The organism is Streptomyces brasiliensis, assembly GCF_014647875.1.
GTDB lineage: Bacteria > Actinomycetota > Actinomycetes > Streptomycetales > Streptomycetaceae > Streptomyces > Streptomyces brasiliensis.
In genome coordinates, this window is the sequence record NZ_BMQA01000015.1 from 113365 (window position 1) to 171035 (window position 57671).

Sequence of the window (57671 nt, forward strand, 5' to 3'; positions counted from 1 at the left end):
CTCGGCGTCGGGTGTACCGCGGCTCAGCAGCGCGAGGCTGCGGGCGCCGCCACGGGCCAGCCGCTCGGCGACGACCCGCCCGAGGCCGCCGAGGCCGCCGGTGATCAGCTGTACGCCTTCCGTCCCGGGCCGGTCTCCCTCGTCGGGTCGGGTGCGGGCCAGGCGCGGGACGAGACGGCCCGCGCCGCGCAGCGCGACCAGCCGTTCGTCGTCGGCGTGCCACAGGTGCGTCCAGAGGTCACCTGCGCCGTCACCCGGCGGCAGGTCGACGAGGGTGGTCGCCAGCTCCGGGTGCTCCTGCGCCACGGCGAGCCCGAAGCCCCAGGCCGGCGCCTGCTCCGGGTGCACCACCCGGGTGCTGTCCCCGGCCGCCTGACTGCCGCGGACGACGACGAACAGGCGCGGAGCCCGGCCCCGCGGCCGGTCGGTGAGGGCCCGCACCAGGTGGAGGGTGGTCAGACAGCACAGCCGGGCCGCGTCCTCGGCCGTACGGGGGTCGCCGATCGCGGGGGCGTCGAGGGCGGTCAGCTGGACCACCCGCGCGGGCGGGCCGTCGGCGAAGGCCTCGTCCAGCAGCCGGGCCAGGTGCCGGGGGTCGGCCGGGTCGAGGACGTACCGGCCGGGTCCTTCGGTGCCGTACTCCGCTCCCCTGCGTGCGATCACGTACGGCGCCATGTCGGCGAGCCGCGCGGCGAGTTCGTCGGCCACTCCGGTCTTGTCGGCCAGGATCAGCCAGCTGCCGTCGACCGGCGGTTCCTGGGGTTCGGGGCGCGGTTGCCAGCGGGTCTCGAAGAGGGCGCCGTCCAGCGGGGAGAGCGCGGCGAGTCGGAACTCGCGTGCTTCCAGAACGAGTTGATCGTCCGTGTCCCACAGTCGCAGGTCCAGGGTCGCGGTGTCGCCGTCCACGGAACGCAGTTCGCAGGTCACTGAGGCGGGCGTGGTGCGCAGCCCGGTGAACCGCACCTTTCCGGCCCCGGCGGGCACGAACGCCCGGCCTTCGGGGGCGTTCCCGGGCAGCGCGGCCGAGTGGAAGGCGGCGTCGAGGACTGCGGGGTGGAGCAGATGTCCGGCGGCGGGGCGGGCGGCGAGCCGGCCGAGGGCGGCGGAGCCGGAGCGGTAGCCCTCCTCCAGGCCCCTGAAGAAGGGGCCGTACTCGATGCCGAGGGCAGCGAGTCCCCTGTACACGGACGACATGTCGACCCGCTCTGCACACCGCTCGCGCAGCTCGGCCACGCCCTCGCCCGACTCGTCGGCGGGCTCGGCGGTGACGGCGATCCGGCCGGTGGCATGCCGCTGCCAGGACCCGCTCACGGCGGTGGAGGAGACGGTGAAGTCCCGGTGGCCGTCCCGGGCGGGCAGCAGCACGAGTTGCAGCCGCACCGGCTGGTCCTCGTTCAGGCGCAGAGGCTGTACGAACGCGACGTCGGTCAGCTGCACTTGGCCGCCGCGGGTCAGCGTGGACGCGGCTTCGATCGCCATGCCGAGGAGGGCGGAGCCGGGCAACCAGACCTCGCCGGTTATCTGATGGTCCGTCAGATAGGTGAAGCGGCTGTCGTGCAGGTCGATCTCGGTCTGGAAGATGTCCTTGTCGGGCTGGTCGCTGGCCTCGACATGGGTAGCGAGAAGCGGCGAGCCACCGGCCGGGCCGGACTGGACGGGTGCCAGCCAGTGGCGTTCGCGGTCGAACGCGTAGGTGGGCAGATCGAGTCGGCGTCCGTGCGGGAACAGCGCCGGCCAGTCGGGCGTGCGTCCGGCGGTGTACAACTCGCCCAGCCTGCCGAGCAGTACGTCCTGCCCGTCCCGCCCCCGGCGCAGCGACCCGACACCGACCGCATCGATCCCGGCCTCGGTCGCGACCGCCTCGACGGAGGCCAGGAGCGAGGGGTGCGGGCTGAGTTCGACGAAATAGCGATAGCCGTCGTCCAGCATCCGGCGGATCGTGTCGGCGAACCGGACGGGCTGCCGGAGATTGGCGAACCAGTACGCGGCGTCCAGCCCGTCGCCGGGCAGGGGTTCGGCCCGCACCGACGAGTAGAGCGGAGTCGCTGTGCGCGCCCCGCGCACGTCGGCGAAGTGGCCGAGGAGTTCGGCGCGGAGCGGTTCCATCAGTGGCGTGTGCGAGGCGAACGGCGTCGACAGGACGCGGGCCGTCACGCCCCGCTCGTCGAGCCGGTGCTGCAGTTCGGCCAGGGCGTCCGACTCGCCCGAAACGGCTGTGGATCCCGCGCTGTTGACCGCGCCGAGGAACAGCCGGTCCGGGTACGGCTCCAGCAGCTTCTCGACCTCGGTGTACGGCAGGTCGACGGACAGCATGCCGCCGTGTCCGACGAGCGGGACGACCGCGTGGGCCCGCCCGGTCACCACGGTCACGGCCTCCTCCAGAGTCAGAGCGCCCGCGCTGTACGCGGCGGCGATCTCGCCCAGGCTGTGCCCGACCACCGCGTCGGGGGTGACGCCGAGTTCCCGCCAGGCCGCGGCGAGCGCCGCGTTGACCGCGAACAGCACGGGCTGGAGATATTCGGTGCGGTCGAGCGGGGAGAACTCCTCGGGGGCGCGCAGCACGTTGAGCACGGACCAGCCGACGCGTGCCCGTACCGCCGCGTCGATGCGGGTCAGCCTGTCGCGGAACGCGGTCGAGTGGGCCATGAACTCCAGCCCCATGCCGGTCCATTGGCCGCCGTGCCCGGCGAACACGAACGCCACCTTCCCGGCCTGCTCCGCACGGGGTGGAACCACGGGCCTGCGCCCGTTCCCCAGCGCCTTCAGGGAGGACAGCAACTCGTCCCGGTCGCCCGCGACGACCGCCGTACGCCACTCGAAGTGACTGCGGTGGCGGGCGAGGGTGTGGGCGACGTCCGGCAGGGAGGTGTCGCCGGTGACGTACCGGGCCAGCCGCGCGGCCTGCCCGCGCAGGGACGTCTCGCTCCGCCCGGAGAGAACGAACATCCGTTTACCGGAGGGTAGTTCGCGCGTGCTCGGCTCCTGCGCGGCGGGGGCCTCCTCGACGATCACATGGGCGTTCGTGCCGCTGATACCGAAGGCGCTGACGCCGGCCCGCCGGACCCTCTCCCGCGTCGACGGCCAGTCCACGGCCTCCTGCAGCAGCCGCAGCCCGCTGTCCTCCCATTCGACGTGCCGGCTGGGCGTGTCGGCGTGCAGGGTGCGCGGCAGGGTCCGGTTCCGCAGCGACTCCACCACCTTGATCAGCCCGACCACGCCCGAAGCAGCCTGCACATGCCCGATATTGGACTTCAGCGAGCCCAGATACAGCGGGCGGCCGTGCGGACGGGAGTCCGCGAACACCTCGGACAGGGCGTTCGCCTCGATCGGGTCGCCGAGGGTGGTACCCGTGCCGTGGGCCTCCACGTAGTCGATGTCGGCGGGTTCGAGCCCGGCCACCTCCAGAGCCCGCCGGATCACCTGCACCTGCGCGGGACCGTTGGGCGGAGAGTCCCTGGCTGCGGCCGTCCTGGTTGACGGCCGTGCCGCGCAGCACCGCCAGCACCTCGTCCCCGTCGCGGCGGGCGTCGCCGAGCCGCTTGAGGACGAGCATGCCGGCGCCCTCGGCCCAGATCGCACCGTCGGCGTCGTCGGAGAAGGAGCGGCAGCGACCGGTCGGGGACAGTCCGCGCAGACGGCTGAACTCGACGAAGGTCTGCGGTGTCACCATCAGCGTCACGCCACCGGCCAGTGCCAGGTCGCACTCGCCGCTGCGCAGCGCCTGCGCCGCCAGATGCGTGGCCACCAGCGACGACGAGCACGCCGTGTCCACGGTCATCGCCGGTCCGTGCAGGCCGAGCGCGTACGCGAGCCGGCCCGAGGCCACGCTGAGCGCCGAGCCCGTGCCGACGTACCCGTCCAGTTGGTCGAGCCGCGACCCGGCCAGGTAGTCGCTGCCGAACATGCCGACGTACACCCCGGTGGTGCTGCCCGCCAGCCGGGCGGGCACGATTCCGGCGCGTTCCAGTGCCTCCCAGGCCGTCTCGAGGAGCAGCCGCTGCTGCGGGTCCATGGCGGCGGCCTCCTTCGGGGTGATACCGAAGAAGCCCGGGTCGAAGGACTCGATGTCGTCGAGGAATCCGCCTTCGCGGGCGTACGACTTGCCCGGGGCGTCCGGGTCGGGGTCGTACAGGGACTCGACGTCCCAGCGCCCCGCGGGGAAGGGGCCCACCGCGTCCCGGGCCTCGGCGATCAGCCGCCACAGTCCTTCGGGGTCGTTCACTCCACCGGGCAAGCGGCAGGCCATGGCCACGACGGCGATCGGTTCATCGGTCGTGGAAGAGCTGACGATTGCTGTCGCATCCGGTCGGCTCGTACGGCCGTCCGTCACCAGGACGTGGGTGAGCAGATGGCCCGCCAGGCGGTCCGCCGTCGGGTGGTCGAACAGCAGGGTGGCGGGGAGCCGTGCACCGATGCGGGCGCCGATCCGGTTGCGGAGTTCGACCGCGGTCACCGAGTCCATGCCGAGGTCGCGCAGCGGCTGATCGGGGCGGACGGACTCGGCCGAGCGCAGGCCCAGGGCGCGGGAGATCTCGTCGCGGACCAGGGCGAGGACGCGTTCCGCGCGTTCGGCCTCCGGCAGCCGGGCCAGGCGGTCGGCGAGGCTGTCCCCGGAGCTCAGGGCGGTGCGCGGCGCGGGCAGCAACGAGCGCCACAGCGGTACCCGGGTGGCACCGGCCTCGCGCAGCCGGGGCAGGTCGAGGACCGAGGCGACGAGGTGCGGCGTGTTCCGGCGCAGGGCGAGTACGACGAGGTCGCGGCCCTGGTCCGGTTCGAGGGCACGATGGCCGAGGCGGGCCATGCGGTCGAGGTCCGCATGGGCGGCGGCGAGGCCCTCGCCCGCCCAGGCGCCGAAGGACACGGAGACGGCGGGCAGCCCCAAGGCGTGCCGGTGGTGCGCCAGTTGGTCGAGGAAGACGTTGGCCGCCGCGTAGTTGCCCTGCCCGGCGTTGCCTATGACCCCGGCGGCCGAGGAGACCAGCAGGAACAGGTCGAGTGGCGTGTCGGCGGTGAGGTGGTGCAGATGGGCGGCGCCGTCCACCTTCGGCCGCAGCACCCGTGCCAGCCGCTCGGGTGTCAGCTCGGCCACCACCCCGTCGTCCAGGATCCCGGCACAGTGCACGACACCGCGCAGCGGCAACTCCTCACCGACGCCGGCGAGTACGTCGGCCAGGGCAGCCGGATCGGCGACGTCACAGGCCACCACCTCGACCTCGGCGCCGAGCGCGGCCAGCTCGGCGCGCACCTGGGCGGCGCCGGGATCTCCTGATCCCTGACGTGACGTCAAGAGCAGCCGTGGGACCCCGTGTTCGGCGAGCAGCCGAGCGATGTGCCGGCCGACCGCTCCGAGGCCGCCGGTGATCAGGACGGTGCCATCGGTGGGGACCAGCGCGGGTGTACCGGCCAGGTCGAGCACGGTCGAGCGGCCGCCCGTGGCACCCACCCGCAGCACCTCGCGGGCCGCGGTGACGGGGAAGACGCGGGGGTGGTCATGGCCGGCCACCGCCGCCGTGTACGACGTGTCGTCCGCGAGTGCGGTGACCTGCGACGCGTCGGCCACCGCCGTGGACCTCGGCGCCGAGACGGCCGTCACCGCGCGCCGACCGGGAACCAGCCCCTCGACGCCGTCCGCCACCTCCGTCACCACACCGGCGCACACGGTGTCGGCGCCGGGCTCCGGGACGGCGCCGGCATGGACCTGGAGGCGCACCTGCCCCGGGGCAAGGTCCGTGGGCCGGATCGGCCGCAGAAATGGTTCGCTGCCGCTCAGCTCGTAGTCGTCACCGGCCGGAATGCGGAGCACGTCGGCACGGGCACGCACCAGCCGGGGCACGACCAACGCGCCTGCGCGGAGGGCGAGTTCGGGTTCGTCCTCGAGTCCGAGGGCGGCGGGCAGGACGTTCTCGGTGTCCGAGCCGTCGAGGTCGAGCAGTGTCAGCCCGAGATCCGGGTGCTCGGCGCGGGCGCTGCGGACCAGGCCCCACAGCACCGCCTGCGCGAACCCGGGGACATCGTCCGCGTCGCCCGCCGCGATCGCACCCCGGGTCACCCAGACGGTCCGTACCGGCGCCTGGTCCTGGGGCAGGGCGATCAGCGCCTGCAGCTCGGCGAGAGCAGCGGCCGCCAGCTCCTGTGCCGTCTCCGCGGGTTCGGCATCCGGCGCCGGACGCGGCCAGAAGCGTACGACGACGTCGGCGTCCGTGTCGCGGGCCTCGACCCCGGCCGCCGCGAGACCCCGCAAGGCCGCCGCGACCTGCGGATCGGCGGGGTCGCCGACGACCGTCCATGCGGCGCCGGGCGTGTCAGCCGGTGCCCCTCTCACGGCGGTCCAGGCGACCTCGTAGAGGTGCCGGGCGTTCTCCGAGCCCTCCTCGAGATCGGCCGGGTCGGCGGCCCTGAGCCGTACCGACTCCAAGCGGCCCGCCGGAAGTCCGTCGGTGTCCCACAGAGTGACGTCGAGCGTGAGGTCGGTGACCGTGCCTCCCGTGCGCCGCACGGACGCCGTCAGCTCCGTGGCGCCGCCCGGCGGGAGGACGCACCGGCGCACCGCGACGGGCAGCAGCACGCGGCCGTCGGACGCGTCGAGGGCCACGGCCGCCTGCAACGCGGCGTCCAGCAGCGCCGGATGGATCGGGTACGGGTCGGCCACGTCACGGGCCACCGGCGGCAGCGACAGCCTCGCGAGGAGCTCGCCGTCGCCGGTCGCTACCGCGGACCGTACGCCCTGGAAGGCCGGACCGTAGCCGAGGCCGAGCCCGTTCAGCCGCTCGTAGGTGTCGGGGGCCCACGTCTCCTCGCCGTTCTCCGGCCACACAGGTGCCGATCCCGCCGCCACGGGGGCCGATTCTGCCGCCGACGCGGTGGCGTGCAGGGTCCAGCCGCTCGTCTCCCGGCCACGCCGGCGGCCGTGCACGGTGATCTCCGGTACCGGACCGGCGGTGACCACCTCCACGGAGACCTCGACGGTGCCGGACGCGGGGAGCACGAGGGGGCTGAGGAGGAGCAGGTCGGTGACGTCGGCGGGGCTGTCCGGACGGGCCACTTCCAGTGCAGCGCGGCAGAGTTCCATGAGGGTCGTCCCGGAGACCACGGTCCGGCCGAACACGGCGTGGTCGGGCAGCCAGTCGGCGGTGACCGGCGACCACTCGTTGCGGAAGGTCCAGCGGGTCTCGTCCGCCGACTGGAGCTGGACGCCGAGCACGGGATGCGCGGCGCGGTCGAACGGGCCGGCCCCACCGGTGGCCGACTCGGTTTCGATCCAGTGGCGTTGCGCTTCCCAGGCATACGTCGGCAGGTCGACCGGCACAGCGTCCGGTACCACTCGGCGCCAGTCGATCCTCCGTCCGTGGACGTGGAGTTCGGCGGTGGCCCGGTGCAGGCACGCGGGGCCGTCCTCGTCGCGGCGCAGTGAGCCGACGGCGAGCAGGTCGTCGGCCGCGTCGCCGGCGTCCTCGCCGATGGTGCGCAGGGCGGTGAGCAGGGAGGGGTGCGGGCTCAGTTCTACGAAGTGGCGGTAGCCGTCGGCCAGCATGCGCTCGACGGTGGGCGCGAAGCGGACCGGTTCGCGGAGGTTGGTGTACCAGTAGTCGGCCGCCAGTTCCTCGGTGACCGGTTCGGTGGTGACGGTGGAGTACCAGGTGACGGACGTCGGGAGGCTGGTGACGCCGTCGAGTTCGTCGAGGATCGTCGCGCGGACGGGTTCCACCTGGGCGCTGTGGGAGGCGTAGTCGACGTCGAGACGGCGGACGAAGACCTGCCGGCGCTCCAGTTCGGCGAGAAGCGCTTCCAGCGGCGACGGTTCGCCGGCGATCACCGTGGACCGCCCGCTGTTGACCGCCGCGACGCGGACGCCGTCGGGAAGTCGGTCCTCGACCTCGGCGCGGGGCAGGGCGACGACGGCCATGGCGCCGGTGCCGGACAGCTCGGTCAGCGCCTGGCTGCGCAGGGCGACGACCGCCGCCGCGTCGTTGAGGCTGAGCGCCCCGGCGACACAGGCGGCGGCCACCTCGCCCTGGCTGTGCCCGATCACCGCGTCGGGCCGGACACCCCGCGCCCGCCACACGGCGGCCAGTGACACCATCACCGCGAACAGCACGGGCTGGACGACGTCCACGCGGGCGGGCGAGGGGGTGCCCGGGTCGCCGCGCAGCACCGAGGTCACCGACCAGCCGGTGAAGGGGCGCAGGGCGGCGTCGCAGCGGTCGAGTTCGTCGGCGAACGCCGGATCGCACTCCAGCAGGTCGCGGGCCATTCCGGTCCACTGGGCGCCTTGGCCGGGGAAGACGAACGCCACCTTGCCTGCGGGGTAGGCCTGTTGGGGGCCGACGGTCAGGCCGGGGTCGGGCCTGTCCTCGGCGAGCGCGCGCAGGGCGGCGAGCAGGTCGTCGCGGTGGTGCGCCAGGACCACGGCCCGGTGGTCGAAGTGGGTACGGTGGTGAGTGAGGGTCGTGGCCACGGCGGGCAGGGCCAATTCACGCCGCGCCTCAAGGAGTTCGAGGAGACGTGTGGCCTGTCCCCAGAGGGCCGGGTGGCTGCGGGCGGAGAGCGGGAAGAGGGTGGCCGTCGGTTCTCCGGAGGGCTCCGGCAGCCGCATCTCCGGGGCCTCCTCCAGGACGATGTGCGCGTTGGTGCCGCTGATCCCGAAGGCGCTCACCCCGGCCCGTCGCATCCGGCCGGCCTCCCGGGGCCAGGCCTCGGCGGCGCTCGCCACGCGCAGGCCGCTGTCGGTCCAGTCGATGTGCTCGGTGACGGTCTCGGCGTGCAGGGACGCCGGTATCCGTTCGTGGCCGAGCGCCAGCACGGTCTTGATGACGCCGCCGATACCCGCGGCGGCCTGGGTGTGGCCGATGTTGGACTTCAGGGAGCCGACGCCGAGCGGCCGGTCGGCGGCGCGGCCCGGCCCGAACACGTCGGCCAGCGCCCGCAGTTCGATCGGGTCGCCGAGCCGGGTGCCGGTGCCGTGCGCCTCGACGTGGTCCAGGTCGTCCGGGGTCAGCCCGGCGGCGGCCAGGGCGGCGCGCACCACGCGTTCCTGGGCCGGGCCGTTGGGAGCGCTCAGGCCCTGGCTGCGGCCGTCCTGGTTGATGGCCGAGCCCTTGACGACGGCCAGGATCCGGTCCCCGTCGCGGCGGGCGTCCGTGAGCCGTTTCAGCAGCACGAGGCCGCAGCCCTCGGCCCACACCACGCCATCCGCGTCGGCCGAGAACGGGCTGCACCGCCCGGACGGCGACAGCCCGCGCAGCCTGCTGAACTCGACGTGACCGCGTGGTGTGACGAGCAGCGTGGCGCCGCCCGCCAGCGCCAGGTCGCACTCGCCGCCCGCCAGCGCCCGCGCCGCCAGATGGAGCGCGACCAGCGAGGACGAGCACGCGGTGTCGACGGTGACGGCAGGGCCCTGGAGGCCGAGGGTGTAGGCGATACGCCCGGAGGCCACGCCGGCCGCGGTGCCGGTGCCGACGTGTCCGTCGAGTTGGCCGAGCGAGGCCGAGGCCAGGTATCCGCTGTCGTACAGGCCGAGATAGACCCCGGTGGCACTGCCGTTCAGGGACGCCGGGACGATCCCCGCGCGCTCGATCGCCTCCCAGCCGGTCTGGAGCAGCAACCGCTGCTGGGGATCCATGGCGGCGGCCTCGCGCGGCGAGATCCCGAAGAAGGACGCGTCGAAGCGGTCGATCTCGTCGAGGTAGCCGCCGTGCAGGCTGTAGGCCTTCCCGATGGCCTCCGGGTCGGGGTCGAGGAGCCCCTCGGTGTCCCAACGTCCCATCGGTGCCTCAGAGATGGCGTCGACGCCCGCGTCCAGCAGCCGCCACAGGGCTTCGGGGTCGTCGGCGCCGCCGGGGTAGCGGCACGCCATGGAGATGATCGCCACGTCGTCGTCCGGCCGAACGTGCGGAGGGTCCGCCGGTACCGCGACCGTACGCGGCTCGGCGGACACGGCGTCGGCGAGCGCGGCGATCGTGGGGTGGTTGAACACGAGGGAGGGTTCCAGCGTCCGGCCGATCCGCGCGGAGAGTCCGGCGGCCAGGGTCACCAAACGGCGCGAGCCGATGCCGTATTCGGCGAGGGGCCGGTCCGGGTCGACGGCGGAGAGCTCGATCCCGGCGGCCTCGGCGACGGCCGACGCCAGCCAGGCCCGTACGTCCCCGGGGGTCGCCGTGGACGTCTCGGTGAACTGCTGCGGGGACTCGTGAACAGGCATCTGGGCAGGTGTCCTCGTGAACTCGGGCTCAGGCGGATTCCGTACGGCGTCACGCGCCACGGCGGTGGGGACGGCGTACGGGCACGACGGGCGGCCGTACGGCGGAACGGGGGCCCGTCGGCGCGAACGGGCGTGCCGGCGGCGGGCGTTGTCACCCCGTGACGGGCCGTCCCTCGCCGGTTTGTCCCGTGTCGGACCCACCCACCACGGCAAGCGTGCCGTCCAGGTACGCCGCACGGGTCGCCCGGCGCTGGATCTTCCCGCTGGACGTCTTCGGGATCGTGCCGGGGTGGACCAGGACGACCGCACGCACCGAAAGGCCGTGCGCCTCGCCGATGGCGCTGCGGATCAGGTCGCCGATCTTCTCGGTCTCGCCGGCCGCGTCCGGGGTCAACTCGGCGACCATGACGGGCTGTTCCCCCTCGGTGCCGCCGTCCACCGCGAACGCGGCGGTGCAGCCGGGCCGCAGTGCGGGATGGGACAGCTCGGCGGACAGCTCCAGGTCCTGGGGATAGTGGTTCCGGCCGTCGATGACGATCAGGTCCTTCAGGCGGCCCGTGACGAAGAGTTCGCCGTCGCGCAGGAACCCGAGGTCGCCGGTGCGCAGGAAGCGGCCGGTGCGGCCGGGGAGCGTGGCGCGGAAGGTCTCGCGGGTGGCGAGGGCGTTGCGCCAGTAGCCCTTGGCAACGCTCGCGCCGCCGACCCAGATCTCGCCGACCCCGCCCTCGGGCCGTTCCTTCTGCCGTTCGGGGTCGGCGATGACGACGGTCAGGCCGGGGCCTGGCCGGCCGCAGCCGACGGCCGCGGCGTCCGCCTCTCCGCCGTGCGGGCCGTCGCCGTCGGCGGCGAGCAGGCTCGGCGGGGTGTCCGCCGAGCCGCCGGTGACCATCAGCGTGGCCTCGGCCAGGCCGTAGCAGGGGTAGGGGGCCGTGCGGCGGAAGCCGGCCTCGGCGAAGGTGTCGGTGAAGCGCCGCAGGGTGGCGGCACGCACCGGTTCGGCGCCGTTGAAGGCGACTTTCCAGCTGCTCAGGTCGAGTTGGTCGAGCAGCTGCGGGGTGGCGTGCTTCAGGCAGAGTTCGTACGCGAAGTTGGGGCCGCCGCTGCTGTGCGGGCGGAAGCGGCTGACGGCGGTCAGCCAGCGGGCGGGGCGCTGCAGGAAGTGCAGCGGCGAGAAGAGGGTGGCGGTGGCGCCCAGGTAAAGGGTGTTGAGGACGGGGCCGATGAGTCCCATGTCGTGGTAGACGGGCAGCCAGCTCACGAACAGCTCGTGGCCGTACTCCTCGATCGTGTCCGGGGTGTGACCCATCCGCTCGGTGATGAGGCGTTCGTTGTGGAGGAGGTTTCCGTGGGTCACCATCACGCCGCGCGGGACGGAGGTGGAGCCGGAGGTGTACTGGAGGAAGGCGACCGAGTCGGGGGCGAGGCCGGGGTCGCGCCAGGCGCCGGCCGCCTCGTCGGGTATCTCCTCGGTGGCGACGCGGGTGACACCGTCCAGTTCTGGCAGGTGATCCGCCATGGCGCCCAGGGCGGCGATCACCTCGCGGCCGCCCAGGATCACCTTGGCGTCGGCGTCGGCCAGCAGGCGCTTCGTGCGGAGCAGGGCACGGTGGTTCTGGGAGCGGCCCTGCGGGGGCACGGCCGGTACGGCGACGACGCCGGCCGCGAGGCAGCCCAGGTAGGCGCAGATGAACTCGAGGCCGGGCGGGTGCAGCAGCATCGCGCGGGAGCCGGCGAGACCGCGCTCCTGGAGCCAGGCGGCGACGGCCCGCGAGCGGGTGAGGAGGCGCGCGTACGTGAGGTGCTGGATCTCGCCGTCACTGTCGCCGGTGACGAGATGGCGATAGGCGGTCCGGTCGGGATGGTTCTCGGCGTGCGTGGTCAGCAGTTCGACCAGTGAACGTGCCATGGGACGACTCTCACCTGTCTGACGAAGTGGGCGAGGAACCCGAGATCGAGGGCCGCGTCACACGTACGCACGGAAGCCGAGACGCGCCTGGCCCCCTTGCCAGGCCGTTCGGCCGAACCCCCCGCTGACGGAGCCGCAGGTCGAGCGACACCACAATGATTCCCCCGCAGCAGCTTTCTACCGGCAAGTAGCACCCTAGCAAGTCCGGCTGATCGAAATCCTGGAGGATCGTAAACGCCTCACACTCAAGGGAGTTGACCTGGCCGACCTTCCCTGACAACCGGCCTTACGTATCAACTCGCCTACCGCTCCTGCCGGATGGCCCGTACGACACTCTCGGCATCGGGCACGGAGACGGTGAGGCGCTCGAAGGGCGCGGACGGTGCCAGGCCGGCCACGACGACGGGACCGCGTCCGCGCACCGCGCCGAAGTCCCGGCCGTCGGGGTGGCGCCACTCGCCCACGCAGAAGCGGTCGGGTAACCACCGGCCGGAGCGGCGCACCCCGCGCAGCCCGCGCCACCGGTCGGGCTCGACCACCACGTGCCGCACGTCCGTGCGCGGGACCCGTACCTCCCGGCGCCTGGCGACGAGCATCTCCGCCGGGGTCAGCCGGACCACCAGGTCCGTCCCGTCGACGACCAGCCGGGCCACCGGGATCACCTCCTGCCGCGGCCTGCTCCCGTTCCTTCCTGCCGCGACCTGCGCCGATTCTCGCCCGGCCCGGCCGACCGGGCGAGCCGGACCTGTACCCCAAATGCCCGATCCGTGAATCAGTCCTATCGTTCTGATATGGAGCACGCACTCAGTCCCGCGACCCTGTCCGAGCTGCGGCGCCCGCGCCTCTACCCCGCGGTGTCCGTGCTGACCCCGACGCACCGCCGCGAGCCCGACAATGCCCAGGATCCGGTCCGGCTGCGCAATGTCGTGGCCGAGGCCAGGAAGCAGCTGGAGTCCGACCCCTCGGTCACCCGGGAGCGGCGCATCGACGTCGTCGACCAGCTCGACCGGGCGCTCGCCGAGGTGGACCTGGCGCATACCGAGGACGGGCTGGTGATCTTCGCCGCGCCGGGTGAGCACCAGGTGTGGTCGCTGGCCCGCACGGTGCCCGAGCGGGTGGTGCTCTCGGACACCTTCCTGACCCGCAACCTCGTCTCCGCGCAGGTCGCCGAGCGGCCGTTCTGGGTGCTCTCGGTCTCCTCCGACCGGGTCACGCTGTGGAACGGCGGCGTCGACCGTGTCACCGAGGACCGGACCCGCGGTTTCCCGATGGAGCGGAGCTTCGAGAACTTCGACGCCGAGCGCCGTGAGCAGATCGGCGACACGCCCAGCGCCTACCGCGACGAGGACACGAAGCACTTCCTGCGCGCGGCGGACACGGCGATGACCAAGCTCCTGCGGGACGACCCGCGGCCGCTGATCATCACGGGCGAACCGGCCGCGCTCTCGCTCCTCGACGAGTTCGCCGGCATCACACGCCAGGCCGTGCAGGTCCCGCACGGCGGGCTCGCGCACGGCACCCCCGAGGCCGTGTGGCAGGCCGTACGGCCCGTGGTCGACGCCGAGGCCCGCAAGGACGCGGATTCCGTGGCCCGCGAGCTGGACACGGCACGCGGCCGCAAGGAGTTCGCCGCCGGTGTCGACGAGGTCTGGCAGAGCGCCCGGGAGGGCCGCATCCGGCTGCTGGCCGTCGAGGAGAACTACCGCGTGACGGTCCGCGACGACGGCGACCACCTGGTCCCGGCCGAGAGCGGCGACCTCGATGCCCGCGAGGACATCGTGGACGAGATCGTCGAGCAGTGCCTGGAGACCGGAGCCGACGTCCGCTTCGTGCCCGACGGCAGCCTTGACGACGCCAACGGCATCGCGGGCGTGCTGCGCTACTGACGACGCCTTCTCCCGGCGGCGTACGCTACGGCGTGATCGTCGGCCGAGAGGAAGTGCGCACGTGGGTGACCTGCTGGGCGTAGCGGTTCTGGGTGCCGGGCACATGGGTGCCGACCACATACGGCGTCTGGATGGCGTGGTGAGTGGTGCCAGGGTCGCCGCTGTGGCCGATCCCGACACCGACCGCGCCAAGGAGGCGGTGGCCGGGCTCGACGGGGTCTCGGTGCACACCGATCCGGTGTCCGCGCTGGCGGCCCCCGGTGTGCAGGCCGTCCTCGTCGCCTCACCTGGTCCCGCGCACGAGGACGCCCTGCTCGCCGCCTTCGCGCGCGGGCTGCCGGTGCTGTGCGAGAAGCCCATGGTGCCCGACTCCACAGGAGCGCTGCGGGTCGTGGAGGCCGAGGCCAGGCTGGGGCGCCGGCTGGCGCAGATCGGCTTCATGCGCCGCTACGACGCCGAGTACCGGCGCCTGAAGTCACTGCTGGACGACGGCGGTCTCGGGCGCCCGCTGATGCTGCACTGCACCCACCGCAACGTCTCCTCGCCGCCCCACTTCACCAGCGCGATGCTGATCAACAGCTCGGTGTCGCACGAGATCGACGCCGCCCGCTGGCTGCTCGGCCAGGAGCTGACGGCGGTGACCGTGCTGCGCCCGGCGTCCTCGGCGGGCGCGCCCGAGGGGCTGATCGACCCGCAGTTCGTGCTCTTCGAGACCGAGCGCGGCGCCCTGGTGGACGTGGAGGTCTTCGTCAACTGCGGCTTCGGCTACCAGGTGCGCTGCGAAGCCGTGTGCGAGCGGGGCAGCGCCCGGATCGGCGACGAGCACACCATGGTGGTCACTGCGCGGGGCGGGGCCCGCGAGGAGGTGGCGCAGGACTACCTCGTACGGTTCGCCGACGCCTACGACCGCGAGGTGCAGGCGTGGGTGGACGCCACCCGGCAGGGCCGGGTCTCCGGCCCGAGCGTGTGGGACGGCTACGCGGCGTCCGTCGTCGCCGAGGCGGGGGTCCGGGCGCTGGAGACCGGCGGCCGCACGACCGTCGAGCTCGCCCCGCGCCCGGACCTCTACGCCGAGGTCAGCCGCTGACGCTCGCCCCGCCCGTCTCGAGGTGGCCGTCGACTCCGACGCGACCATGTCGCGTCGGAGTCGACGGTGATCGGGAAGTCGTACCAGCCGTTCTGGTACGCCACGGCGTTGAAGTGGTCCTCCGTCGGCGCACCCGCGGCGACCGTGTACGTCCAGGGACCGTCGCCGCGGTAGTGGTTCGAGGTGATCGTCAACTTCACCGACGGCGAGCCCGAGTTGGCCGTCCTGAACCAGATCGCGAGCTTGCCGGTGCCCGGTTCGACGGCGTAACGAGTGCTCACCTCGGCCGACTTGCCCGCCTTCGTCGCGTCGCCCCGGAAGCGGCGCAGGAAGCGGTCGGGGCCGGCCATGGTGAGGTCGTACGAGCCGCTGCCGTAGCCCGAGCCGATGCTGAGCAGCCGGACGCGGCCTCGTCGCCGCCGCCACAGCTCAGACGCCGTCGAAGAGGGCGGTCAGTCCGCGTTCGACGACCTCCCCCAGGTCCTCCCGCCCGGGCGCCACCACCGCGTAGGTGCGCAGCAGGAAGCGACGCAGCGCAGCCGTGTCGAACTGGAGCAGCGCGAGCCCGCAGACCGAGTGGAACTCCAGGACCGTACGCGCCCGGCCGCACGGCCATATCTGCACATCCCCGCGCCCGGCCGGGGCGTCGAGACCCTCGTCGAGCAGCGATCGGGCGAAGGTCCAGGTGACGTCCTCGCCGTCGAGCGTGACCTCCGACGGGAAGTCGATGAACACCGCGAGTGGATCCTCGGCCGTGTACCGAAGCGCGGCGGCCACCGGGACCTCGCGGTCCGCGGCGGTGATCAACTGGGCGTGGGCGGGCTGCCGGATGGTGATGTCCATGCTCTTACGAGTCCGCAGAACCGCATACGTGACACCTGAGCGGCAACTATCTGATGTGACCTGCGTCACTCGGGAATGAGTGCGCCTGACGGGGAACACATGACCCTCGAACGCCCGCCCGAACGCGACACCGAAAGCCCTCACGACACGTCAAGTCGCGTACGCAGTCTACGACTTGCGACATACGAACACATACGCCATGCGCACCCCCCAAGCACGCCGTGAAGACTCTGGCATATGCCGTGGGCACCACCGTATCGTGTGTTGCCAAATCCCTTACAGGCCGTGGCGGGCTGTGCAACAGTCGTAGCGGTCCCTCCGTCCCGACTGTCCGTACCGTCCCCCATCGGAGTGCGTCATGCCGTCCCATCTCTCCGCGGACCGCCCAGCCGGCCGGCCACCGGGCCCCGGGTCGGTCGACGCGTTGATAAGGCAGGCGCGGCGGCTCAAGGGGGACATGGACGCCGTACGGCGGGACGCGCACAGTGACGGAACGGACCCGGAGGACCGCTGGCAGCGCGCGCTGTACGACCTGGCGTTGCATCAACTCAACGACCTGGACGAACACTTGGCCCAGCTGCGGGACGGCCCGCCGCCGGTGCCGCCCGCTCCCGCGGAGCCGGTTCCCGCGTCCGTCACCGCTGAGGCAGACCCGGCGGAGAGCGGTTCGCTGCTCACCCGGGTGGGCAGTGCCGAGTGGAACTTCCTGACGGACGAGGCCAGTTGGTCCGGTGAGCTGTACCGGATCCTCGGCCGCGACCCGTCCGCGCCCGCCCTCACCCTCGACGAACTGCCGTCCCTGATCCTGGACGAGGACCGGCCGAGGCTGACGGCCATGGTGACGGACTGCCTGGTCGACGCCAAGCCGATCGACGGCGAGTTCCGCGTCGTACGGCCCGACGGATCCGTCCGGACCGTGCACATGATGGGCGAGCCCGTGCTCGACGCCGACGGCAGTACCGCCTCGATGTGGGCCGTGCTGCGCGACGTCAGTGAACTGCGCCGCCACCGGCGGACGGTGCACGAGACCCGTGACTCGTTGCAGCGTCACCGGCAGCAGGCCCAGACCGAGCGCCGGCTCGCGGTCGAGCTGCAGGAAGCCGTGCTCCCCCCGTGGCGCGGCTCCCTGCGGCTCCCGCGCCGGGGACCGCGGGCTCTCGACCTCGCGGCCCGCCATCTGCCCTCCGGCACCGACACGTTGCTCGGTGGCGACTGGTACGACGCCCTCGAACTGTCCGACGGGGACACCCTGCTCAGCGTCGGCGACCTCACCGGACAGGGCGTCACCGTCACGTCCGGCATGGCCATGCTGCTGGGTGCCGTCCGCGGCATGGCGATGGCGGGCACTGGGCCCGGTCAACTCCTGTCCTGGCTCAACCAGTTACTCGACGCCACGGTCCAGCCGGCCCTGGGCAGCGCGATGTGCTGCCGCTACCGGCCCGAGACCCGCACCCTCGAGTGGGCGCAGGCAGGACACCCCGCCCCGCTGCTGTTCCGCGGCGGGACGGGGTGCGCGCTGACCGTTCCGGACGGCGTCCTGCTCGGCGCCACTCCGAGGGCCGACTACGGCCAGGCCGAAGTGACCCTCGAACCGGGCGACCTGCTCCTGCTGCACACCGACGGGCTGGTGCCCGGCCAGAACGGCGCCCACACCGTGCGGCGCCTCCTCGACCTGGCCCCGCGCTTCGGTGCGGCGCGCACCGCACAGGACTGTGTGCGGACGGTCGTGGAGGAGTTCGGCGACTGCGAGCGCAAGGACGAGGCCTGTGTGCTCATCGCCAAGGTGACGTCCTGAAGAGCAGGACGACGTCGCGACACACCGGCATGACGCAGGTGCTGCACCAGGCGTCGTGACGGAACAGCGCCACAGACCCCCTATGCCTGCGCGCTGGTGCCTCCCTTGCTCCTGGCCTTCGGCAGGGCCTGTTCGATCTCCTCCCGCAGCTCGTGGATCCTCGGGTAGCCGGCGTACTCGGCGGTGAGCCGGTACATCTCGCGCAGCCGGTCCCAGGTGCGGTGGGAGGAGTTCGATCCCATCGACATCAGGGCCAACCGCGCGTACCGGTCCGCCTGTTCGGGGTCGTCCGCGATGAAGCAGGCGGACGCCATGGACAGATAGTCGAAGATTTTCGAGCGCTGCCGCCCGTCGACCCGCAGGGCCAGGGCCTTCTCCGCGTAGTGCTGGGCGTGCGCGGCCGCTGACGGCTCGTGCTCGGCCAGCGTGCGGTAGGCCAGGGCCTGCATGCCGTACAGATCCTCCTCCTTGAACATCTGCATCCAGCTCGGCGGCGGCACGTTGCCCCGGTCGGAGACGAAGAGGTCCTCCGCCTGGCCGAGGGTGCGGCGCATCGCCTGCCCCTTGCCCATCGACGCCTGTGCCCAGGCCTCGATGGTGCAGAGCATCGCCTTGGTGCGTGGCAGCACCTCGTCGCCCGAGCCGGACTGGGCGAGCTTCATCAGATCCAGTGCGTCGTCGGGCCGGCCCAGGTGCACCATCTGGCGAGCCGCTCGGGAGAGCGCCTCCCCGGCGCGGGGCCGGTCACCGCCTTCACGAGCCGAATGGGCGGCGATGACGAAGTACTTCTGGGCCGTGGGCTCCAGGCCGACGTCGTGCGACATCCAGCCCGCGAGGACGGCCAGGTTGGCGGCGACGCCCCACAGGCGCCGCTGGAGATGGTCGGGTTGGCGGTAGGCGAGCATGCCGCCCACCTCGTTGAGCTGACCCACCACAGCCTTGCGTTGCAGCCCGCCGCCGCGGGCCGCGTCCCAGGCCCGGAACACCTCGACCGAGCGCTCCAGTTCCTCGATCTCCTGCGACCCGATGGGGGCGGCCTCGTAACGGTCGAACCCAGCGGGGTCGGCGTGCAGGGGGTCGTCGAGAACAGGGGCGTCGGCCCGGAGTGCCGGGTCGGTGTGCAGCCAGTCGTGCATGGCACTGCTGAGTGCGGATCCCGCGGCGAGCGCGGCACCCGCGCCCACCAAGCCGCGTCGGTTGAGCATGAGGTCCATTCCCGTGAATTCGGTGAGGACCGCGGCAGTCCGTTCGGGCGCCCACGGCATGCCGTCGGGATGTTCCGCATTCCCGTCGCCCGGCCGTTTTCCCGTACGCCCGTGCCGCACCAGACCGAGGTCCTCGATGGTCACGACACGGCCGAGACGCTCGGTGAACAGAGCCGCCAGCACCCGCGGCACCGGATCGCGCGGGATCTCTCCCGTGTCGATCCAACGCCGGACCCGGGAGGTGTCGGTCGCCAGCTGGGGGTGGCCCATGGCCGCCGCCTGCCGGTTGACCAGCCTCGCGAGTTCGCCCTTGGACCAGCCGGCCAGGCCGAACAGGTCCGCGAGGCGGGTGTTGGGTTGTCCGGTCACGTCAAGCCCCCAGGTTCTCGGCTGAGTTGACAGTAGCCCGCTGACGGTTGCCGGGCGACTATTCGCCACGGTTCGCCAGGGTGCGCCAGATGGTGTGCCACTGGACCTCGGGTGTCAGGTAGGAACGCGCCACCCCGACCCGGTCCGCCGAGGGACATTCCCCAGGGTGCACCCGGGCGACCGGGCCGGGTGGGCGCGTGAGCTCCATGGCAGGCACCGCAGGCACACGAAGGGATCTGTATCTCCCATGTACGCAGCATCGTCTTCCGTGTCCGCCCCGCCCCGGCCGCTGCGTCCCCGTCCGGCGGGCAGCGGCCCCTATCTCGAGCCCGCGCGGCAGGGCGCCCCCGTGCTGGGCGCGGGCCGGCCGCGGCGCGGCGCTGGGCCCGGCACCCAACCGCTCAGCGGGAGACTCGACTTGTCCGGCCCCCAGGGCGCGCAGCTGCGCACCGCGATCGCCTCGGTGCACCGGATCTGCCCGGAGTTCGCTCCGGTGCAGGTGCTGCGCCGCAGCGGACGCTCGGTGCTCCTCGTCGGGACGACAGGACGCAGCACGGCCGTCGCCAAGTGCTTACTCGACCACTCTCCCGCCTGGTCCGAGCGGATCCACCACGAAATAGCGGCCTACCGCTCGTTCGTCAGGCACCGGCCGCCGATCCGGGTGCCTCGGCTGATCGCGGCGGACCCGGACAACTGCACCCTGGTCATCGAGCGCATGCCCGGCCGGGTGGCGGCGCTCCACCGGCATCCCGCGGAGGCACCGCCCCGCGCGGACATCCGGGCGGCGCTCGGCGCGATCTGCCGGCTGAACGCCTGGCGGCCTCCGGCGGGCACGTTCGACGCGCCGCTGGACTACGCGGCCCGTATCTCCCGCTACCACGAGCTGGGCCTGCTCACCGACCGGGACATGGGCGACCTGCAGAAGCTGCTGCACGGCATCGCGCACGCGGCGGGCCGGCAGGGCATGGGCCAGTTCTGCCACGGCGACGCGCTGCTCTCCAACATCCTGCTGTCCCCGGCCGGTCCGGTACTGGTGGACTGGGAGCACGCGGGCTGGTACCTGCCGGGCTACGACCTGGCGACGCTGTGGTCGGTCCTCGGAGACGCTCCGGTGGCGCGGCGGCAGATCAGTCAGATCGCCCAGTCGGCGGGCCCCGCTTCGCGGGACGCCTTCCTGGTGAACCTGATGCTCGTCCTCACCCGTGAGATCCGCACCTACGAGACGGCCGTGCAGCGGTCGATGCACGACGCGGCCCCGGCGGCACCGGGTTCGGCCCACCCGGGTGCCGCGCCGTCCGGCGAGGAACAGCGGCTGCTGCTCAGGCGACTGCACGACGACTGCCAGCTGGCCCGCCGGGCCGTACGCGCGGCGGTCGGCACTCGCTGACGGGACGACGGATCCGCGGTGCGCCCTGGGCAGCGGCGCACCGCGGACCTTCGTGCGCCGGGCCGAACGGCCGGCGGCCCGCGGGTCTCCCGGCGCCGGGCGGCCGTACACCTCACCCTCCTCCGATCTCCATGCGTCCAGCCGTACCCTCGCGCCTCACGCTTCTCCCTGCGTCCAGCCGGGGCGCCCCACGGACTGCGGAACTTCGTATCCGGGCCGTGGGACGGGGGCCAGTGGTGTACGCCACTGACGCCCCGCAGGCCCGCGCGCTTCCGCCACGAAACTCCCGTGTCCCCCGCCTGACGTGGCAAATCTTCTCTTCCTGGGCATGATTGACGGATCGTCGGCAAGCCGGTACCACTGAGCCACGCTCAGCCCCGCACACCCCGCCGCGCTCACCCGTGCCAGGAGGCCCGCATTGCGAGGATCCGTCACCGACCCCACGTCCGCTCCCGGCGGCAGACGCACACGCAGGGCGGCCGGCGCCGTCGCCGCCGCGGCTCTGCTGCTCCCGCTGCTCGGCGCGGCCCCGTCCCAGGGCGCCACCGGCACCACGGCGGGCTCCCTCCAGCGCGCGTTCGCGAGCGCGTCCGCGGAGTACCACGTGCCGCAGAGCGTCCTGCTGGCCGTCTCCTACCTCCAGTCCCGCTGGGACACGCACGCCGGCGCGCCGAGCGTGACCGGCGGCTACGGACCGATGCACCTCACCGACGCGCACACCGCGCTGACGTCGGTCGCGCACCACAGCGACGGCACGGAGGATGCGCGCGGTGACAGCGCCCGCCCCGCCCTGCTCCCCGAGACGAAGGTGCCCGGGGAGACCGCTCTCCCGGCCCGCCTCGAGACCCTGCCGAAGGCCGCCGATCTGACCGGGATTCCGGCCGAAGAACTGCGTACGGACGCGGCGGCGAACGTGGCCGGTGGTGCCGCGCTGCTCGCCGCCGCGCAGCAGGACCTCGGCGAGCCGCTCAGCGCGGACCCGGCCGACTGGTACGGCGCGGTGGCCCGCTTCTCCGGCGCCGAGGACACGGCGACCGCGGCGGCGTACGCGAACGACGTGTACGACGTGCTGCGTTCCGGCGAGGAGCGCGTCACTGACCAGGGCCAGCCGGTGACGCTGGCCGCGCAGCCGGACGTGTCCGCGGACACCGCGCAGCTGAGCCGGACCGGTCTGCGCACGCTCTCGGCGGACGGCACGGAGTGCCCGAAGGGTGTGTCGTGCGAGTGGATCCCGGCGCCGTACGAGGAGTTCGGCGACGGCGACTACGGCAACCACGACCTCGGTGACCGGCCTGCGGCGCAGAGCATCAAGTTCATCGTCATCCATGACACGGAGGGCGCCTGGGACGGGGTGATGAACCTGATCAACGACCCGACCTATGTGTCCTGGAACTACACCATCCGCTCGACGGACGGTCTGATCGCCCAGCACGTCAAGGCGAAGGACGTGGCCTGGCACGCGGGCAACTGGTACGTCAACGCGAAGTCGGTAGGCATCGAGCACGAGGGCTTCCTCACGTCGCCGGACGCCTGGTACACGGAGGCCATGTACCGCGCGTCGACCCGGCTGGTGAAGTACCTCGCCGCGAAGTACGACATCCCGCTGGACCGGCAGCACATCCTCGGCCACGACAACGTGCCGGGCCCGACGACCTCCACGATCGCGGGCATGCACACCGACCCCGGCCCCTACTGGGACTGGCGGCACTACTTCGAGCTGCTGGACCACCCCTTCGAGAAGACCGCGAACAAGAAGGGCGGGCTGGTCACGATCCTGCCCGACTACGCGGCCAACCAGCCGGTGTACACGGGCTGCACCACCAGTGGGCAGCCGTGCGCCACGCACGGCTCCAGCGAGGTGCGGCTGTATTCCGACCACGACGAGAACTCGGCCCTGATCAAGGACATCGGCCTCGGCACGACCCCCACCACCGATGTCAACGACCTGGCCTCGCGGGTCTCGACCGGACAGCAGTTCGCGGTCGCGGACCGGTGGGGCGACTGGACGGCGATCTGGTTCCTGGGCCAGAAGGCCTGGTTCCTGAACCCGAAGAAGCAGCCGACCGCGGTGAACGCGTCCGGCCTCGTGATCACGCCCAAGGACGGCGTGACGAGCATCCCGGTGTTCGGCCGCGCCTACCCGGAGAAGGAGGCCTACCCGACGGGCGTGCCCGCGCAGGCGGTGTCCCCGCTGCCGTACACGATCCCCGCGGGCCAGGAATACGCGGTCGGTGACAAGGTGCCCGGCGAGTACTACTACGCCGTCACCTACACCGCGGACTCGCACAAGGTCGTGATCGGCGAGGACCTGTACTACGAGATCCAGTACGGCCACCGGGTCGCGTGGGTGCGCGCGGCGGACGTGAAGGCGGTCCCGTCGCAGGCGTAGCAGTGGGGTGCGGGACGGGCGCCCGACGAAGGGCGTCCCGGCCCGCACGCGTGCGAGGACGCAGGCGGGCCTGACTCAGCCGAGAAGGGGCGCGACCTCCTCGGCGATCACCGACTCGCCGTGGGTGTCGTCGAGGCCGGGGCCCAGGCCGTGACTGCGGAGGATCGCCGTCACCTCCTCGTACCGGGCCGCTGCCGGTGCGGGGGAAGCCGGTCCACCGCAGACCGCCGAACGCGTCCGGCCGGATGCCGTCGGGACCGGTGAGCTCGGCCGCCCGTTCGGCCGCGAGGAGAACGCCGAACCGCTCCCTGACGACCAGCATCGCGCCGAACCCCGAACCACCGGGGCGGTCGCACAGCAGCCCCCCGTCGAGCTCTCCGGCCTTGCGGCGCGGTCCTCTGCGCCGCGGTCGGCGGACACCGGACCTCCACCCGGGTGACGGGGCAGACCAGCGCCGGCTGCTCCACCACCGGTCCGAGCAGGTCCTGGGGCAGCTCCCGGGCGATGTCCGGCCGGAGTGTCTCGCCGCCTTCGCCGCCTGAACGGCCATCGTCCGCACCGCCTGGCCGTGCCCGGTGCTGTTGCGCACCAGGAGCTGGAGCCGTGCCGGCGCTCGAGGGCGGCCCACCGCCCGTGACAGGGCCGGTTGGCCGCTCCTGGCCTGCGGACCGGGCCGTCAACCCTGCTGGAAGAGCTCCGCGGGCAGGGGCTTGAGGAGGGCGTACAGGTCGTCGGTGATGGGGCGGTCCCAGGCGGCGATGGTGACCAGGACGCCGTCGCTGCGGTCGAACTGGACACACGAGATACGGCCCTCGGAGAGCTTGAGGCGCCGCACGATCAGCAGGTTGTCGCCCTGGAGCACCGGCATGTCCTCGGTGCCGGTGACCAGGACCTCCTCGTCGTTGTCCAGCGCCAGCAGCAGCTGAGCCACCTCGAAGGGGACCTCGCCCTCGGCGACCTCGCGGGCCGGCGAGCCCTCCGGAAGGTTGCCGATGATCATGGCGGGGCCGCGGCCGCCGAACAGGTCGTAGCGCAGGAAGACGCCCTGGCAGGTGCCGTCGGGAGCGGGCAGCAGACCCGCACCGAGATTGCCGGGCCAGTCACCCGGGTCCATGGCCAGTACGTCGAAGTCGGGCCCGGCGGGGGTAGCGCTACGGCGGCGGAGGAACGACATGCGGCCATGGTACGTGCCCGAGCGCGCTGGGTGAGGTTGGGCGGCGTCTCGCCGGGACCGGCGACGCGGGTCCGAACCTCGCCCCCTAGCCCTCCTCCTTCTCCCCCAGTGCCGCCTCCAGCCCCGTCCGGTCGGTGCCCAGCTTTCGGTACACCGCCGACAGGAGGCGTACGACCGCCTGCTGGTCGGTGTGGAGTTCCGCCGCGATCTCCGCCTCCGTGCGGCCGTCCACAGTGAGCGTGGCGGCGGTGCTCTCGCGGACCGTGAGCGTGTCCGTCTCCGTGCTGTGCAGCCGGCGGGGGCGGAAGCCGGCCGCGGCGAGTTCGTCGCGGGCCGTCTCGACGAGTCCGTCGGCGCCGCACTGCACGGCCGCGTCCAGGCCCCGGTAGAGGTGTTCGCCCGCCTCCTTGGCACGCCCGGTGCGGCGCAGCTCCGTGCCCAGGGCGACCAGTGAGCGGGCCAGCTCGTACCCGGCCGGGGAGCGTTCCAGATGGCTGACGGACTCCTCGAGGTACTTGAGGCGGGCCGCCCCGGAGGACACCTCCGCCGCCGTGCGCAGCGCGTGCCCGATCGTGGACGGGGCGCCGAACAGACGGGCCCGCTCCACCGCTTCCAGCGCGGTCGCGAGGGCACGTCCGGGGGCGACGTGGCTCTCGGCGCGGGCGAGGTGGAGCTGCCAGGGGCACCACGCGGGGTTGCGGATGCCGCGCGGGTCGAGCCGGCGCCCGGCTGCGGAGAGCTCGGCCGCGGCCTCCTCGACGAAGCCGCGTGCGAGGAGCAGTTCGCCGTGCACGGTCTGGGCGTCGGGGAACACGACGGCTGCCGGGAAGGGCTCCCCGAAGCAGTACTCGTCGGCCGTCTGCGCGGCCTCGGCTACCCGGCCGCGCGCCAGCAGCACCTCGATGAGAGCGCCGACGGCGTACCAGACGGCGGGCACGCCCCGGCCGACCCGGTCGGCGAGGCGGAGCCCGGCGCGGACGAAGTCCTCGGCTTCGGCGAGCCTGCCGCGCCGGTAGCGGAGGTAGCCGAGCAGGGTGTACGCGAAGGACAGATGGGCGCCGCGCCAGCCCTGCCGCTCGTAGTCGGCGATCCCGGTGGTGAACAGTTCCTCGGTGCGGCCGGGCCGGTCGGCGTACATGAACGCCATCGCCACCAGGACGGGCACCTCGAAGCCGCGGTCGGGCTCGGCCCAGCCGAGGCCCCCGGCCAGGGCGCGCTCGGCGTGCCGGAGGGCGACGGGGGCCGGTTCGCCGCGCTGGACGGCGTCCCAGGCGCGCAGCCCGATGATGTACCGCTCGGTGAGGTCGCGGCCCTTGACCCGGTCGGCGAGCCGGGCGAGCCGCCGCGAGCGGGAGGGGTGGTCGGGTTCGTCGGCCCGGAAGGCGTCCCACATGAACTGTTCGGCGACCATGCGCAGCCTGACCCGCGCGTCCCCGGTGAGGCGGACCTCCCGGGCGAGGGTGTCGGAGGCCTCGGCGAGGTGGTCGCTGTGGGCGAGGACCTGGGAGAGCCGGTAGACGATGTTGTGCCGCAGTTCGGGGTCGGCGATGGGCTCCTCGAGGGCCGCGCTCAGATGGTTGACGGTGGTGGCGGGTTCGGTGAGCAGGGAGGCGCTGCCGAGTTCGTAGAGGACGGCGGCGCGGTCCTCGGCGGTCGGGGGTTCGCGCAGGGCGCGGGCGAGGTAGCTGCGGGCGGTATCAGGGGCGCCCGCCCTGAGGGTCTCGCCCGCGGCGGCACGCAGTTGCTGTACGACCCAGGGGTCGCCTTCGGGGTGGGTCTCGAGGAGGTGACGTGCGGCGGCTGAGGGGCCTTGTCCCTCGTCGACGACACACCAGGCGGCCTGGCCGTGCAGGGCGACGCGGAAGCCGGGCGGGATGGCACGGTAGACGGCCGTCGCGATGAGCGGGTGCACGAACTCGAGGGTCTCGGTGCCGGTGAGGATACGGGCGCCGCGCAGGGCGTCGGCGGCGTCGGCGGCCTCCTCCTGGCCGAGTCCGGCAACGGCGGCGGCGAGCAGCAGCGGGATCTCGGTGCCGAGGACGGCGCAGGCGTAGGCGTAGCGGACGGTGGAAGAGCCGAGGCGTTCCAGGCGGGCGATCAGGCCGCTGCCCTTGACGGCGGCGACGAGGTCGCGCAGCAGATGCGCGCCTCCCTCGTTCGGGGTGAGTCCGCGGTCGAGCACCTTGGCGGCCAGCTCGACGGCCTCGAAGGGGTTGCCTGCGGTGACGGCCCAGCACTCGCGGCAGAAGGCATCGTCGGCGTGCGGGCCGACGGTCTCACGGACGAGGCGGGCGACGGCGGCGGCGCTCAGTGGTTCGAGGTCGAGGGGCCGTCCGCCCGCGCGACCTGGCAGTCCGCGGAACGACTCGGCGTGGTCGGGGAGTTCGTCCGGTCGGTAGGCGACGACCACCAGCAGCGGGAGTTCCTCGGCGCGGGGCGCGAACGCGGCCAGCCAGCGCAGGGATTCGGCGTCGGCCCAGTGGGCGTCGTCGAGGACGAGGACCATGGGAGCGCGGCGCACGGCAAGATGGGTGAGGACCCAGTCGAGGCCGTCGCGCAGGCCCTGCTGGTCGGGCGGCGCGCCGTGGGTGGGGGCGCACAGGCCGAGGGCGGGGCCGACGATGTCGTACCAACTGCCCAGTGACGAGCGGAGCTCGGCCTCGGGCACACCGGCGAGCTGGGGCTGCAGGAGCTGGCGGGCGACGTGGAAGGCGACGCGCTGTTCCTGGTCGCCGCCGCGCGCGGACAGGACGGTGCAGCCCTGGGCCGAGGCGCGCCTGCGGACCTCGGCGAGGAGGGTGGTCTTGCCGATCCCGGCGCGCCCCGCGATGGCGAGCAGGGCCCCGTGCGGGCTCGCCAACGGCTCGAGGCCGTCCGCGTGCAAGCCGGTGAGGTCGCCCAACGCCTCGTCGACGGCGGCGAGTTCACTCTCACGCTCGAGGAGCGTCCGGCGGCTCCGCACGATCAGCTGTCCCATGGCTCACCCCCCGCCACGGTGGTACACCCGCGCGGGGAGAGGGCGCACGCCGTGACTGTCAGGCACCTCAGACTACGCCCCGCGGGGCGCCTGCGAACCTGCTCGACCGTTACTGCCCGATAGATTTATGCGTCTGATTCAAGCTGCCCTGCGGTGCCGTTCGTGATGGCGCGCGACGCGGGCCCGGTTGCCGCAGGACGGCTTGCACCACTCCTGCCGTGGGTGCTCCCTGAGGAAGTACCGTACGCAGCGCGGCGCGTGACAGGCCCGCAGCCGCTGCCGGTCGGGGCCGGCGAGGAACGCGATGGCGGCGCGCGCGAGGGCGGCCGTGAGGTCGGCCTCCCCGTCCACCGGCCTTTGCTGTACGGCGGGTTCGACGCCGTCGGCCCAGTGCAGGACGGGCACGGTGGCCGTGCGGGCAGCCGCGGCGTTGAGTCGTTCGACGGCCTCGCGCGCGGGCGGCAGCCGTGCGGCGTCGGCCGAGCTGGGCGCGCCGGGTCGTACGCTGCGGGCGAACAGGGCACGGACGGCGGCGCGCAGCTCCCGTACGGCGGCCAGGTCCGCGCCGTCGGCGACGTAGTGCGCGGCGTACGGCACGGTGTCGGGGTGCGCGTGCACCCAGGCGGTGAGTCCGGCCGGGTCGGCGAGATCGTCGGCGACGCCCCCGTTGCCGTCGTGGCGGATCGTCAGGGCGAGGTCGAGGGCGAGCCGGGCGTCCCTGCTGAGCGTGTCCTGCATACAGCTAATGATAGGCACGCACCCCTCCATTAGCCGCTGCTCGGCCCACCCGCGCCACCACCACGAGCCGCCGCTCGGCCCGTCCGCGTCATTTCGGCGGCACCGCCCCCAGCCGCCGCTCCGTCCGCCTCACTCCTCCTCCGGCGCCGGCGGCACCACCGCGATCGGGCTTGCCGCGTGCAGCAGGACCGCGTGGGTGACGGAGCCCAGCATGCGGGCCGGCGCGAGCAGGCGGCGCCGGTGGCGGCCGACCACGACGAGGTCCGCGTCCTTCGAGGCACCGACGAGCAGTCCGGCCGCGTCGCCCGGCAGCGCGTAGGTGTCGCAGCGGACGCCCGGGTGCTCGGCACGGTGCGGGGCCAGGGCTTCGTCGGCGAGGGTCCTGGTCTCGTTCTCGATGGCGTCCTGGTCGATGACGGACGGCACCAGGGTGCCGGCGGCCGCCCAGTTCTGCACGGGCCACGGGTAGCCGGCGATCACCTGGAGGCGGGCGCCGCGCAGGGCCGCCTCGGTGAAGGCGAACGCGAGCGTGACCTCGTCGGGGTGGTCCACCTGGACACCGACGACCACCCGGGGCCCGGTCCCGGACTCGACCAGCGGCTCCTCGTCCACCTTGCGGCCTGGCCGGGGCACCACGACGACCGGGCACGGGGCGTCGCGGGCGGCGGCGAGGCTGCTGGAGCCGAGCAGCAGGCTGGCGAAGCCGCCGCGGCCCCGGGAGCCGAGCACCAACAGCTGGGCGGCGGAGGCCACTTCCGGCAGCAGCACAGGCGGTGCGCCCACCGGCGCCGTGTACTGGACGGACAGTCCCTCCGCCCGCTCCCGCACGAACGCCCTCATCCGGTCGAGCACCGGGTCGTCGTCCGGGACGGGCGGCCCGGCGACCAGGACCTCGGGCTGCGCCCAGGGGGCGTACTGCCGTACGTGCACGACGCGCAGCGGCGCCGCCCTCCTGCGGGCGTCGTCGAGCGCCCACTCCAGGGCGCGCAGGCTGTCGTCCGACCCGTCGACCGCGGCGATGACCGGCGGAGTGCTCATGGTTCCTCGTCTCCGGAATACGACCTTCCCTGTCTCCGGGGCCAGCCTCGCTCAGGCATCGGTCCCGGCAGGGCGCTGCCGTTCGCGTGTCCGGAAATCGGGGCGGAACACCCCCGGTTCGGCTCCTGAGTGCGGGTGGCTCCGGGCCGGTGTCGCCGCGGCCGTGCGGGCGCCGGGCCTCAGGTCAGGTCGAACTCGCCTTCCCGCGCCCCGGAGACGAACGCGCCCCATTCAGCGGGTGTGAAAATCAGAGACGGGCCCTCCGGGCGGCCGCTGTTGCGCATCGCGATGAATCCCTCGACAAAGGCGATCTGGACATCCCCAAGGCCTCGGCTGCTGGACTGCCAATCGGCCCTGCTCAGGTCCAGTTCCGGCTTGTCCCAGCCCATGAGCGGCTGCTGCTGGGTGGTGCTCTCGGCCACGTCCGTGCTCCTCCCGATTCGTCGTCCGCGGGCCAGCCTAGCGATCGGTCCCGACGGCCAACAGGCCACGTGAGGCGTACCTTTCAGGAGTCCGGGGGTTCGGACCCCACGAGCCACATGGAGAAGAACTGCGAGCCGCCGCCGTAGGCATGTCCGAGGACCTTCCGGGCCCGTTCCGCCTGGTGTTCTCCGGCCTGTCCGCGCACCTGCAGCGCCGCCTCCGCGAACCGGATCATGCCGGATGCGCCGATCGGGTTGGTCGACAGGACACCGCCCGACATGTTGACGGGGAGGTCCCCGTCGAGTTCGGTGACCCCGGACTCGGTGAGCTTCCAGCCCCCTCCCTCCGCCGCGAAGCCCAGGTTCTCCAGCCACATGGGCTCGTACCACGAGAACGGCACATACATCTCGACGGCGTCGATGTCGCGGCGCGGGTCGGTGACGCCGGCCTGCCGGTAGACGTCGGCGGCGCAGTCCTTCCCGGCCCGCGGGGAGACGAAGTCCTTCCCGGCGAACAGTGTGGGCTCGCTGCGCATGGCCCCGCCGAGCATCCAGTCGGGCGGACCGGGCGCGCGGGTGGCTCCGGCCCGGTCGGTGAGGACCATGGCGCAGGCGCCGTCGGAGGACGGGCAGGTCTCCGAGTAGCGGATGGGGTCCCACAACATGGGGGACGACTGGACACGGCCGCGGAGTGCGCGACCAGATCCATGTGGTGGAGCCCCATGTGAGCCCGCAACGCCTCCACGTCGTCGACCAGCCGATCGCAGCGGTACGTCCCCGGATCCGCCGGCACCGCGGAGTCGCCGGTGCCGCGCAGGTCGAGCAGAACCAGCCGCCGGTGCGCGCTCAGCCCGCCCAGGTCACCGAGGTAGGCGGAAGCCCGCATGGGCCCGCCGGGCAGCACGACGAGGGGCTCACCCTCGCCACGGACATGAAACGCGAGCCGGGTCCCGTCGGGCGCGGTGAACGTCGGCATGCCGCCGATCATCGGGGGCGCGGCGGGGTATCGCAACGCAGTTCCGCGGCGGCGCCGGGGTCCGACAGGACACGGGCTGCGCCGCGGGGGCAACGACGCGGCCCCGGTACGACCACTTACGTCACACAGCCACACGGACCACACCGACGACACGCACCGTACGGCGCCGATGATCCGCCCGTCAGGGACGCCCCTGGCCCGGGCGGCTCGTGGCATCGCCGAGTAGGCCACCCAGCTCGCCGGCCGCGCCCTCGCCCCCTCCCGGCCTGCTGCCGACCGGCCGCCATCAGCCCCCCGCAGCCCGCAGCCCGCAGCCCGCAGCCCGCAAAGCCTCCCCCGCCCAGTCCAACTCCTCACCTGCGCTCCGGTCCCGAAGAGAAATGCGTCCCCCCTCTTGCCTCCACCGCGATCCCCTGGATTACTGATCCCCGCAGAGCGACCGAATGATCGGTCGTCCGAATTGACGCGATCGGCTAGGGAGAGGTGCCCCTATGGCGGACGAGGCCACGAAGCTTCTCGACTCCGGGGAACGGCTCGACGCGGCGGCGCTGCGGGCCCTGCAGCTGGAGCGACTGCGGACCTCACTCAAGCACGCCTACGACGACGTGCCCTTCTACCGCGAGTCCTTCGACAAGGCCGGCGTCCGTCCGGAGGACTGCCGTTCCCTGGCCGATCTGTCCCGGTTCCCCTTCACCACCAAGGCCGACCTGCGGGAGAACTACCCGTACGGGATGTTCGCCGTGCCGCGCGAGCGCATCCGCCGTATCCACGCGTCGAGCGGCACCACCGGACGCCCCACGGTGGTCGGCTACACCCAGAACGACCTTTCCATGTGGGCCGACATGGTGGCCCGTTCGATCCGCGCGGCGGGCGGCCGACCCGGCGACCGGATCCATGTGGCGTACGGCTATGGGCTGTTCACCGGTGGCCTGGGCGCCCACTACGGTGCCGAACGACTCGGCTGTACGGTCATCCCCGCGTCCGGCGGCATGACGGCCCGCCAGGTCCAGCTCATCCAGGACCTCGAGCCCGGGATCATCATGGTCACCCCGTCGTACATGCTCACGCTGCTCGACGAGTTCGAGCGCCAGGGCGTGGACCCGCGTGGGACCTCCCTGCGGGTCGGCATCTTCGGTGCCGAGCCGTGGACCCAGGAGATGCGACGCGAGATCGAGGAGCGCTTCGGGATCGACGCCGTCGACATCTACGGGCTGTCCGAGGTGATCGGTCCGGGTGTCGCCCAGGAGTGCGTGGAGACCAAGGACGGCCTGCACATCTGGGAGGACCACTTCTTCCCGGAGGTGGTCGATCCGAGTACCGGCGAGGTGCTTCCGGAGGGCGCGGAGGGTGAGCTGGTGTTCACCTCGCTCACCAAGGAGGCCATGCCGGTGATCCGTTACCGCACCCGCGATCTGACGCGGCTGCTGCCGGGCACGGCCCGGGTGTTCCGGCGGATGGAGAAGATCACCGGCCGCAGCGACGACATGGTGATCCTGCGCGGGGTCAATCTGTTCCCGACGCAGATCGAGGAGATCGTGCTGCGCACCCCCGGGGTCGCCCCGCACTTCCAGCTGCGTCTGACCCGCGAGGGCCGCCTCGACGCCCTGACCGTACGGGCCGAGGCACGTCCCGGCGCCGCACCCGAGGCGCGGGAGGCGGCGGCCCGGGCCATCGCCGCCGGCGTGAAGGACGGCGTCGGTGTGTCCGTCGCCGTCGAGATCGTCGAGCCGGAGTCCCTGGAGCGCTCGGTGGGCAAGATCCGGCGGATCGTGGACCTGCGACCGCGTCGGTGACCGTGCGCCTCGGCCGTCAGGCGCGGGTGGCCGGTTCGGTCACCCGGAATGCGAACTGGCCGCAGAAGGTCAGCTTGCGCAGGTTCACCAGAGCCGTGCGGCGGCGCCTCTTGCGCGCCCACGCGTCGATCCCCGTGTTGAGCGGGGACTCCTCGTTCCAGTAGCGGCCGCATTCCTTCCGCTTGTCGTGGTAGGCGCGCATCATCAGCGTCACTCCGTCGAGCGAGGGCCGGATCTCCTCCAGGGCGAGCCCGGCCTCCTCGACCAGGACCCGGAATCCGTACGGCGTGTGGTTCCACAGACTGAAGGAGTGGTAGGGCTCGAACCGGGACGTGCTGCCGATGAACAGCCCGCCCGGGCGCAGCACCCGCCCGACCTCCGCCAGCAGTTCCCTGGGCGTGCGACGTGCTCGAAGACCTGGTGCGAGTAGATCAGCGGCAGCGCGTCGGAGCGGAACGGCAGGCGGACGCCGTCGAAGTACACCACCGAGTCGCCTCCGGCCAGACGCTGTGCGGCCTCCGGAGACTCGCGGATGTCGACGCCCAGCCACTGTACGTTCGGATCGTGCCGGCGGAAGAGCCCCGCCGACGTGCCCCGCCCGCATCCGAGGTCGACGACGCGGTCGGGTGCCCCGGGCAGCCGCATGGCCTGGTCCAGGTAATAGCGCGACGTGACCTGGCGGGCGTGGTCGTCGGGGATGCAGTCGTGCATGAGGTCCCACAGGGTCGCCCTACCCCGAGGCTACGGACGTGCCCGCCGGTGGGCCAGGGCCGGTCAGTGGTTCGCGGCAGGCGTCATCCCCTGGGAGGAGTCACCCGGTGAGGATGTGCTCGTCGGCGGGGTGATTCCGGACAGGTCATGGGCGGCCACACTGTTCCGGTCGGCGACCGAGCGGCCGAACGCGTGGTGCGGCCACAGTCCCCCGGCCAGCCGACGTGTGCGTTCGCTCCACTCCAGGGCCTCGGCGCCGCGCGCCCGGTAGAAGTTGAGGGCGTAGCCGCCGGTGTGGATCCGCAGCAGACAGAAACCGCCGGGATACTCCTTGGCGGCGCCGACCTCCTGCAGGGTGACGTGCGGGGCGAGCGGCAGCACGGTGCGTTTGTTGCGGTGGGTGTGGCCCGCGTGGTGGAGGAAGACGCCCGGGGCGGCGGCGTAGGCCTCGAGGACCGCGCGGGCGTGGCGGCGGCCGAGGCGCTGGCCTGGGCTCACGGGGAAGACGGAGTCTCTTACGGTCAGCGGATGGTGGCCGAAGACGACGGTGGGTTGTTCCGCGTTCTCGCGCAACCGATGCCGGAGCCAGGACAGTTGCTCGGCGCCGAGCCCGCCCGCGCCGGCGCCGTTGTCCTGCCTCCGGTACGTGTCGAGCCCGATGATCCGCAGCCCGCCCATGTCGCGGGCGAAGTATCCGCGCCCGTGCTCCCCGTCGAACGCCCGGCGGAACGCGTCGCCGCCGTTGCCACGGCCGTCGGCGTGCCCGGATCCGGGCCGGGGCCGGTCGTGGTTGCCGCGTACGACGAAGTAGTCCCGTCCGTGGGTTCCGAAGCCGTCCAGGATGCTTCTGGCCTGCGCCAGGTCGCGCGGTGAGCCGCCGGCCGAGATGTCGCCCGCGGCCAGCAGCAGGTCCGCCCCGCGTCGCTGGGCCTCCTCGACCAGAGCCCGGGACAGGATCTCCGGGTACGGTGCGAGTCCCGGCCGCTGCGACACCCCGCGCGCGAGCGGGAGGCCGGCCACCAGACCGGCGGTGGTCTCGCCGAGGTGCAGGTCGTTGCAGAGCGCGAGCGACATGAGGAGACGGCCCGGCGGGGGCTTGGGCGTGGTGAAGGAGTACGGGCCGCCGTGCGAGCCGATGCCGTGCCGGGAGGTACCCGCCGCGTGGCCGCGCACCAGGTCCAGCGGTGTGGGTGTGGCGGCCACGCCCTGCGACCGGGCTTGGTAGTAGTAGGTCTGGCCCGGCTCCAGGCCGGTGAGTTCGACATGATGGTGTGCTGTGGGCCAGTCCTCGCCCGTGGTGCGGTTGAGGCGGGCCGGGTGAGTGCCGTAGACGACCTCGCCCTCCGTGACGGCGGGCACCAGCCGGGGCAGACCGTCGTCGGCGCCGGGGACGGCCGTGTACCAGGTGATGACGGCGCTGTCCTCGGTCAGGGTGACCAGTTCGAGGTGCAGGGCGGCTATGGCGTGGGGGTGACGGGGACGTGTCCGGAGCGAGGGCGCGGAGGGGGACCGCAGGAGCGCGGGGGCGAGGAGCACAGCGGAGCGGAGCACCTCGCAGGGGCCGGGCAGGGCCGCGAGGGCTGTGAAGGGAGCGGGGAAGCGGCTGGCCATGCCTCGTGTGTGCCCGCCCGGTGTGAACGGCGGTCGTGGTACCGGCGGCCGTGCCAGGTATGGGGCGAGACCATTCGTCGCGAGACCCTTTGTCGCGTCACCCGGCGGGCCACCATGTGAGGCGTCAGGTCGCGGCGCCGAACCGGTCCCGCAGCTCGCGCTTGAGGATCTTGCCGCTGGCGTTGCGCGGCAGCTCGGCCACGAACACCACCCGCTTCGGCGCCTTGAAGGGTGTGAGCCTCTCCCGTGCGTGGGCGATGAGTTCGGCCTCCGTGACCTCGCCGCGCGGCACGACGACGGCCGTGACGGCCTCGATCCACCGCTCGTCGGGGAGACCGACGACCGCGGCCTCGGCAACGCCCTCGTGCGTGTACAGCGCGTCCTCGACCTGCCGCGAAGCGATCACCACGCCACCGGAGTTGATGACGTCCTTCACCCGGTCGACGATGGTGAAGTAGCCGTCGGCGTCCCGGACGGCGAGGTCGCCCGAGTGGAACCAGCCGTCGCGGAAGGACTCGGCGGTCTCCTCGGGCTTGTCCCAGTAGCCCTCGCACAACTGCGGTGAGCGGTAGACGACCTCACCGGGTGTGTCGGCGGGCACCTCCTCGCCCTTCTCGTCCACCACGCGCGCGTCCACGAACAACACGGTCCGGCCGCAGGAGTCGAGCCTGCCCTCGTGCTCGTCGGGGCCGAGCACCGTGGCGAGGGGCCCGATCTCGCTCTGCCCGAAGCAGTTGTAGAAGGCCAGCTCGGGCAGCCGTGCGCGCAGCCGCTCCAGGACGGGCACCGGCATGATCGACGCGCCGTAGTACGCCTTGCGCAGGCCGTCCAGGTCCCGGGTGTCGAAGTCGGGCCGGTTCGACAGGGCGATCCACACGGTGGGCGGCGCGAACAGGCTGTCGGCGCGCCCGGTCTCGATCAGGTCGAACAGCCGGTCCCCGTCGGGCGCGTCGAGGAGGATGTTCGTCGCGCCGACCGCGAGGTACGGCAGCAGGAACACATGCATCTGGGCCGAGTGGTACAGCGGGAGCGCGTGCACCGGCCGGTCGCCGGCGCTCAGGTCGAGGGCGGTGATGGCGCTCAAGTACTCGTGCACCAGGGCCCGGTGGGACATCATCGCGCCCTTGGGGAGCGCGGTGGTGCCCGAGGTGTACAGCAGTTGCACCAGGTCCTCGCCGCGGGGCTCGGGACCGTCGTACGGCGACGTCGTGCCGAGGCGCGCGAGGAGCGAGTCGTCGGCGTCGCGCAGCGGCAGCACCCTTGTGCCGTCGGGCAGTCGGCCGGCCAGGTCCGGGTCGGCGAGGACCAGGGAGCTGCCGGACTGGCCGACGATGTAGGCGAGGTCGTCGCCGGTGAGGTTCTGGTTGACCGGAACGTGGACCAGGCCCGCGCGGGCACAGGCCAGGAACGCGATCAGATAGGCGTCGGAGTTGTGGCCGTAGGCGCCCACACGGTCGCCGGGCGCGAGCCCCTGCGCGAGGAGCGCGCCCGCCGCCCGGGAGACGGCGTCGTCGAGTTCGTCGTACGTCCACACGCGCTCGCCGTACTCAAGCGCGACCCGCGCCGGGGTGCGTCGGGCGCTGCGCCGCAGCACCCCGTCGACCGTGCTGCCGTTTCCCTGGGTCATGACAGTGATCCTGGGTCCGCCGCACACGGAGGTCAAGAACCTGGCGCGCGCGGCCGGGATCGCACTCGACTCCCCGCTCGGCGAGCACCAGTTCGTCGTACGCCACGGCCGGCGCATCCCCGTCCCGGGCGGAACGGAGTCCCTGGGCGTGTGGAACAAGGTCGAGCAGGTCTGGGACGCGGCGCACGGCGGGTACACGGAGGTCACGACGGGCTCCAGCTACATCCAGGCCGTGGGCTGGGACCGCGGCCCCTGCCCGGACGCCCACACCCTGCTGACGTACTCCCAGTCCTCGAACCCGAACTCGCCCCACTACAGCGACCAGACCCGCCTGTTCTCCCAGGAACGCTGGGTGACCTCGCGCTTCTGCGAGAAGGACATCATGAGGTCGCCTTCGCTGCGGGTGCTGCGGGTGTCCTCGCGCTGAAGGGTGTGACCCCGCACCACATGGTGCGGGGCCACACCCTTCAGGGGTGTCACACCGGGGGCGTGCGGCCCTCCCAGTACGGGTCACGCAGGCGTCGCTTGTAGAGCTTGCCGTTGGGGTCGCGGGGCATCTCCGTGATGAAGTCGATGCTCCTGGGCCGTCTGTAGCCGGCGAGACGGTGCGCAGTGGGCGAGGAGGCTGGTGGCGAGGGTGGGCCCCGGCTCGTGGCCCGGGGCCGGTTCGACGACCGCCTTGACCTCCTCGCCCCAGTCGTCGTGCGGGATGCCGAAGGTGGCGGCGTCGGCGACCGCCGGGTGGGCGAGCAGGGCGGACTCGATCTCGGCGGGGTAGATGTTGACGCGGCCCGAGATGATCACGTCGGTCTTGCGGTCGCGGAGGAAGAGACAGCCGTCCTCGTCGAGGTAGCCGAGGTCGCCGACGGTGAAGAAGTCGCCGATACGGTTCTTCCGGGTCTTGGCCTCGTCCTTGTGGTACGCGAAGCCGCCCGTGTTCATCTTCAGGTAGACGGTGCCGAGTTGCCCGGGCGGGAGCCGGTTGCCGTCGTCGTCGAAGACGGCGAGTTCACTGATGGGCCAGGCTCTGCCGACCGTGCCGGGCTTCTTCAGCCAGTCCTCCGCGGTCGCGAAGGCACCGCCGCCCTCGCTGGCCGCGTAGTACTCCTCGACGCAGTGCCCCCACCAGTCGATCATGGCCCGTTTCACATGGTCCGGGCAGGGCGCGGCGCCATGGATGGCATGCCGCATGGACGAGACGTCGTACGACCGCCGTATGTGCTCCGGCAACGCCAGCAGCCGGTGGAACTGGGTCGGGACCATATGGGTGTGTGTGCACCGGTGTGCGTCGATGAGGCGCAGCATCTCCTCCGGTGTCCACTTGTCCATCAGGACCAGGCGGTGGCCGATGTGCAGCGACGCACCCGCGAACTGGAGCACCGCGGTGTGGTAGAGCGGCGAGCACGCGAGGTGAACGTTGTCGTCGAACGGCTTGATGCCGAAGATGCCGAGGAAGCCGCCGAGGTAGGCCTGCTCGGAGGGCTTGCCGGGCAGGGGGCGTCGAATGCCGCGCGGGCGGCCGGTCGTGCCCGAGGTGTAGTTCATGACCCAGCCGAGCGTGCGGTCGGGAGGCGCCGACTCGGGATGTCCGTCGAGGAGTTCGGCGTACGGCCGGAAGCCGTCGATTGCGCCGACCGCGTACCGGTGGGCCGCGGGGAGGTCCGCCTCGTCGGCGGCCTGCCGGGCGGTGACGGCGAACCGTTCGTGGGCGATGAGTACCTTGGCGCCCGAGTCGGAGACGATCCAGGCGATCTCGGGGCCGACGAGGTGGTGGTTGACGGGGACGAGATAGAACCCGGCCTGGCTGGCGGCCAGGTACGCGGTGAAGAACTCGACGCCGTTGGGCAGGACGACCGCGAAGGCGTCGCCGCGTTCCATACCGGCGGCGCGCAGTCCGTGGGCGAGGCGGTTGGCGGCGGCGTGCAGACGGCCGGCGGTCCATTCGCCGTCGGGGCGACGAGGATGCGGCGGTCGGGGTCCTGCGCGGCCTGGGCCAGAAGCCGGTGGGGGGCGTGCTCACGACGCGCCGCTCCTTCCGGCGATGCGGTTGACGCGCTCGACGGCCCGCTCGAAGCCGCGCGTGAGGTCGTCGAACACGGCCTGCACGCTGCGTTCGCCGGTCATCCGGCCGACGATCTGGCCGACGGGCGTGCCGAGCAGCGGGTCGACCTCGTATTTCCGGATGCGGGAGACCGCGTCGGCAACCAGCAGACCCTGCAGGGGCATCGGAAGGGTGCCGGGCCCGGCCGGGTCGTCCCAGGCGTCCGTCCACTCGGTGCGCAGCTGCCGTGCGGGCTTCCCCGTCAGGGCGCGGGAGCGGACGGTGTCGCCGGAGCCGGCGGCGAGCAGTTTGCGGGTCAGCGCGGGCGAATGGAGGTCGGCCTCTGTGGTGGTCAGCCATATGGAGCCCAGCCACACGCCCTGGGCGCCGAGCGCCAGCGCGGCTGCCACCTGCTGCCCGCTGCCGATGCCGCCCGCCGCGAGCACGGGCAGCGGGTCCACGGCGTCGACGACCTCCGGCGTGAGCACCATGGAGGCGATCTCACCTGTGTGGCCGCCCGCCTCGTAGCCCTGCGCGACGACGACGTCGATGCCCGCCTCCTGGTGCTTGCGGGCGTGCCGGGCGCTGCCCGCCAGGGCGGCGACGAGGAGATCCCGGTCGTGGGCGCGGGCCACGACGTCGGCGGGCGGGGAGCCGAGCGCGTTGGCGAGCAGCCGGATCGGGTAGTCGAAGGCGACGTCCAGCTGGGTGCGGGCGACCTGTTCCATCCAGCCGGTGATCCGCCACCCGGACGCCTCGCCCTCGGCGAGTTCGGGCACGCCGTACTTGGCGAGGGTCTCACGGACGAACTCCCGGTGCCCCGCCGGGATCACCGCCTCGACGTCGGCCTCGGTCACGCCCTCGACCCTCTTCGCGGGCATGACGACGTCCAGTCCGTACGGCCGGCCCTCGGCGTGGGCCTCGATCCAGTCGAGGTCGCGCTTGAGGTCGTCGGGGGCGGTGTAGCGGACCGCGCCGAGCACTCCGAAGCCGCCGGCCCGGCTGATGGCCGCGGCGACGGCGGGGAACGGCGTGAAGCCGAAGACTGCGTGCTCGAGTCCCAGTCTCTTGCTCAGCTCCGTCTGCATGGGCGCAGGATGCCGCAGTCCCCCGGACGACGGAAGGCCTTTTCTGATAGTCCGTCAGATCGTTCGCAGGCGGACCGCACCGGCACCGCCACCTACGGCACGCACCGTTGACACGATCCCCTTTCTGACAGGAAAGTTTCACCGCGCAAGACAAGCCCCGAAAAATACTTTCAGGCGGGAGTCTCACGATGACCGACGACGTGGCAGGCAGACGAGCCGGCGGGCTGACCCGCCGACAACTGGGCGCTAGCACTCTGGCGTTGGGCGGCGCACTCGCCCTCGCCTCTCTTCCCGCGGGCCCGGCGGCAGCGGCCCCGGCGGCCGGCCGCCGCCCCACCCTGAGCCACGGCACCCCGGAACACGCCGGGCTGCTGCCCGAGCATCTGCGTCAACTCGTCACCGACGCCGAGACGTTCCTCGGCCCCTCTCCCACACACCCCTGGTACGCGGGAGCGGTCCTGCTCGCCGGGCGCGGCGGCACGGTGGCCCTGCACCACCCGATCGGCATGGCGGTGCGCTACGCGGCGTACGACGAAAAGACGGACACCGGGATCGAGTTCCCGGCCGGCCAGCAGATTCCCATGGCCGAGGACACGGTCTTCGACCTCGCGTCCGTGTCCAAGCTGTTCACCTCGCTGCTCGCCGTGCAGCAGATGGAGCGCGGCAGGCTCGAACTGGAGGCCACCGTCGCCTCCTACCTCCCGGAGTTCGGCACGGCGGGCAAGCAGGACATCACGATCCGTCAACTCCTCACCCACACCTCGGGTTTCCGCGCCTGGATTCCCCTCTACGACGCGCCGACATACGAGGGGAAGCTCCAGCTCCTCTGGAACGAGGCGCCGCTCAACCCGCCGGGCTCCACCTACCTCTACTCCGACCTGAACCTGATCTCCCTGCAGCTGGTCCTCGAGCGGATCACCGGCCGCACCCTGGACGTCCTGCTGCACGACGAGATCACCGCCCCACTCGGCCTGCACCGCACCCGCTACAACCCGCCCGCCTCCTGGAAGCCGAAGATCGCGGCGACGGAGGACGCCCGCAAGCCCTGGTCGGGGCTGAACCGGGGGCTGGTGTGGGGCGAGGTGCACGACGAGAACGCGTACAGCCTGGGCGGCGTCGCCGGGCACGCGGGGGTGTTCTCCTGCGCCTGGGATCTCGCGGTCCTCGGCCGCACCCTGCTCAACGGTGGCGTCTACGGCCACGCCCGCATCCTCGAGCCGGAGTCGGTGGACCTGATGTTCACCGACTTCAACACCGCCTTCCCCGGCGACAATCACGGTCTCGGCTTCGAGCTCTACCAGCACTGGTACATGGGCGCCCTGGCCACACCGAGGACCGCCGGTCACACCGGCTTCACGGGGACCTCCCTGGTCCTCGACCCGACGACCGACTCCTTCCTCGTCGTACTGGGCAACTCCGTCCACCCGGTGCGCAACTGGCGATCCGGCTCCGCTCCCCGGGTCGCCGCGGGCAACAACCTCGCCCGCGCGGTGCCGGTCCGCCCGGCGCAGGGCCGTACGGCCTGGTTCTCCGGTATGGCCGGTTCCACGACCGCCACGCTCGCGCTGCCGGCGCTGGACACCACCTCCGGCGACGCACGTCTGCGCTGCGCCCTGTGGTGGGACACCGAGCCGGAGGCGGACGTGCTGGTGCTGGAGTCCTCGGCCGACGGCGGCACCACATGGCAGCGGGTCCCGTTCACGACGGTCCGGCACGGCGCGGACCCCCAGGACCACCCGGCCGGTACGGCCACGGGCTGGTCGGGACGCGTCTGGCACCGGCTGACCGCTCCCCTCCCGGCCGGCAGGCAAATCGCCCTGCGCTGGCGGTACACCACCGACCGGCTCTATGTCGGCCGTGGCGCCTATGTCGACGCCGTGCGCGTCGAGGCGGGCGGTGACGTCGTGTTCGACGGGGCGAGGCCGGTGGACGCGGCACGGATCACGGCGGTGGGCTGGACGCCGTCGGCAGACTAGGCCGGAGCCGACCGGGCACGAGCCGGCCGAGTCCGTGCGGTGAACAGCGGCAGACAGGAGCCGCTGTCGGGCGGCTCGTGCCACGTGACGTCGGTGAAGCCCGCGGCGTCGCCGCGGGCTTCAACTCGCCCCGGGTCAGAGCCCGGTAGGCGGTACGGCGGGCGCGGACCTCCCAGCCCGTACCGGCGGGCACGAGCTGGAAGTGCTCGAGGTCGTAGCGCGAGCCGTCGTCGCGCCGGTGCCACAGCCGAAAGGTGACCACGCGGCCGCCCCTGTCCCGGAAACCTGGGGCGATGTCGACGCCGGGCGTTCGCGGCGGGGCACGTCGTAGTCCCGGACGGTGACGAGCAGCATCCCGTCGTCGCGCAGGACGCGCCGCACGCCGCGCAGGGTGGTCTCCAGGTCCGCGTCGGTAGCAGGTGCGGCAGGGAGTTGTCGGTGCACACGACCGCGTCGAAGGCCGCGGGACGGAAGGGCAGGGCCCGCATGTCCGCAACGGCGGCGGCCCGGGCCGCGGCCTCGGCCTCGGCGGCGGCCCGGGAGACGGCGTCCGGGCTCAGGTCGGTGCCGGTGACGTGGTGTCCCGTCAGGGCGAGCCCGACCGCCTGGGTGCCGATCCCGCAGGCGCAGTCCAGCATCCGGCACGGGCCCGCGCCGAGCCGCGCCCGCAACAGGCCGTCCCGTGCGGCGGCTTGGCGGGCCATGCTGGTGCCCGAGTCCGGGAAGATCAGGTGGTGGTCGGGGGCCGGCCGGTCGTAGCAGTCGCGGACTGGGTCCGGCGCGTCGGACATCCCGGTCACTCCTGTTCCAGGACCGCCATGGCCGCGTTGTGCCCGGGTACCCCGCTGACCCCGCCGCCGCGCACCGCGCCCGCCCCGCACAGCAGGACGTTGGCGTGCCGGGTCTCCACGCCCCAGCGGCCGGTGTCCTCCTGGGCGTAGGGCCAGGCGAGTTCGCGGTGGAAGATGTTGCCACCGGGCAGGCGCAGATCCCGTTCGAGGTCCAGCGGGGTCTTCGCCTCGATGCAGGGCCGGCCGTCCGCGTCGGTCGCGAGGACGCCGGCGATCGGTTCGGCGAGGTGGGCGTCGAGCTGCGCGAGCGTCGACTCGAGGAGTTCGTCGCGTACGGCCTCGTTGTCCCCGGCGAAGAGCCGGGCGGGGGTGTGCAGGCCGAACAGGGTGAGGGTCTGGTAGCCGCGTTCGACCAGTTGCCGGCCGAGGATCGTGGGGTCGGCGAGGGAGTGGCAGTAGATCTCGGAGGGCGGCGCCGTGGGGAGTTCGCCGCCGGCGGCCTGGGCGTGGGCGGTGGCGAGCTGCTCGTAGCCCTCGGCGACGTGGAAGGTGCCGGCGAAGGCCTCCCTCGGGTCGACGGAGCTGTCCTTGAGCCTCGGCAGCCGCTTGAGCAGCATGTTCACCTTGAGCTGGGCGCCCTCGGCGGGCGTGGGCGCCGGGGCGCCGGTGAGGGTGGCGAGTTCCTGCGGCGAGGCGTTGACCAGGACGTGCCGGGCGGTGACGACGCCTTCGCCGTCGGGGGTGACATAGGTGATCTCGGCGGACTGTCCGTCGGTCTCGATGCGTACGGCCTCGTGCCCGGTGGCGATCACCGCGCCCGCGGTCCGCGCGGTGGTGGCGAGGGCGTCGGTCAGGGCGCCCATGCCGCCGACGGGGACGTCCCAGGCGCCGGTGCCGCCGCCGATGACGTGGTAGAGGAAACAGCGGTTCTGCCGCAGGGAGGGGTCGTGGGCGTCGGCGAAGGTGCCGATGAGCGCGTCGGTGAGGACGACACCGCGCACCAGGTCGTCCGCGAAGTTCTCCTCGATCGCGGCGCCGATGGGCTCCTCGAACAGCGCCCGCCAGGCGGTCTCGTCGTCGATGCGGCCGCGCAGTTCCTCACGGGTGGGGAGCGGTTCGGTGAGGGTGGGGAAGACGCGCTCGGCGACCTTGGTCGTCATGCCGTAGAAGCGCCGCCAGGACTCGTACTCGCTGCCGCCGCCGGTCAGCCGCGCGAAGGCGTCCCGGGTGCGCCGCTCGCCGCCTCCGACCAGCAGTCCGGTGACGCGTCCGGCCCGTTCTACGGGGGTGTACGAGGAGATGGTGCGCCCGCGGACCCGGAAGTCGAGGCCCAGGTCCCGGACGATCTTCCGGGGCAGCAGGCTGACCAGGTAGGAGTAGCGCGACAGACGTGCGTCGACGCCGGCGAAGGGGCGCGTGGAGACGGCGGCGCCGCCGGTGTGGTCCAGGCGCTCCAGGACCAGTACGGTCCGGCCGGCGCGGGCCAGATAGGCGGCGGCGACCAGCCCGTTGTGGCCGCCGCCGATGATGACGGCGTCGTAGGTGCGGGTCGTCCCAGGTCCTTCGTGTGCAGCCATGGTTCTTCGTAACACGTGATGATCTACGACAGCCAGAGGCATGCCGGTCACGAGCCCGCGACCCGCCCGGCGTCCGCCGGACGTCACCGGCTCGCGTCCGCGGGACGCCGGCTTTTCAGCAGTCGCAGAACGCCGGAGGCTTCAGTGTCCGCCCGACGCCCGCTGCTGCCGCAGCACCGCAACTCTGCGGTACAGCTCGACCGCCTCCGCGCCCCGGCCGAGCTGTTCCAGGCAGTGGGCCTCGTCGTTGCGGCTGGCGAGGGTGTCGGGGTGGTCGGGGCCCAGGACGCGTTCGCGGGCCGCGGCGACGCGCCGGTACTCGGCCAGCGCGTCGGCCCAGCGGCCGAGCCAGCCGAGGCCGACGGCGACCTCGCGGCGGCTGACCAGCGTGTCGGGGTGGTCGGGGCCGAGGGCCTGCTCGCGCAGGGCGCACACGTCCCGGGACTCGGTGAGCGCTTCCTCCCAGCGGCCCAGGCGGCCGAGGTTGACGCCGAGGCCGTGGCGGGCGCGCAGGGTCTCGGGGTGAGCGGGGCCATGAACGCGGGTGCGGTCGTCTATCAGGTCGCGGTAGAGGGTGAGCGCGTCGGCACTGCGGCCGAGCCGGCCGAGGCTGATGCCTACTTCGTAGCGCGCGGCGAGGGTGTCGGCGTGGTCGGGGCCGAGGGTGCGCGCGCGGGCCTCGACGACCTCGCGGTATATGCGCAGGGCTTCCTCCCGGCGGCCCAACTGGCCGAGTGCGTAAGCGACTTCGTAGCGGGTGACGAGAGTGTCCGGATGATCGGGTCCGAGCACGCGGGCGCGGGCGGCGGCCACGTCGCGGGCCATGCGGTACGAGTCGTCGAGCCGGCCGAGTCTGCTGAGGTTGAAGGCGAGGTTGTGGCGGCAGCGGAGGGTGTCGGGGTGGTCCGGGCCGACGGTGCGCTCCCGGGCGGCCAGTACCGACGTGTACACCTGGTGGGCATCGAAGTGGCGGCCCAGCTGCCCGAGGACGTACGCCATTTCCTGGCGGGCGGCAAGCGTGTCGGCGTGGTCGGCGCCGAGCACCCGGCTTCTCTCCCGGGCGACGTCGGTGTACTCGCGCAGGGCGTCGGCGGCGCGGCCGGTGCGGCCGAGGGTGAAGGCGATCTCGTAGCGGCTGGCGAGGGTGTCAGGGTGGTCGGGCCCGAGCAGCTTCGCGCGCTCGGCGGCGACCTCCCGGTGCACGTCTCCGGCCTCGGCCCAGCGGCCGAGCCGCCCCAGGCGCAGGCCCTCGTGGTGCCGTCCGGCGAGCGCGGTCACCGCGTCCGGCGGCGGGACGGGTCCGGCGGCCGGTCGGGCGGTCCACTCGGCGGTGAGGCCTGCCGACGCGTCGTGCGGTGTGGTGCGCAGGACGGCGCCGGTCGCCTTGTGGCCGGTGGTCATGCCGCGTGTCCAGGAGGGCAGAAGCGGCGCGCGGGACTCCGGTTCGGCGGGCCGCGGTTGGGGCCCTGGTGTCACCACGGTCGGCACGTAGGCCGGTGACGTACGGCCCGTGGCGATACGACGGCTCACTTCCCGTGCGTCGTGCGGCCGTTGGCCGGGCTGTTTGGCCAGCAGGTCGAGGATAATGGTCTCGATGTATTCGGGCAGTTCGGCGCGATGACTGCGCGGAGGCGTGGGCGGGGTGTCACGGTGGCCGACGAGGATCGCCCAGGCATCGTCCAGGTCGAACGGCGGTGCCCCGGTGGCGATCTCGTACAGCACGCAGCCCAGCGAGTACAGGTCGCTGCGCTGGTCGACCTCGATGCCGCTGATCTGCTCCGGCGACATGTAGTGCGGAGTCCCCATGGCGATGCCGGTGCCGGTGAGGCGGGAGGTGAAGCCGATGTCGTGGCCCAGGCGGGCGATGCCGAAGTCGCAGATCTTCACGGTGCCGTCGGTCAGCCGCATGATGTTCGCCGGTTTCAGGTCCCGGTGCACGATGCCCTGCCGGTGGGTGTAGTCGAGGGCGTCGGCGACCTGGCCGGCGATGTCGACGACGTCGCCGACCGGCAGCGGGTGGCGCTTGTTGTCCTCCAGGAGCTGGCTGAGGTTGCGGCCCTCGAGCAGTTCCATCACGAGGTAGTGGACGCCGTCGGACTCGCCGAAGTCGTGGACGACGGTCACCCCGCGATGGGAGAGGGCGGCGGCCACCCGGGCCTCGCGGCGGAACCGCTCCCGCAGGACGCGGGTGAAGTCCGGGTCGTGGTGCGGGCCGTGCGGCTTGAGGCACTTGACGGCGACGTGCCGCCCGAGGGACTCGTCGCGGGCCCGCCACACCTCGCCCATCCCGCCCCGCCCGATCAGATCGAGCAGCCGGTACCGGCCCTGGATCAGCCTGGTGTCCGCCATCGCGCGCCGTCTCCCCCGTCGCCTCTCGCCGCGGCCTCCCCCGGGAGGATCGCGTCAAGGTACGGCCGCGCCGAGCCGGCCCGATCCGTGACACACCCCCCTGCGCGTCCAGTATGGCGGTCTATAGCCCGACTTTGTACGGTGCCGGACGAGAGCCCGGGCCGAGTCTGGCCATGGCCCGCAGGATGTGTTTGGGCGGAAGTTGCCATCGCACACGTGCGGGAACGCAGCGCAGCAGGCTGCCCGTGGCGCGCAGCCGCCTGGTGATCGTATCGGGTGCGGGGGCCGGTCTGCCGTACAGCAGGTGGGCGTACGGCGGCAGGGAGTTGTACGCCAGGTGCGCCACGCGCCGCCACAGCAGTCCGCGCGCCGGGACCAGCAAGGGGTGCGTCGGCGGGTGGAGCAGGAAGTCGTCCACCGTGCGTGCCTCGGCTCCCGCGGCGAGTTCGGGCCGTACCTTCTCGAAGTACGCGGCCATCTCCTCCTGGTCTCCGGGAACGGCGGCGGGATCGAGGCCCACCAGGCGGGCGCTCTCACGGTGTTCGGCGATGTACCGGTCGGCCTGGGCGTCGGTGAGGGGGAAGCCGGAGCGGCGCAGGACGTGGAGGTAGGAGTCGATCTCGGCGCAGTGCACCCACAGCAGCAGGCCGGGTTCGTCGACGCCGTACCGCTCCCCCGTGTCCGGGTCCGTCGCCCGGAGCATGCTGTGGATCTTCCGGACGCGGGCGCCGGCCCGTTCGGCGGCCTCCGTCGTGCCGTATGTCGTCGTGCCGACGAAATGGGCCGTGCGCATCAGCCGGCCCCAGGCGTCGCGCCTGAAGTCGGAGTTCTGCATGACGCCGCGCACCGCGCGCGGGTGCAGCGCCTGGAGGTAGAGCGCGCGGATGCCGGCGATCCACATCATCGGGTCGCCGTGCATCTGCCACGTCACCGAGCGCGGGCCGAACAGCCCCGGGTCGGCATCGGTCATACGGTCACCTCCGCCCTGCGACCACGATGCCACGGCCGCCGGGCGGAGCGACAGCGCGGGTCACAGGGTCGCGACGAACCTCCGGAACGTCTCGGTGCCGGCCCCGGCGAGCGGGTCGCCGTGGGCGAAGCCGACCGCACGGACGTCCTCGGGCAGGTTCGCGAGGCTGCCCGCGCGCAGGGGGCGCAGGGCGCGGCGAGGGCGGCCCGGCCGAGGTCGAGGCCACCTCGGTGGAAGACGGCGTCGCCCATCAGGAGCGTCCGGCCGGGCCCGTGGAGCAGCGCGATGTGCCCGGGGCTGTGTCCCGGGGTGTGGATCACGCGCAGTCCGCCTGGGCCTCCCTCGACGAGTCGCCGTCGGCGAGGTCCTGGAGGCATCCGGCGCGCCTCGCGTCCCGGTGGACCTGCTGAGCGGCCGGGGTCACCAACAGCCGTACGACGAGGCGACTTTGCGGCCGCGTACGGTTACGGCGGCGATGCCGAGGTGCTCCAGCCGGCCGTTGGCACAGGAACCGATGAAGCGCTGGTCGACTCTGCGCCGCTCGATCGCGGACACCGGCAGCGCGTCGTGTCCAGCCGGTCCCTGCGTTTCCTCACTGCTCGCCTGCGTGAACACCGCTGCCGGATCGGCAGCCGCCGGCGCCGACTGTCCGCCGGCCGTCAAGCCCTGCCGGCCCTGGCACATCTGCGGAACGGGGCGGCGTACGCCCAGCTCGCGGCCGGTTTCCGGATCGGGACGAGTACCGTCTACCGCTACATCCGCGAGGCCGTCGACCTGCCGGCCACACTCGCACCCACCCTCGCCGAGGCTGTCCGAGCCGCATCGCGGAAGGCGTTCGTCCTCCTCGACGAGACCCTCCTTCCGATCGACCGCATCGCCGCCGACCGGCCCTTCTGCCCCGGCAAACACAAGAAGCACGGGATGAACGTCCAAGTCATCGCCGATCCGTTCGGACGGCTGCTGTGGGCTTCACCTGCCCTTCCCGGTGCCGTCCACGGCATTCGCGCGGCCCGCGAGCACCGCATCATCCATGCGCTCGAGCAAGCCGGCATCGATTGCTGGGCGGACAAGGGCTACCAAGGCGCTTGCGGCACCGTCCGGGTCCCCTATCGCGGCCGGTGGGAGGCGCTTTCCGCAGGACAGCAGACCCTGAACCGGTCCCAGGCCAAGATCCGAGGCCTCGTCGAGCAAGCCATGGCCACTCTCAAAGCCTGGCGACTTCTGCGCAAGCTGAGATGCTTGACCACCCGCATCACCACCCCCGTCCAAGCGATCCTCACGCTCCGCCTCAACGCCTCAAGCTGAAGTGGGCAAAGGCTCACTGACCCGATGAGCCGGGTGTCTCGGTCGAGACTGGCAGAGAGGGAACCGATGTGGCTTGGGGGAGGGTAGCAGCGGCATCCCGCTCGCCGGCGATGCCGACAGTGCCGTCGGGGAAGCGCTGGACCGAGCGCACGCCGGGCAGCAGGTTCAGCAGCAGGCAAGGTGTGCCGATGAGGGCCGCGGCAGCCAGCAGGGTCGTGCGCATCCCGAGAAACTGGGCGACCGGAGCCGCGGCGGCGTAGCCGGCAGGCATGGCGATCAACGAGATCATCCAGTCCAGCGAGCTGACGCGGGCCAGCATCTCCTCGGGGAAGAGTTGCTGCTGCGTGGTCGCCAGAACCTCGCCGACAAGCGAGGTCATGGTGAAGGCCACGGCCACGCCGAGAGCGATGGCAAAGAGCGGGGCGGGGGGAGCGAGCAGAGCCAGCGGGCCGATGCCGAGCACCGCGGCCGCGTTTGTGGCGACCAATGGGCGGCGCGGCCGGTAGTGCAGCGCCGCCAGACCACCGACGATGGAACCCACGGAACCGGTGATCATGATCACGCTCCAGGCGGTGGCTCCGCCGTGGCCGTGCTGCATCACGACCGGGCCCAGGACGAAGAAGAACGCTATCGCGAAGTTCCACACGCCCCAGCAGAGCAGGTTGGCCAGATACCAGGGGCGCTTCGCCACCGCCAGCCAGCCGTCGCGCAGGTCTGCGAAGAAGTGCTGTTTCTCGGACCGCTGCGCCTGCCTGCGCAGGTGCATTCGGGAGACCAGCGCGAAGCTCAGCAGGAAGCTGATGGAATTGATGAGGATCGCGGTGCCTGGACTGGAGATCGCCAGCAGCAGCGCGGCGAGAGCCGGGCCGAGGACCTTGGTGGTGCTGTCGGTCAGGCCGAGCAGGGCGTTCGCCGGTTGCAGGTGCTCAGTGCCGACGAGCTCGGGTATGACGGCCCTGGATGCCGGGGTGAAGAAGGCCATGGCCATACCGGCGATCGTGTAGGTGACGGCGAACTGCCAAACCGCCGCCTGATGCAGGAATATCATCACGGCGAGCAGGCCGTAACAGACCGCCTGGATAGCGTCGGTCGCCATCAGTACCAGCTTGCGGGACAGCCGGTCCGCCCACACCCCGCCGACCGGCAGCATCGCCACCTGGCCGACCGCATGGCAGGTCAGCACCGTGCCGACATTCAGTGTGCTGCCACCTGAGCGCAAGATGGCGAAAACCACTGTCACTGGTATCAGGGCATTTCCCGTGGCGGAGATGCTGCGCGCGGTCCACAGGAGTCGATAGGGGCGCTCCCGCAGCGCGCTCAAGGATTTCGGCAAGGGCATGGGCGGCCCTCCTTTCTGAGTAATAGGGTTTCGCGGAACTGCCAAGGGCTCGCGGAGAAACCACACGCCGATGCCGTCGACCGACATGCCATTCCCCACCTCCGGCGTCTTCGTCTCCAGGTTGTTGGCTTACTGCGCAGGCACCATGTCCACGGGCCGCCCGGCCTCGAAGTGTTCGCGGGCCCTGGCCCTCAAGAACGCCACTCGACCGCAACTTTCGGGAACTGCTTGACGACGACCGGTTCGCCCTCGATCAGGGCGGCCTCGGTGCGGATCGCGTCGATCTCCGCGCGGATGTCACCGGGCGTGCCCTCACCGCCGCCGTCAACGACGTGGACGACCCGGGCGCCGGCGCGCGGCTGCCAGGAAGCGGGCACCGGACGCGAGGGCGGGCTCGTCGCCGTGCAGCGCCATGACACCGGTCCGGTAGGTGTTCTGGAAGTCGATGACGACGAGGGTGGCGTCGGCGATGCGAGGCAGCCGGTTGTCCAGGCCGACCACGTCGCGGAGGGTCCGTGAGGCAGTCATGGTGGTTCTGCTTCGTGCGTTGTTTCTGGTCAGGGGGCATCGCCGTCCCGCGTGTGTCGCTCGGGATCGGAGAGAAAAGCGTCAGGAGGTCATGCGGAACCGCCGCCGGTAGGCTGCGGGCGTCGTGCCGATCTGCTTGCGCAGCGCGCGGTGGAGCGTCTCCACCGAGCCGAGCCCACACGCGGCGGCGACCTGGTCCAAGGGCCGGTCTGTCCCCTCCAGGAGGCGGCGGGCCGCTTCCACGCGCGCGGACTCAACGTAGGCGCCCGGAGTGGTCCCGGTCTCCTGGCGAAAGACCCGCGCGAAGTGGCGCTCGCTCAGGCACATCCGTGCCGCGAGGGCGGCGGCGGACAGGTCGCCGTCCAGGTGGTCGACGATGAACATCCGCAGATCGTCGATGTCGCGGCGCGTCGCGGGCGGCCGACTCAGCGGGACCGAGAACTGGCTCTGGCCGCCCTGGCGCTTGAGGTACATGACCAGCTGCCGGGCCACCGTCAGGGCGACCTCCTCCCCCAGGTCCTCGGCGACCAGCGCCAAGGCCAGGTCCATGCAGGAGCTGATCCCGGCGCCGGTCCACACACTGCCGCAGCGCACGAAGATCGGGTCGGGGTCGACGGTGACCTCGGGATGCTCGGCCGCCAACTGCGCCGCGGTCGACCAGTGCGTCGTCGCCGTCTTGCCATCGAGCAGCCCGGCGGCGGCCAGCAGGTGCGCGCCCACGCACACCGACACGACCCGCCGGGCCAGCGGCGTGACCCGGGCGACCCACGCCACCACGTCGCCGTCCACGCGGGCGACCTGGCCGCCGGGGCCCGCATCGACCGCCCCGGGGACCAGCAGCGTGTCCAGCACGCCGTCCACCTCGTCGAACGACAGGTCCGCGACCAGCCGCAGCCCCGCCGACGTGACCACCTCGCCGCGTGTCGGCCCCGCGAGTTCGACCTGGTAGCCCGCGGCGCCCCCGGTCTCCTGGTCGGCCAGGGCGAAGACCTCGGCCGGGCCGGTGACGTCGAGGAGGTCGACGCCGGGGAAGACCGCGATGACGACGCGGCGGGTGCTGGACATGGGGCCATCCTGACCCGCGTGACTCGGTGGCGGCAATGACGGTTCGCTGCCAGATGCGGACACGACAGTCCGGCATACGCGTCGGCGCCTGATGCTCCGAACGAGCATCGGACGCCGTTCCGGCGTCGGGACTGGGCCGTGACCCAAGGCCGGGTAGCTCCTGAGCCTTTGCCCACCTCAACTTGAGGCGTTGAGGTGGAGCGTGAGGATCGCTTGACCGAGGGGCCCTCCGCGATGCGGCTCGGACAGCCTCGGCGAGGGCGGGTGCGAGTGCGGCCTGCGTCGGCGCCGGGCTGCCGATCCGGCAGCGGTGTTCACGCAGCCGAGCAGTGAGGAAACGCAGGGACCGGCTGGACACGTCCAGCCGGTCCGGACGGGTGGACAAGCACACGAAGCCTCTGGTGGGGCGAGGGGATCTTGGTCGACCGTCTACCCGGGGCTTCGCTCGTGCGCCAGCCCGACTATCCACCCTCGGCAGCAAGTTGACAAAGGTTCAGTTTGGTGGAAATCCGGAGATTCAGCGCCGTCCGCGCTCTCTCTTGCCTGCTCGCGTGCTCACGGCATCGATGGCGTGTCGCGACCAGTCCAGGTCACCCTGGCTTCCAGTCGCGTCACGGAGTAGTTGACGCAGATCCGTCCATACATGGGCAGCCCCAACTATGGCCACAACAGTTCGGCAACTCGGTCAAGCAATCGAGTCGCGTCATCTGTCCGGGTGGAAGACGTTTCGCGCCCAAGTGGCCGTCTCTTCGCGCCACCGCGTGACGGAGGACGGCATGCACCTTGGGGTCGCACGCCCCCACGAGTGCAACCGGTGGTCTTGGTGCCAACTATCCCTCTTTTGTGCCAACCAAAAGGCCTAGTCACAACAGCGGGTCACCGCCGTACGCGCGGCATCCCCAGTCCGATCCACGAGACGATCTCGCGCTGGATCTCGTTGTTGCCGCCGCCGAAGGTGAAGATCACCGCCGACCGGTAGCCGCGCTCCAGTTCGCCGTGGAGCACCGCGCCCGCCGAACCCTCCTTGAGCGGGCCCGCGGCCGCGACGATCTCCATGAGCCATGCGTAGGCGTCCCGGCGGGCCTCGGAGCCGTACACCTTGACGGCCGAGGCGTCCTGCGGGGTGAGCGTGCCCTCCTGGACGGCGCTCACCATCTGCCAGTTGAGGAGTTTCATCGCGTCGAGCCTGGCGTGGGTCCGGGCGAGACGACGGCGCACCCAGGACAGGTCGACGGCCCGGCGTCCGTCGGCGAGTTTCGTCTCCATCGCCCAGCGCTGCACGTCGTGCAGGGCGCGGATCGCCGTGGTGCCGTGGGCCGCCAGCGTGACGCGCTCGTGGTTGAGCTGGTTCGTGATCAGCCGCCAGCCCTGGTTCTCGGCACCGACGCGGTGGGAGACGGGGACGTTCTCGTAGTAGCTGGCCGTGGTGTCGTGCGAGGCGAGGGTGGTGATGACCGTGCAGGAGTAGCCGGGGTCGGAGGTCGGCACCAGGAGCATGGTGATGCCCTTGTGCGGCGGGGCCTCGGGGTCGGTGCGCACCGCCAGCCACACCCAGTCCGCGGTGTCGCCGTTGGTGGTCCAGATCTTCTGCCCGTTGACGACGTATGCGTCGCCGTCCCGTACGGCCCGGGTCTTCAGCGAGGCCAGGTCGGTGCCCGCGTCGGGCTCGCTGTAGCCGATCGCGAAGTCGATCTCGCCGGAGAGGATCCGCGGCAGGAAGTACGCCTTCTGCTCGTCGGTGCCGAACCGCATGAGAGTCGGGCCCACCGTATTGAGGGCCATCAGCGGCAGCGGTACGCCGGCCTGGGCGGCCTCGTCGAAGAAGATGAACTGCTCCATCGCCGTCAGGCCGCGCCCGCCGTACTCCTCGGGCCAGCCGACGCCGAGCCTGCCGTCCGCGCCGAGCCGCCGGACGGTGTCCCGGCAGAACCGCTTCTGCGCGGCCGGGTCGGCGTACCGGGCGTAGGCGTTGTCCGGTACCAACTCGGCGAAGTAGGCGCGCAGTTCGGTGCGCAGCCGCTGCTGCTCAGGCGTGTGGTCGAGGTGCACGGCGCCTCCAGGCTCCCGGTTCCCGGTCCTGACAGCGCACACGGTAGAACGTGTTTCAGAAATAGGGAATGGCGTGCGGCCGGGAAGTCACCGCGAGGACGTCGGTGGACGCCGGCGGAGCGGGGCGAAGAACGTCAGTCGAGCGACTCGAGGAAGTCGACGCAGGCGCGCGCGCAGGACCGGCACGCCGCCAGGAGTTCGTCGGTGCCGGGCCGGCCGTCGTAGCCGCGGGCACAGTCGAGGCAGACCGTGCGGCACCACTCCAGCTGGACGCGGACGCCGGCCTCGTCCTGGCAGTTCTGCTCGGACAGCAGCCGGCAGGTCACGTCGCACACCTCGGCGCACATGATCCCCTGCCGCCGTACCCGCTCCTGCTCGTCGGTGCCGTCCGGTTCCAGGAGGCTCGCGCGCAGCACACACACGCGGGCGCACTCGGCGCACGCCTGGGCGCACGCGAAACGGTCCTCCAGGAACCGGTACAGATCCTGTTGGGAGGTCGTCGACGTCACGGAGACCGAGTAGCCGGGTGCGGGCGACCCAAACCCGGTTCCGGGGTTGCCGGTGGTCGACGGACGGTAACGGACGGTGTCCGGTTCACCCCGTTCTAGGTGGGGTATCCCATTGCTATGAGTACCGCATCCATGCAGCTCGCTGCGGCGAGCGGACTGATGAGCCTCGTGCTCTTCCTGGTGGCAGTGGCCGTCCTGACCATGCTGGCCGGCAGCTTCTGGCTGGGATCCCGCATCAAGTTCCGCGAGCCTCCCCGGCCGCGCCCCGAGGAACAGCCGCACCTGCCCGCCGAGGGACCGGTTCACGAGATCCGGGAGAACCGGGAGTCCGAAGAGGTGCCCTGGATCCCCAAGGGCGAGCGCCCGCTCACGCCGTACGAGTTGAGCAACCAGCAGACCCGCCCCAGCACGTCGAAGGACCGCCCGCGCTGGAGCAAGGGCTCGAGCGGCTCGTTCGGCGGCGGGGGACTCGGCGCCCACTGACGCCGCCGCACACACCGTCGAACTTCACACTCCCCCACCGGCTCAGCCCCGCGACCGCGGTGCCCGGCCGGCATCCAGCATGCCGAGGTGCGCCACGTTCTGCCGGTCCTCTGTGTCCTCGCTGGGTGCGGCCGCGAACCAGGCGTCCAGGATCTCCTTGAGGACCGCCTCGGAGGTCAGACGCAGGCTGAGGGCCAGGACGTTGGCGTCGTTCCAGCGGCGCGCGCCCTCGGCGGTGTACGCGTCCGTGCACAGGGCCGCCCGTACACCCGGCACCTTGTTCGCGGCGATCGAGGCGCCCGTGCCGGTCCAGCAGCACACGACCGCCAGGTCGGCCGCCCCGGAGGGGACGTCACGGGCCGCCGCCTCCGAACAGAACGCCCACTGTGGGTCCGCCCCGGGCTCCAGCGCCCCGTACACACACACCTCGTGACCGCGTCGGCGCAATTCCTCCACGAGGGAGCGGGCGACGGGTTCGTCCATGTCCGAGGAGACGGAGATCCGCATGCCCGGAGCCTAACCGGTGCCGCGGCCCGGCCGACGACGACAGCCCGTCCAGCGCACGACAGCCCGCGCCGGCCGGATCCAGCTCACGACAGCTCACCTTCACCTGAATCTAGTTGACTCATCAACTTATTCGGTTTAGCGTTCAACAACGTCGTCGGCGCGCGGGGGCACGACCCGTCGGTCTCCCCCGCCCCACCGCACTCTCAACGGAGATTCGAGACATGAGCACGTCCGTCAAGCTGGCTGTCATCTACTACTCGTCCACCGGCTTCAGCGCGGAGATCGCCAAGGAGATCTCCGAGGCCGCCGAGAAGGCGGGTGCCGAGGTGCGCCTGCTGAAGGCCGCCGAACTCGCGCCCGAGGCCGCCGTCGCCTCCAACGAGGCCTGGGCCGCGCACGCCGCCGCGAGCGCTGGTGTCCCGGTCGCCACCCCGGCCGACGTGGAGTGGGCCGACGCGGTGATCTTCGGCTCCCCGACCCGTTTCGGCAACATCTCGTCGCAGCTCAAGCAGTTCATCGACACGCTCGGTGGCCTGTGGGCGCAGGGCAAGCTGGCCAACAAGGTCTACAGCGGCTTCGCCACCAGCGCCACCGCCCACGGCGGCCAGGAGTCCACCATCCTCGCCCTCTACAACTCCATCCACCACTTCGGCGGCCTGATCGTGTCCCCCGGCTACACCGACCCGGTCAAGTTCGTCGACGGCAACCCCTACGGCACCTCGCACGTCGACGCCCAGGGCAACAACCCGGTCGGCGAGACGACCCGCAACGCCGCCCGGCACCAGGCCGAGCGCGTGGTGCAGGTGGCCGCGGCGCTCAAGGCCGGCTTCGCCGCCTGACGCGCACCCCGTGCGACCGGCTGCCTCCCGCCGTCTCCCGGCAGGGGGGCAGTCGTGCTTCCCGGAACATGCCGGGCACTCAGAGCACCTGGTTGCCGTACATCTCACCGAGCGGGTCGGCGATGAGTTCGATCCGGGCGCCGTCGGGGTCCCGGAAGTAGACCGAGACCTCGCTGTGCACCGTGTGGTCGACGCCGGCCTGCTCCAGTCTGCCGACCAGATCGCGCCAGCGCTCCGGTTCGACCGAGATCGCCACGTGGTGCAGGCCGCCCAGGACCTCGGCGTAGGGGCCCACGTCGAGCCCGGGGAAGTCGAAGAAGGCGAGCAGATTGCCGTTGCCGAGGTCGAAGAAGAAGTGCGAGGACCCCGGGTAGTCGCGGTTCTCGATCAGCTCGGTCAGCGGGAACTCCAGCACCCCCTGGTAGAACTCGATGGTGCGCTCCACGTCGCTGCTGATCAGCGCGGTGTGGTGCAAACCCCGTGCGGACGAGGCGGGTCGCTCGCCACTCGGCCGCAGATGCTTCTCCCGGATACGGCGGCGCTCCGCCTCGATGGCCGTGCGGTCCGGCTGTCCGTCGCCCTGCGTCTTCGTCATCGCTCTCCTCACCGGAGTGACGGGTGGTGTGCCTCTTCCACCAGCATCGCGTCCCACGCCGGGCCAGTCATCCGCAGCCGTCGTCCTGTTCGTCCAGATCGCCGAGCACACGCCGCGAGAGGTCCGCCAGCACGCGGACCTCCTGCGGACTCAGCCGGTCGATGAACGCCCGGCGTACGGCCGCGACATGACGGGGTGCCGCGGCCTCCAGCGCCGCACGGCCGACGGGCGTGATGACCACGAAAGCCCCACGTCCGTCCTCCGGGCACTCCTCGCGGACCACCAGACCGCGCTTGGCCATCCGGGCGATGTGATGGGACGTCCGGCTCTTCTCCCACTCGACCGCCCGGGCCAGTTCCAGGAAGCGCCGGCGCCCTTCGGGCACGTCGGTGAGTTCGACGAGAACCGCGTAGTCCGCGAAGGAGAGACCCGACTCCGCCTGCAGCTCGCGGCCCAGCCGGAAGCGCAGCCGGTCGTGCATGCGCACGAAGCCGCGCCAGGCCTGTTCCTCCTCGGCGCTGAGCCAGCGTGGGATCTCTTCCATGACCACAAGTTTAATCAATTGGTGGACAAATCAACGAAGAGAGGGCGACCGTCCGGCCCCGGGGTCGGGACCGGACTCGCAGGTCACCGCTCAGGCCCCGAGCTCGGTCTCCAGCCACTGCAGGACCTCGGGCGTCACCGGGTCGGTGATGTCGCCGAACTCGTGGTGCTTCGTGAGGTACTTGGCCACGTAGGGGCAGACGGGAACGATCCGCTTGCCGCTCGCGCGCACGTCCGTGAGGGCCCGGGTGACGAGGATCGAGGCCAGTCCCTGACCGGCGAAGGCGTCGTCGATCTCGGTGTGGTAGAAGACGCGCTGGTCACCCCGGTCACGGTAGGCGGTGAGGCCGGCCGCCCTGCCGTCGACGGCGATGGTGTACCGGTGCCGGGCGTCGACGCGCTCCACGACCGGAGCGGGGGCGTTCTCTGTCATGACGTACCTTTCGTTGATCGGCGTCGGGACGCTCAGCGGACGGGCGGGTTGCGGCGCGGCCGGATCTGGGCGTTCGGCAGCGCCGGGGCCGGGAGGCGCTCACCGTCGTACCCCTCGACGACGCCGAAGCGGTCGGAGGCGGCCGCCCACTCCTCCCGCGCGCGGACGATGTCGTCGTGGCTGCGGCCGATGAAGTTCCACCACATCACGATCTCCTCGCCGAACGGCGTTCCGCCGAGCAGCAGGACCCGGCCCGTCTCCGCGGACTCGTTGACGAGCGTCAGACTGCGGTGCCCGGGGGCGACGTACCCCATCTCCGCACGCCGCAGCGGCGTTTCAGCGAGGCGCACGGCGCCCTGGTCGACGAGGACGCCGTGCTCGAAGGCCGGGTCCACGTCGAGGGTCACGGTGGCGCCCGGGTCGAGGACGAGTTCCGCGCCGAGGAGAGGCGTGAAGGTCCGCACCGGGGAGGTGTCCCCGGCGAGCGTGCCCAGGAAGACCCTGATCCCGGCGCCGTCCACGCGGACCGGCTCGGGTACATAGGACTGGAAG

Annotated in this window: 38 protein-coding genes and 7 pseudogenes (2 of these 45 only partly in view); 11 read left to right on the forward strand and 34 right to left on the reverse strand. The window is 72.2% G+C overall.

What is annotated here, in order from left to right; genetic code table 11:
* The 3 genes and pseudogenes from IEZ19_RS54195 to IEZ19_RS23310 all read right to left on the reverse strand — a co-directional run.
* Window positions 1–10198 (reverse strand): annotated as a pseudogene (locus tag IEZ19_RS54195) (SDR family NAD(P)-dependent oxidoreductase); it reaches 3807 nt to the left of the window's first position.
* 151 nt (window positions 10199–10349) lie between these two features.
* A complete protein-coding gene (locus tag IEZ19_RS23305) occupies window positions 10350–12104 on the reverse strand; it encodes a fatty acyl-AMP ligase (RefSeq protein WP_189313216.1) in 1755 nt (584 codons plus the stop codon).
* A gap of 302 nt (window positions 12105–12406) precedes the next feature.
* Window positions 12407–12757: a hypothetical protein gene (locus IEZ19_RS23310; protein ID WP_189313217.1), complete on the reverse strand. Its 351-nt coding sequence runs from the start codon at window positions 12755–12757 to the stop codon at window positions 12407–12409.
* Window positions 12758–12895: 138 nt separating this feature from the next.
* Between IEZ19_RS23310 and IEZ19_RS23315 the strand changes: the two genes are divergently transcribed.
* The gene (locus IEZ19_RS23315; protein WP_189313218.1) at window positions 12896–13990 is read left to right on the forward strand and encodes a baeRF3 domain-containing protein; all 1095 of its coding nucleotides are present in this window, start codon (window positions 12896–12898) and stop codon (window positions 13988–13990) included.
* Window positions 13991–14051: 61 nt separating this feature from the next.
* Window positions 14052–15077 (forward strand): Gfo/Idh/MocA family protein, encoded by a 1026-nt coding sequence (locus tag IEZ19_RS23320; protein WP_189313219.1) that lies wholly within the window; start codon window positions 14052–14054, stop codon window positions 15075–15077.
* Here the strand turns inward: IEZ19_RS23320 and IEZ19_RS23325 are convergent.
* The gene (locus IEZ19_RS23325) at window positions 15056–15427 is read right to left on the reverse strand and encodes a phospholipase domain-containing protein (protein WP_308428992.1); all 372 of its coding nucleotides are present in this window, start codon (window positions 15425–15427) and stop codon (window positions 15056–15058) included. The two genes, IEZ19_RS23320 and IEZ19_RS23325, sit on opposite strands and share 22 nt — an antisense overlap.
* 79 nt (window positions 15428–15506) lie before the next feature.
* Window positions 15507–15920: an SsgA family sporulation/cell division regulator gene (locus IEZ19_RS23330; protein WP_189313220.1), complete on the reverse strand. Its 414-nt coding sequence runs from the start codon at window positions 15918–15920 to the stop codon at window positions 15507–15509.
* Window positions 15921–16278: 358 nt separating this feature from the next.
* On the opposite strand from IEZ19_RS23330, the gene IEZ19_RS23335 reads away from it, so the two are divergent.
* On the forward strand, window positions 16279–17715 hold the full coding sequence (locus IEZ19_RS23335; protein WP_189313221.1) for a PP2C family protein-serine/threonine phosphatase: 1437 nt from the start codon (window positions 16279–16281) through the stop codon (window positions 17713–17715).
* Window positions 17716–17795: 80 nt separating this feature from the next.
* Here the strand turns inward: IEZ19_RS23335 and IEZ19_RS23340 are convergent, their stop codons facing one another.
* Complete coding sequence (locus IEZ19_RS23340; RefSeq protein WP_189313222.1) at window positions 17796–19289, reverse strand: DNA-binding protein NsdB; 1494 nt, start codon at window positions 19287–19289, stop codon at window positions 17796–17798.
* A 247-nt stretch (window positions 19290–19536) separates the two neighbouring features.
* On the opposite strand from IEZ19_RS23340, the gene IEZ19_RS23345 reads away from it, so the two are divergent.
* A complete protein-coding gene (locus IEZ19_RS23345; RefSeq protein WP_189313223.1) occupies window positions 19537–20676 on the forward strand; it encodes an aminoglycoside phosphotransferase family protein in 1140 nt (379 codons plus the stop codon).
* A gap of 418 nt (window positions 20677–21094) precedes the next feature.
* Entirely contained in the window at window positions 21095–23065 is a 1971-nt protein-coding gene (locus IEZ19_RS23350) for an N-acetylmuramoyl-L-alanine amidase (protein ID WP_189313224.1), read from the forward strand.
* 676 nt (window positions 23066–23741) lie between these two features.
* Here IEZ19_RS23350 and IEZ19_RS23355 read toward each other — a convergent pair.
* The 7 genes and pseudogenes from IEZ19_RS23355 to IEZ19_RS23385 all read right to left on the reverse strand — a co-directional run.
* Window positions 23742–24239 carry a hypothetical protein gene (locus IEZ19_RS23355; protein WP_189313225.1) on the reverse strand — a complete coding sequence of 166 codons (498 nt, stop codon included), beginning with the start codon at window positions 24237–24239 and terminating at the stop codon, window positions 23742–23744.
* A gap of 85 nt (window positions 24240–24324) precedes the next feature.
* On the reverse strand, window positions 24325–27216 hold the full coding sequence (locus IEZ19_RS23360) for an ATP-binding protein (protein WP_189313226.1): 2892 nt from the start codon (window positions 27214–27216) through the stop codon (window positions 24325–24327).
* A 138-nt stretch (window positions 27217–27354) separates the two neighbouring features.
* Entirely contained in the window at window positions 27355–27954 is a 600-nt protein-coding gene (locus IEZ19_RS23365; RefSeq protein WP_189313227.1) for a CGNR zinc finger domain-containing protein, read from the reverse strand.
* Window positions 27955–28083: 129 nt separating this feature from the next.
* Window positions 28084–28992, reverse strand: a complete 909-nt coding sequence (locus IEZ19_RS23370) for a universal stress protein (RefSeq protein WP_189313228.1) — start codon at window positions 28990–28992, stop codon at window positions 28084–28086.
* A gap of 179 nt (window positions 28993–29171) precedes the next feature.
* Window positions 29172–29414, reverse strand: a complete 243-nt coding sequence (locus IEZ19_RS23375) for a DUF397 domain-containing protein (RefSeq protein ID WP_189313229.1) — start codon at window positions 29412–29414, stop codon at window positions 29172–29174.
* An 83-nt stretch (window positions 29415–29497) separates the two neighbouring features.
* Window positions 29498–30097: pseudogene (locus IEZ19_RS23380) on the reverse strand (thiolase C-terminal domain-containing protein); the annotation flags it as partial.
* Window positions 30091–30390 (reverse strand): annotated as a pseudogene (locus IEZ19_RS23385) (alpha/beta fold hydrolase); the annotation flags it as partial. The pseudogenes IEZ19_RS23385 and IEZ19_RS23380, both read right to left, overlap by 7 nt.
* Window positions 30391–30881: 491 nt before the next feature.
* On the opposite strand from IEZ19_RS23385, the gene paaK reads away from it, so the two are divergent.
* Window positions 30882–32183 carry a phenylacetate--CoA ligase PaaK gene (paaK, locus tag IEZ19_RS23390; RefSeq protein WP_189313230.1) on the forward strand — a complete coding sequence of 434 codons (1302 nt, stop codon included), beginning with the start codon at window positions 30882–30884 and terminating at the stop codon, window positions 32181–32183.
* A 16-nt stretch (window positions 32184–32199) separates the two neighbouring features.
* Here paaK and IEZ19_RS50925 read toward each other — a convergent pair whose 3' ends face one another.
* From IEZ19_RS50925 to IEZ19_RS23410, 4 genes and pseudogenes are all read right to left on the reverse strand, one after another.
* Window positions 32200–32550 carry a hypothetical protein gene (locus IEZ19_RS50925; RefSeq protein ID WP_229840650.1) on the reverse strand — a complete coding sequence of 117 codons (351 nt, stop codon included), beginning with the start codon at window positions 32548–32550 and terminating at the stop codon, window positions 32200–32202.
* Window positions 32551–32570: 20 nt separating this feature from the next.
* Window positions 32571–32894 (reverse strand): annotated as a pseudogene (locus IEZ19_RS53540) (class I SAM-dependent methyltransferase); the annotation flags it as partial.
* Window positions 32895–32957: 63 nt separating this feature from the next.
* Entirely contained in the window at window positions 32958–34505 is a 1548-nt protein-coding gene (locus IEZ19_RS23405) for a purple acid phosphatase family protein (protein ID WP_189313233.1), read from the reverse strand.
* Window positions 34506–34629: 124 nt separating this feature from the next.
* Window positions 34630–36132: an acyl-CoA synthetase gene (locus IEZ19_RS23410; RefSeq protein ID WP_189313234.1), complete on the reverse strand. Its 1503-nt coding sequence runs from the start codon at window positions 36130–36132 to the stop codon at window positions 34630–34632.
* A 46-nt stretch (window positions 36133–36178) separates the two neighbouring features.
* Between IEZ19_RS23410 and IEZ19_RS23415 the strand changes: the two are divergent.
* Window positions 36179–36559: pseudogene (locus IEZ19_RS23415) on the forward strand (penicillin acylase family protein); the annotation flags it as partial.
* A 49-nt stretch (window positions 36560–36608) separates the two neighbouring features.
* Here IEZ19_RS23415 and IEZ19_RS23420 read toward each other — a convergent pair.
* Both IEZ19_RS23420 and IEZ19_RS23425 read right to left on the reverse strand, forming a co-directional pair.
* A pseudogene (locus IEZ19_RS23420) lies at window positions 36609–38152 on the reverse strand (acyl-CoA synthetase).
* Window positions 38149–39261 (reverse strand): NAD(P)H-dependent flavin oxidoreductase, encoded by a 1113-nt coding sequence (locus tag IEZ19_RS23425; RefSeq protein ID WP_189313235.1) that lies wholly within the window; start codon window positions 39259–39261, stop codon window positions 38149–38151. The pseudogene IEZ19_RS23420 and the gene IEZ19_RS23425 overlap by 4 nt, the downstream one beginning before the upstream one ends.
* Window positions 39262–39449: 188 nt before the next feature.
* Between IEZ19_RS23425 and IEZ19_RS23430 the strand changes: the two genes are divergently transcribed.
* On the forward strand, window positions 39450–41237 hold the full coding sequence (locus IEZ19_RS23430; protein ID WP_189313236.1) for a serine hydrolase domain-containing protein: 1788 nt from the start codon (window positions 39450–39452) through the stop codon (window positions 41235–41237).
* Here IEZ19_RS23430 and IEZ19_RS23435 read toward each other — a convergent pair.
* From IEZ19_RS23435 to IEZ19_RS23455, 5 genes are all read right to left on the reverse strand, one after another.
* Entirely contained in the window at window positions 41234–42028 is a 795-nt protein-coding gene (locus IEZ19_RS23435) for a class I SAM-dependent methyltransferase (RefSeq protein ID WP_308428993.1), read from the reverse strand. The genes IEZ19_RS23430 and IEZ19_RS23435 overlap by 4 nt on opposite strands.
* A gap of 5 nt (window positions 42029–42033) precedes the next feature.
* A complete protein-coding gene (locus tag IEZ19_RS23440; protein WP_189313237.1) occupies window positions 42034–43605 on the reverse strand; it encodes a phytoene desaturase family protein in 1572 nt (523 codons plus the stop codon).
* 141 nt (window positions 43606–43746) lie between these two features.
* A complete protein-coding gene (locus IEZ19_RS23445) occupies window positions 43747–45954 on the reverse strand; it encodes a serine/threonine-protein kinase (protein ID WP_189313238.1) in 2208 nt (735 codons plus the stop codon).
* A 121-nt stretch (window positions 45955–46075) separates the two neighbouring features.
* Window positions 46076–46924: an oxygenase MpaB family protein gene (locus tag IEZ19_RS23450; RefSeq protein ID WP_189313239.1), complete on the reverse strand. Its 849-nt coding sequence runs from the start codon at window positions 46922–46924 to the stop codon at window positions 46076–46078.
* Entirely contained in the window at window positions 46921–47301 is a 381-nt protein-coding gene (locus IEZ19_RS23455; protein ID WP_189313240.1) for an MBL fold metallo-hydrolase, read from the reverse strand. The genes IEZ19_RS23450 and IEZ19_RS23455 overlap by 4 nt, the downstream gene beginning before the upstream one ends.
* A gap of 190 nt (window positions 47302–47491) precedes the next feature.
* Here IEZ19_RS23455 and IEZ19_RS23460 point away from each other — a divergent pair, with 190 nt between their 5' ends.
* Complete coding sequence (locus IEZ19_RS23460; protein WP_189313263.1) at window positions 47492–48229, forward strand: transposase family protein; 738 nt, start codon at window positions 47492–47494, stop codon at window positions 48227–48229.
* A 13-nt stretch (window positions 48230–48242) separates the two neighbouring features.
* Here the strand turns inward: IEZ19_RS23460 and IEZ19_RS23465 are convergent, their stop codons facing one another.
* The 5 genes and pseudogenes from IEZ19_RS23465 to IEZ19_RS23485 form a co-directional block, all read right to left on the reverse strand.
* Window positions 48243–49568, reverse strand: a complete 1326-nt coding sequence (locus IEZ19_RS23465; protein ID WP_189313241.1) for an MFS transporter — start codon at window positions 49566–49568, stop codon at window positions 48243–48245.
* A gap of 218 nt (window positions 49569–49786) precedes the next feature.
* Window positions 49787–50096, reverse strand: a pseudogene (locus IEZ19_RS23470) (cysteine hydrolase family protein); the annotation flags it as partial.
* 81 nt (window positions 50097–50177) lie between these two features.
* The gene (locus IEZ19_RS23475; protein WP_189313242.1) at window positions 50178–51161 is read right to left on the reverse strand and encodes a GlxA family transcriptional regulator; all 984 of its coding nucleotides are present in this window, start codon (window positions 51159–51161) and stop codon (window positions 50178–50180) included.
* An 876-nt stretch (window positions 51162–52037) separates the two neighbouring features.
* Entirely contained in the window at window positions 52038–53210 is a 1173-nt protein-coding gene (locus IEZ19_RS23480) for an acyl-CoA dehydrogenase family protein (protein WP_189313243.1), read from the reverse strand.
* Between the two features lie 134 nt (window positions 53211–53344).
* The gene (locus IEZ19_RS23485; protein ID WP_189313244.1) at window positions 53345–53719 is read right to left on the reverse strand and encodes a four-helix bundle copper-binding protein; all 375 of its coding nucleotides are present in this window, start codon (window positions 53717–53719) and stop codon (window positions 53345–53347) included.
* Window positions 53720–53836: 117 nt separating this feature from the next.
* Between IEZ19_RS23485 and IEZ19_RS23490 the strand changes: the two genes are divergently transcribed.
* Entirely contained in the window at window positions 53837–54202 is a 366-nt protein-coding gene (locus IEZ19_RS23490; RefSeq protein WP_189313245.1) for a DUF6479 family protein, read from the forward strand.
* 42 nt (window positions 54203–54244) lie between these two features.
* Here the strand turns inward: IEZ19_RS23490 and IEZ19_RS23495 are convergent, their stop codons facing one another.
* The gene (locus tag IEZ19_RS23495; protein ID WP_189313246.1) at window positions 54245–54709 is read right to left on the reverse strand and encodes an RpiB/LacA/LacB family sugar-phosphate isomerase; all 465 of its coding nucleotides are present in this window, start codon (window positions 54707–54709) and stop codon (window positions 54245–54247) included.
* 221 nt (window positions 54710–54930) lie between these two features.
* Between IEZ19_RS23495 and wrbA the strand changes: the two genes are divergently transcribed.
* Window positions 54931–55548 carry an NAD(P)H:quinone oxidoreductase gene (gene wrbA / locus IEZ19_RS23500; protein WP_189313247.1) on the forward strand — a complete coding sequence of 206 codons (618 nt, stop codon included), beginning with the start codon at window positions 54931–54933 and terminating at the stop codon, window positions 55546–55548.
* 79 nt (window positions 55549–55627) lie between these two features.
* Here wrbA and IEZ19_RS23505 read toward each other — a convergent pair whose 3' ends face one another.
* From IEZ19_RS23505 to IEZ19_RS23520, 4 genes are all read right to left on the reverse strand, one after another.
* A complete protein-coding gene (locus IEZ19_RS23505; RefSeq protein ID WP_189313248.1) occupies window positions 55628–56143 on the reverse strand; it encodes a VOC family protein in 516 nt (171 codons plus the stop codon).
* A 67-nt stretch (window positions 56144–56210) separates the two neighbouring features.
* The gene (locus IEZ19_RS23510; protein WP_189313249.1) at window positions 56211–56687 is read right to left on the reverse strand and encodes a MarR family winged helix-turn-helix transcriptional regulator; all 477 of its coding nucleotides are present in this window, start codon (window positions 56685–56687) and stop codon (window positions 56211–56213) included.
* Window positions 56688–56777: 90 nt separating this feature from the next.
* Window positions 56778–57119 carry a GNAT family N-acetyltransferase gene (locus IEZ19_RS23515; RefSeq protein ID WP_189313250.1) on the reverse strand — a complete coding sequence of 114 codons (342 nt, stop codon included), beginning with the start codon at window positions 57117–57119 and terminating at the stop codon, window positions 56778–56780.
* Between the two features lie 32 nt (window positions 57120–57151).
* Window positions 57152–57671: the 3' portion of a pirin family protein gene (locus IEZ19_RS23520; RefSeq protein ID WP_189313251.1), read on the reverse strand. 470 nt of this gene lie beyond the right edge of the window; 520 of the gene's 990 nt are visible here — the last part of the coding sequence; the start codon falls outside the window, past its right edge; the stop codon is at window positions 57152–57154.

Excerpts from the sequence above, each read along its gene's own strand:
- IEZ19_RS23305 (WP_189313216.1), bottom strand. The coding sequence starts at position 12,104 with ATGGCACGTTCACTGGTCGAACTGCTGACCACGCACGCCGAGAACCAT.
- IEZ19_RS23315 (WP_189313218.1), top strand. The coding sequence starts at position 12,896 with ATGGAGCACGCACTCAGTCCCGCGACCCTGTCCGAGCTGCGGCGCCCG.
- IEZ19_RS23325 (WP_308428992.1), bottom strand. The coding sequence starts at position 15,427 with ATGGCCGGCCCCGACCGCTTCCTGCGCCGCTTCCGGGGCGACGCGACG.
- IEZ19_RS23330 (WP_189313220.1), bottom strand. The coding sequence starts at position 15,920 with ATGGACATCACCATCCGGCAGCCCGCCCACGCCCAGTTGATCACCGCC.
- IEZ19_RS23335 (WP_189313221.1), top strand. The coding sequence starts at position 16,279 with ATGCCGTCCCATCTCTCCGCGGACCGCCCAGCCGGCCGGCCACCGGGC.
- IEZ19_RS23345 (WP_189313223.1), top strand. The coding sequence starts at position 19,537 with ATGTACGCAGCATCGTCTTCCGTGTCCGCCCCGCCCCGGCCGCTGCGT.
- IEZ19_RS23355 (WP_189313225.1), bottom strand. The coding sequence starts at position 24,239 with ATGTCGTTCCTCCGCCGCCGTAGCGCTACCCCCGCCGGGCCCGACTTC.
- IEZ19_RS23360 (WP_189313226.1), bottom strand. The coding sequence starts at position 27,216 with ATGGGACAGCTGATCGTGCGGAGCCGCCGGACGCTCCTCGAGCGTGAG.
- IEZ19_RS23365 (WP_189313227.1), bottom strand. The coding sequence starts at position 27,954 with ATGCAGGACACGCTCAGCAGGGACGCCCGGCTCGCCCTCGACCTCGCC.
- IEZ19_RS23370 (WP_189313228.1), bottom strand. The coding sequence starts at position 28,992 with ATGAGCACTCCGCCGGTCATCGCCGCGGTCGACGGGTCGGACGACAGC.
- paaK (WP_189313230.1), top strand. The coding sequence starts at position 30,882 with ATGGCGGACGAGGCCACGAAGCTTCTCGACTCCGGGGAACGGCTCGAC.
- IEZ19_RS23405 (WP_189313233.1), bottom strand. The coding sequence starts at position 34,505 with ATGGCCAGCCGCTTCCCCGCTCCCTTCACAGCCCTCGCGGCCCTGCCC.
- IEZ19_RS23410 (WP_189313234.1), bottom strand. The coding sequence starts at position 36,132 with ATGACCCAGGGAAACGGCAGCACGGTCGACGGGGTGCTGCGGCGCAGC.
- IEZ19_RS23425 (WP_189313235.1), bottom strand. The coding sequence starts at position 39,261 with ATGCAGACGGAGCTGAGCAAGAGACTGGGACTCGAGCACGCAGTCTTC.
- IEZ19_RS23430 (WP_189313236.1), top strand. The coding sequence starts at position 39,450 with ATGACCGACGACGTGGCAGGCAGACGAGCCGGCGGGCTGACCCGCCGA.
- IEZ19_RS23435 (WP_308428993.1), bottom strand. The coding sequence starts at position 42,028 with ATGTCCGACGCGCCGGACCCAGTCCGCGACTGCTACGACCGGCCGGCC.
- IEZ19_RS23440 (WP_189313237.1), bottom strand. The coding sequence starts at position 43,605 with ATGGCTGCACACGAAGGACCTGGGACGACCCGCACCTACGACGCCGTC.
- IEZ19_RS23445 (WP_189313238.1), bottom strand. The coding sequence starts at position 45,954 with ATGGCGGACACCAGGCTGATCCAGGGCCGGTACCGGCTGCTCGATCTG.
- IEZ19_RS23450 (WP_189313239.1), bottom strand. The coding sequence starts at position 46,924 with ATGACCGATGCCGACCCGGGGCTGTTCGGCCCGCGCTCGGTGACGTGG.
- IEZ19_RS23455 (WP_189313240.1), bottom strand. The coding sequence starts at position 47,301 with ATGCCTCCAGGACCTCGCCGACGGCGACTCGTCGAGGGAGGCCCAGGC.
- IEZ19_RS23465 (WP_189313241.1), bottom strand. The coding sequence starts at position 49,568 with ATGCCCTTGCCGAAATCCTTGAGCGCGCTGCGGGAGCGCCCCTATCGA.
- IEZ19_RS23475 (WP_189313242.1), bottom strand. The coding sequence starts at position 51,161 with ATGTCCAGCACCCGCCGCGTCGTCATCGCGGTCTTCCCCGGCGTCGAC.
- IEZ19_RS23490 (WP_189313245.1), top strand. The coding sequence starts at position 53,837 with ATGAGTACCGCATCCATGCAGCTCGCTGCGGCGAGCGGACTGATGAGC.
- IEZ19_RS23495 (WP_189313246.1), bottom strand. The coding sequence starts at position 54,709 with ATGCGGATCTCCGTCTCCTCGGACATGGACGAACCCGTCGCCCGCTCC.
- wrbA (WP_189313247.1), top strand. The coding sequence starts at position 54,931 with ATGAGCACGTCCGTCAAGCTGGCTGTCATCTACTACTCGTCCACCGGC.
- IEZ19_RS23505 (WP_189313248.1), bottom strand. The coding sequence starts at position 56,143 with ATGACGAAGACGCAGGGCGACGGACAGCCGGACCGCACGGCCATCGAG.
- IEZ19_RS23510 (WP_189313249.1), bottom strand. The coding sequence starts at position 56,687 with ATGGAAGAGATCCCACGCTGGCTCAGCGCCGAGGAGGAACAGGCCTGG.
- IEZ19_RS23515 (WP_189313250.1), bottom strand. The coding sequence starts at position 57,119 with ATGACAGAGAACGCCCCCGCTCCGGTCGTGGAGCGCGTCGACGCCCGG.